Source organism: Mycobacterium sp. OAS707, from assembly GCF_014873705.1.
GTDB lineage: Bacteria > Actinomycetota > Actinomycetes > Mycobacteriales > Mycobacteriaceae > Mycobacterium.
The window spans coordinates 1,758,598-1,813,898 of record NZ_JADBDS010000001.1 but is presented as its reverse complement, the minus strand read 5'-3'; the positions used below and the strand labels follow the sequence as shown (position 1 = coordinate 1,813,898).

The window sequence follows — 55,301 nt, the reverse complement described above, 5'->3', positions numbered from 1 at the left end:
CGTCACCGAATAGGCCAGCCTGGAGGGATGGCGTTCGCTGCGCACGGAAAACGGGTGCTGATCACCGGCGCGTCATCCGGGGTGGGCGCCGCGCTTGCCCGGGCACTCGCCGCGGATGGGGCGATCGTCGGGCTGATCGCGCGTCGGGAGGGACGACTGGCCGAGGTGCTCGCCGGTTGCCGGGAGACGTCGCCCGACTCGCGGATGTGGGTGGCCGACGTCGCCGATGACGCCGGTGAGTTGGGGCGCCAGGTTTGGGAGGCGCTTGGCGGGCTCGACGTTCTGGTCAACAATGCGGCGGTGCCGAAGCGCCGGGCCGTTTCTGCGTTGACGCCCGACGAAGTGGAAGCCGTGATGCGGGTGAACTTCTTCGCCCCGATGCGGTTGACGTTGGCGGTGCTGCCACGAATGCTCGAGCGCGGTTCGGGGATGATCGTGAATGTGTCAAGTGTCGGCGGCCGGCTTGGCATCATTCATGAATCTGCTTACTGTGCAAGCAAGTTCGCGCTGTGCGGCTGGAGCGAGTCGCTCGCGGTCGATCTGTACGGCTCAGGCGTAGCGGTAAAGCTGATCGAGCCCGGGCCTGTCGACACCGAAATATGGGACCAGCCCGACAACGACGATCCGATCTACGACGGACCCAAGTTCGGCCCGGATGAGGTCGCCGCCGGCATCATTGCCGCGCTCGGCAGCGACAGGTTCGAGCATTACGTCCCTGACATGAAGGCGGTAGTCGACCTCAAGAACGCCGATATCGACACCTACATCGCCGGAGCGGCGGGTATGGCATGAGGGCGTTGGTCTTTGGCGTGCCGCCTGAACCGCTTGAGGCGCCCGATGCTCTCGCGCAGTCGCCGGTCGGTTTGCGTGACGTGCCAGATCCTGTTCTGTTGCACGATGATTGGGTGATCACCCGGCCGCGGCTGACGGGTATCTGCGGCTCGGACTCCAAGCAGATCCTGCTCGACTTCGGCGAGGGTGACGCGGACAACGCGTTGGCGGCGTTCTGCTCCTTTCCGCAAGTGATGGGCCACGAGGTCGTCGCCGATGTGGTCTCACTGGGCCCAGCGGCGCGCGGACTCGAGCCAGGACAGCGCGTCGTGCTCAACCCGTGGCTGTCGTGTGGCCCGCGCGGCATCGAACCCCATTGTGCGGCATGCGAAGTCGGCGACTACAGCCTGTGCTGGAGCTTCACCGATGGCGACATCAAGCCCGGCATCCACACCGGCGTATCCGCCGACGCAACCGGGGGATACGCCGAATTGATGCCGGCCCACGACAGCATGTTGTTCGCGGTGCCGGATTCGGTGCCCGACGAAGTCGCGGTGTTCGCAGACCCGTTCTCGGTGTCGCTGCATGCGATCACGCGACATCCGCCTCCGCCGTCGGGCCGGGCCGTCGTGTACGGCGCGGGCTCTCTGGGGCTGTGCGCGGTCGCCGTGTTACGGGCGCTGTATCCGCAGGTGGCGATCGCGGTGGTGGCGCGGTTCGAGGCCCAGGCGGCATCGGCGCGTCGGATGGGCGCGGACCTCGTGTTGGCGCACGAACCCCGACTGGCCGTCGTTGAAGAAGTGGCGGCGTGGGGCGGGGGACGGTTGCGCCAGCCGTTGCAGGGCCTGCCGATGGCGTATCCCGGTGCGGTCGACGTCGTCTATGACACGGTCGGCAAGCCGGAGACGTTCGAAGTGGGCGTGCGCGTGCTCAAGGCGCGAGGAACGCTGGTGAAGATGGGTGTGCACGCGCCGGGACGGTGGGAGTGGAGCCCGCTGTACTTCAAGGAGATCAGCTGGGTGGGCTCCAACGCGTTCGGCGTCGAGGAAGTCGAGGGCAGGCGTAAGCACGCCATTGCGCACTACCTCGAGCTGGTTGTCGACGGCCGAGTTGACCTGCGCCCCATGCTGACTCACACCTTCCGGCTCGAGCAGTGGCGAGAGGCATTCCTTGCAATCGCGAATCAGGGAGAGAGCGGCGCCGTCAAGGTAGCCTTCGATTTTCGCTAGGCGGACCGATCGCGCCATTCCCGTGGCGATGCCCCGTGGGTGCGGCGGAACTGCCTGCTGAAATATCCAGGATCTGAGATGCCCACGCGCCGAGCGATTTCCGCGACCGATAATTCAGTTTCAGACAGCAGGCCGCGGGCTTCGGCCATGCGGCGTTCGATGATCCACTCCTGTACGGTGCGTCCGGTACGTCGGCGCACGACGGTAGTCAAATGCCCTGGCGTCACTCCCAGTTCCGCCGCGACGTCGCGTAGCGACAGCGGCTCGCTGAGGTGTCGATCGATCACCGTGAACACCTCGGCCAGCAGGGGTTCGCCGCTTCGTCTGAGGTCGCCTACCACGTCACTGGCCAGGCGTGCGACGTCGATCAGCAGAAGTGTCAGATGTGCCAGTGCCGCCTGCCGGTAGCCCTCGTCGCGGGCGGCCAGTTCGGTCTCGATCGACGCGATTGCGGCGGACCACAGCGGTTTTCGCGCCGAGGGCACCGTCAGCTGAAGCAGTCCGCTGGGCTGGCCGTGGACGAACGGGAACAGCAGTGGGTGTGCACGCCACGACGGCCACGGCGATCGTCCGTCGCCGTCGAGCGCGGCAGGATCGAAGAACACGCCTAGCCCGCTGTCCCGGTGCGGAACCCGGTTGGGGTCGACGGCCGCGCCCGGTGCCACCACGTACACCACTCCAGCCGCATCCGAGTACCAGAGCACCGGGAAATCGTGGATGTGCACCTCGTGCTCGAGGATGCCGTCGGCTCGGATGACCGAGACAGGAGGCGTGTCGGAGTCGGCCCGGTATTGATAGACAGGCACTCCGTTGCGATGACGGACCACCCGAGACGGCGAGGGCATATGACCAAAGATAGTCCAACTATTGCCGATGATCACCTAACACCTTTGTGTAACTTCAGGCAACTATGGATCATATGACCGAACATCGTCCACATACGGCCACCGAACATGACTACATTCCCGCCGCCGGTCGCGATGCATTCCTACCCGGCTATGACCTGCTGACGCGGGCACTGGGCATGCACAAGGGTTACGACGCGCTTGTCGCGCAGGCCGATCTAACCGACGGGTTGCGGGTCCTCGAGATCGGGTGCGGAACGGGCAACGTCACCCTCCGTGCCAAGCGGGCCGCACCGAGAGCGGACGTGGTGGCGACCGATCCCGACCCGCTCGCTCTCGCGCGGGCGCAGCGCAAACTCAGCGGACTGCCCGGTGTACGTTTCGAGCGCGCCTACGCGCAGCAGTTGCCATTTGAGGAGGGTGAATTCGATCGGGTGCTGTCGTCGATGATGTTGCATCACCTGGACAACGACACGAAAGCTGCTGCGGCAGCGGAGATGTACCGCGTCCTGCGGCCAGGCGGCATTGTGCATATTGTCGATATCGGCGGCCCGATGACGGCTGGCGATGGATTCATGGCACGCCGCATGCTCCGCAATCCGCACATCGTCGGCAGCCTCGGCGACGCGATCCCCCGGTTGTTGCGGTCGGTCGGGTTCGACGCGAGCGTGGTGGCTTCGCGACCGCAGCGCTTCATCGGACGGTTGACGTTCTATCGCGGCGTGCGCACGTCCTAAGCACCCACGCGAGCGACCGCTTTTGTACGGAATTCGACGGCGTGTCGTGGGCAGACACGGTCGCTCGCGGGATAGGCGACTACATCGGGTTTTGGCGCAGGTAGCCGTACACCGCGCCGAAGTTCTGGTTGACCTCATCGGGAATCGGCACGGGTCCGCCGAGAGCCCGCGCGCCCCAAACAATTTGGGCTGTCCGCTCGACCAGCGCCGTCACGTGCAACACCTTGTCGGGGCGCGGGCCCACCGCAACTAGTCCATGGTTAGCGATCAATGCCGCTGCGCGGCCCTCCAACGCCTTCACCGCGTTGGCTCCAACATCCGGTGTGCCCGACGCCGCGTAATCGGCGCAGCGAATCTCACCGCCGCAGTACACCGCGAACTCATCGACGGCCGCAGGGATCGGTTGGTGGGCGACGGCGAACATGGTGGCCCACACCGGATGGCTGTGGATCACGCTGCCAATGTCGTCGAAGGCTTGGTAGCACGACAGGTGCAGCTTCATCTCCGACGACGGTGCCCGGCCCTCCTTGGCCTCTAGGACAGCACCGTCGGGGTCGACCACGACGAGGTCTTCCAGCGCCATGTCGGCGTAGTCGACCGACGACGGCGTGATGACGAGGTTGCCGTCCTCCCTGCGCGCGGAGATGTTGCCCGCGGTGCCCTCGACCAGTCCGCGCCGCAGCATGTCCTTGGCGGCGGCCAGCACTGCGTCTGCCGCGTTGTCGACGAACCTCATCGATCCAGCACCTCCGGGTTGACGATGTGCGCGGGCATGCGTCCGGACAGGAGCGACTCGACGCCGTCGGCGACGACCTGAGCCTGCCGGGCCTCAGTGTTCCACGTAGCTCCACCGATATGCGGTGTCAGGACCACGTTGGCCATGCCCACAAGTGGGTGATCCGTCGGCAGCCACTCACCGACGAAGTGGTCGAGCCCCGCGGCGGCGACCTTGCCACTGCGCAGCGCGTCGACAAGGGCGTCGGTGTCGTGCAGCTGGGCCCTCGCGCTGTTGAGGAAGACGACGCCGTCGCGCATCGCCCCGAATTGTGCCGCTCCGATCATGCCGGCGGTCTCGTCGGTCACCGGCGCGTGCAGCGACACGATGTCCGATTCGGCGAGCAGGTCGTCGAGGCTGTGGCTGGCGTCGTCGTTGTAGGGGTCGTACGCGATGACATTGGCCCCGAGCCCTTCCAGCCGCCACTTCAGGGCCCGCGCCACCGCGCCGAGCCCGACCAAACCTGCGGTCTGCCCCGCCACCTCCCACGCCCGGAACCGCTGGTAGGGGATTGTGCCGTCGCGAAACGCCTGGCCCGCCCTGACATCTGCGTCGGCGGTGAGCAGGTGACGGGTGACGCCGAACAGCAGCGCGATCGTCATCTCGGCAACGGCGTCGGCATTGCGACCCGGGGTGTAGAGCACCGGGACACCGGCCTTTGTGGCGGCTGAGACATCGACGTTGTTCGGGTCGCCGCGCGTCGAGGCGACGACCCGCAGGGGCAGGTCGAACACTGGCCCGCTGACCGAATCGCTCTCGACCACAAGCACATCCGCGTGCTCGGCCGACGCCCGCTCGGCTAGTTGTTCGGCGGAGTAGATCCGCAGCGGTGTCTGGTCGATCCAGGGGTCGTAGACGACGTCAGCCAGCTCGCGCAGCTTCTCGAAACCGGGTCCGCGCAAAGGAGCTGTCACGAGGGCCCGAAGTCGCGTCACGAATGATCATGCTGGCGTACGGTGGCCCGGGTGTCAGCAAAAGCGGTCACAATCGGCATCGACATCGGCACCACCGCCGTCAAAGCCGTGGCCGCCGATGAGGACGGCCGGGTGGTCGCCAGGACACGGATTCCTCATCAACTCCGGGTGCCCGCTCCCGACTGTCTCGAGCACGATGCCGATGAGGCGTGGCGGCGCGGGCCGTTGGCCGCAGTCGAGCAGTTGGCCAGACCCGATGCCGCCGCGGTGGGCGTGACGGCGATGGTGCCGTCGCTGACCGCCGTCGATGACATCGGTCGGCCGGTGACATCCGGTCTGCTCTATGGCGACAGCAGGGGCAGGGGAGCGGCGTTCGGTGACGCGTCGATGTTCTCCGGCGAGACCATCGAGTTCTTGCGCTGGACGGCGCAAAAGGCACCCAATGCCTTGGGGTACTGGCCTGCAAGTGCGGTCGCGAACCATGCGTTGGCCGGTGACGCAGTCATCGACAACTCCACCGCGAGCACGGCCTATCCCTTGTTCGACGGCACCCGTTGGGACGAGGAACGGTGCGCGAACTGCGGCGCGACGGCCGACCGCATGCCGAACGTCGCGCCGACGGGCACCGCCATCGGGCATCTGCGCGGTAGTGACGTTGTGCTGGCGGCGGGTTCGGTCGACGCACTGTGTGAGCAGCTGGTCGCCGGTGCTGATCGGGATGGCGATGTCGTTGTGCTCTGCGGCACCACCCTGATCGTGTGGATCACCATTCCCGAATACCGCGAAGTGCCGGGGCTGTGGACCGTGCCGCACTCGACGGGGGGCAAGTTTCAGATCGGCGGGCCGAGCAACGCGGGCGGCCTGTTCCTCAGCTGGGTGGATCATCTTGTGGCCGAGGATAATTCGGTGGTCGACCCGGGACGCGTGCCGGTGTGGTCGCCGTATGTGCGCGGCGAGCGCGTACCGTATCACGACCCGGATCGCCGTGCGGTGCTCGACGGTTTGAACCTCACGCACGGCGGGGCTGCGGTGCGTCGCGCGGGCTATGAAGCGTCGGGTTTCGTTGTGCGCCAACTCATCGAGTTGAGTGGGGCGCCCGCCGCGAGGATCGTGGCCACGGGCGGCGGCACGCGGGTCCAGCCGTGGATGCAGGCGTTGGCCGACGCCACCGGCCTGCCTGTCGAGGTGTCCGCCGTGCCTGAGGGCGCGGCGTTGGGCGCAGCCTTCATCGGCAGGATCGCGGCCGGCTTGGAGACCTCGATTACCGACGCGGTCCGGTGGGCGTCGACGGATCGCATCCTCGAACCAGATCCGTTGTGGACCAACGCAGTACACGACCGCTACGTCCGCTTCCGCGGACTCGCGGGACCGTGAGCTGAGCCAGTCACGCGTCGGCCAAGAAGTCCTTCCACCGGCCCCCGGCGTGTTCGATCCGCTTCGGCGCTCGTGAGTCACCGTCGCTGCGGCGGGCTGGTTGGCGCAGACCGAGCATGCGTCGACCGAGGCCGGCGAGTTCCTCGACAAGTGACCGCTCGTCTATGTCGTCTGGTGCGCCGGTGGCCGCGCCGGCAAGCCCAGTGAAAACGGCTGTGGCCTTGATGACGCCCGTGGGACCTGAGTCGAGTTGCATCAGCAGTGTCAGCTGACGTGTGATCAGGTCGCCCCATTCCGGTTGTGACTGCAGTACCTGATGAACGCTTGGATCAAAGACCATGACCGCGGCGAGCGACCGGTTCTTGGCGACGACACCCGCGAAGCCCTGCACCATGGCATCCATCCGAGTCCGCGGCGTCTGCTGACCCTCCGCCGTCTCAACGACCAGCCGGATCTGTTGTAGGAGTGGCTCCATCAGCGCGATGAGCAGCTGATCGCGGGTTCGGAAGTGGTAGTAGATGGCTGCCTTCGTGAACCCGAGTTCGTCAGCGATCATCTGCAGCGACGTGCCGGCGAAGCCGTGCTGGCTGATCAGCGCCACCGCGACGTCCAGCAGCCGCTGCCGGGTGTCGATCGTGTTGTCGGCACCGTCGATCTTGGCGGATGTCACTGCTCACCTCCTGTGGAGTAAGTGAACCACGCCCCAGACGATCGGCAAGTTATCGCCATACAAACGGTCATTAGGGGCTTGACACTCGACAAGCACCAGCTTTACGGTCAGCAAGTACACACTTTACGATCGGCAAGTGAATCGCTGCGCCGAACGTCCACTTCGAGGCACTTGGGGATGAGTATGGGCGCACCGATTTCGCATGTGAGCTCCTACGGCCGCCATGTAGGTCGAGTTGGCGCCCTGGCCGCGGCCTTGGGGATCGGGGTGATGGTGGTTGCCTCGCCGGGTGTGGCTACGGCCGACACTTCGAGTGCAGCGTCGACATCGCAAGACAGTTCGGCGACCAACACGGAATCCAGCTCGTCGGCGTCGGCCCCACCGAGCACCGGAACGTCCACTACGACGACGACAGATAGCGGCTCATCCACCACCGGCGCCGGATCAACGTCGACCGCTACCGGCACGGCCACGGCTGGCGCAACATCGACGTCCGGCACGACGTCGTCGACTACCCAGGTTGGGCCGGGTGTGACTGTGAGTAGCAGCGGTGGGGCGCACACCAGCACCACCGAACCGGCAGCACCGACCCCTCCTGCGCCGACCAGCACGGAGACTCAACCGGAGCTGCCAGTTACCTCGGCGCCTGAGCCGGAGCAGCCGGCATCGAAGCCCGTTGTGCCCGAATCGAACTCGAAACACACCGCGGCCGTCACCGCTGTGTCGGCGCCTTCGTCACCGACGACCTCGGTTGCAGCTGTCAAGGTCGTCGCCGAGCGCGCGGCCACGGCGACCACGTCAACCTCGATCACTGCTGCGAGGGCGGTGGAGGCACCTGGCGCCACCAGCACGCTGGCTGCTGCGATCACACCGGTCACCGCTCCGGTCGCTCCGACGGCTCAACTCGCGATTCCGGTCACCGGGGTCGTGGGATTTCTCAACGCCGTTGTCACCAATCTGCTCAAGCCGTTCCTGGCGCCGGCCCCCGATTCGCCGGAGCCGTTGACTCCGGCGGTGTGGGCGGTGCTGGCGTGGGTGCGACGCAACTTGTTCAACCAGTCGCCGACCATCAACTACAACCCGACGACGACGGTGCAGACCGGTCAGACCGTCACCGGCAAGATCGGGGCCACCGACGCCGAGGGTGATCCGTTGACCTACAAGGTCACTCAGGCGCCGCAGCACGGCACGCTGACGATCGATCAAGCAACCGGTAGCTTCACCTACACGCCCAGTGACATCAATTATGATGCGGCACAAACCGATTCGTTCACTGTGTCGGTCACGGACGGCAAGTTCAACCTGCTGGGACTGTTCACCCCGCACGGCGACCAGGAAACCATCGGCGTCACAGTGCTCAACCCCACTGTCGAACGCGTCATCCTGAACTTGCCCAACAACATATCCAACCCGAACCGGCCACGCTTCTCTGCCGACGGACAATCCCTCTACTTCAGCGCCCAACCGATAGTCGGTGGCCGCCAGGAGGTCTACCAAATCGGGATCGATGGCACCGACCTCAGATGCGTGACCTGTGGTGTCAGTACGAGCATCACGGGCGACCTGCAGAAGCCCTTACCGTTCGAAGACGGTTCCGGGCGGGTTCTGATTCGGATCACAACCGGCCCAGACAAGTACACGTACGTGATTTTCGAAGACGGTGTCGCCGGCAAGCAGTTGGTTCCCCTAACCACGCCGGACAGTCCGACGTTTGTCGTTGATCGGCAACGCGAGGTGAAGGTTTCGCCCGACGGAACGCACCTGTTGTTCAGCCGATTGGAGTTAGGCACCAACGGCTACGTCGCTATCGTCCCGGTCGTGGGCACCTTGGTGCGCACTGCGAACGGATACATCATCGATGACGCGCGTGTGGTCGCACCTTACGGCGAAGGTAAGTCGTGGACGCCCGATGGCAAGAGCGCGATCATTCAGGGCGGGCAGTACGACGCAGGCAACGTCGACGCCATCAAGGTCGACCTTGCCACGGGGAACATCACCCGGGTGACCGCCGGTCTGGATTACGAAGAGAACGTCTTCGAATCGCCCAACGGGAAGTGGATTGTCGCCGGGAGTACGCGAGGGCTTGACGCGCTGACGCCAATGTCGCGGATCGTACGGCCGGCATTCCTGCCGGCCTACATCGTCGGCCCGGTGTACCTCGCCTATGCCTCGCCCGTGAACGTTTCGAATCAAGCATGGGTGGTCGCGATCGACGATGAGCTCAAGCGAGAAAACGGCCTCCCACTGATCGTCGAGGGCGACGGATATGCCGGGCAGAGCATGCCTGGCTGGAGCCCCACCGGGAACGCGGTCGCCTTCTGGGAGCAGAGCAAGGATGATCCGACCGACACGCGTCTCGTCATCGCCAACCTGAAGTACACGACGAGCGTCGGAGGGGTAGAGGGTGACAAGTCGACCCCGCAACTGTCGTCGACCATGCCCAAGCTGAGCACGTACGTTCCCAGCGCCCCGGCCCTGCCGCCGACAGGCACGTACGCCGGGGCCGGGGGCGGCACGGCCACGGTGACCGAGACCCCCGACCCGACGCAGGCCGGCCACACCATCCGCACCGTCGTTTACTCCGACTACGTCAACGAAGACGGAATGGTCCTCAACGGCACCGAATCAACCAACATCACCGCCAACCAACTCTCCATCCACTACACCGCCAACATCACGGTCACCGGAACGCACACCGGCTACCTGCGCGGTGATGCGACGGTCGTGAACCGCCAAACACTGAACGGCTACATCACTTCCGAACTCGATGGAGACGTGCAAAGCATCCTGGACCCGGCCGACGTAGCTGCCGCGCAATCGGGCGTCTAACTACCCACCAATCGGAAGCACTCAAGGAGGATCACATGAGGACATCGACTTCCGACGTCAGCACCTATGGACGTTATATCGGTCGCGTCGGTGCATTGGCCGCGGCGTTGGGTATCGGGGTGATGGTCGTTACTTCGCCAGGTCTGGCGAGCGCGGACACTTCGAGTACATCGTCGACGTCGCAAGACAGTTCGGCGACCAACACGGAATCCAGCTCGTCGGCGTCGGTCCCACCGAGCACTGGAACGTCCACTACGACGACGACAGATAGCGGCTCATCCACCACCGGCGCCGGATCATCGTCGACCGCTACCGGCACGGCCACGGCTGGCGCAACATCGACGTCCGGCACGACGTCGTCGACTACCCAGGTTGGGCCGGGTGTGACTGTGAGTAGCAGCGGTGGGGCGCACACCAGCACCACCGAACCGGCAGCACCGACCCCTCCTGCGCCGACCAGCACGGAGGCTCAACCGGAGCTGCCAGTTACCTCGGCGCCTGAGTCGGAGCAGCCGGCATCGAAGCCCGTTGTGCCCGAATCGAACTCGAAACACACCGCGGCCGTCGCCGCTGTGTCGGCGCCTTCGTCACCGACGACCTCGGTTGCAGCTGTCAAGGTCGTCGCCGAGCGCGCGGCCACGGCGACCACGTCAACCTCGATCACTGCTGCGAGGGCGGAGCAGGCACCTGGCGCCACCAGCACGCTCGCTGCTGCGATCACACCGGTCACCGCTCCGGTCGCACCGACGGCTCAACTCGCGATTCCGGTCACCGGGGTCGTGGGATTTCTCAACGCCGTTGTCACCAATCTGCTCAAGCCGTTCCTGGCGCCGGCCCCCGATTCGCCGGAGCCGTTGACTCCGGCGGTGTGGGCGGTGCTGGCGTGGGTGCGACGCAATCTGTTCAACCAGTCGCCGACCATCAACTACAACCCGACGACGACGGTGCAGACCGGTCAGACCGTCACCGGCAAGATCGGGGCCACCGACGCCGAGGGTGATCCGTTGACCTACAAGGTCACTCAGGCGCCGCAGCACGGCACGCTGACGATCGATCAAGCAACCGGTAGCTTCACCTACACGCCCAGTGACATCAATTATGATGCGGCACAAACCGATTCGTTCACTGTGTCGGTCACGGACGGCAAGTTCAATCTGCTGAGCTTGTTCACCGCCCATAGCGACCAGCAGACCATCGGTCTCGCCGTGCAATCTCCCACCGCCGAGCGCGTGATCGTCTCCTTGCCTGTAGGCATGACCGACGCGGCCATTCCACGTTTCGCCGCCGACGGGAAATCCCTTTTGTTCAGCGCGACACCACCGGGCGCTGCGGCCGACGCACGCCGGGAGATCTATCAGGTCAGTCCCGACGGCACTGGTCTGCGTTGCCTGACGTGTGGACTGGCCGACCCGACTCCTCTGCCCGGCGGCACCACTGCCCCCCGGGATCTGTATAAGCCAGTGCCTTTCGAGGATGGGTCGGGTCGCATTCTGATGCAATCCCGGTCAGGGGGCTCTTATACCAACGTCGTTTTGGAAAGCGATGCCAACGGAACACGGCTGGTACGCGTGTTCACCCCGCCCGGCAAGCCCGGCGTCATTGCCACCGACCCCCAGCGCGAGATGCGAGTTTCCCCAGACGGGACGCACGTGCTGTTCAGCCAAATTCAGCTCGTTCCAAACCCGTTGGATCCCCCCGGCTTCATCACGGCCGTCCCGGTCGTCGGCACGTTGACCCGCACCACGAACGCGACGACAGGCGCGCTGGAATATCGCATCACCGATGCGCGGGTGGTCTATCCGGTTGGTGAGGGCAAGCAATGGACGCATGACGGCAAAGGCGTGATCGTTCAGGGCGGCCTCTATGAGTCGGGCAACGTCGATGACATCGTCGTAGACCTCGCCACGGGGAATGTGACCCGGCTGACCGGCAACCTCGACTACGACGAAGACGCCGATCTGTCGCCCAACAACCAGTGGATAACGATCGACAGTGCACGCGGCCTTGACGCGCTGACACCGGTGTCGAGGATCGTGCGGCCGGCGTTCCTGCCGCTCCTGATCCAAGGCTCGGTCTACACCGTGTATGCGGGCTCGTCCGATGCCTACAATGTTTCCAATCAGCCGTGGCTGATCGCGGTCGAGGATGATCTCAAGCGCGAGAACGGAATTCCACTTTTCGTCAGTGACGACCCGAACACTCCCGAAGACGAAGGCGACAATTACACCGCCCGAAGCATGCCGAGCTGGAATGCCGACGGTACCGCGGTTGCGTTCTGGGAAGCTGACTCCACAGACCCGACGGGTGAGAGATCACGGCTGGTTGTGGCCAACCTGAAGTACACAACCAGCGTCGGTTCAGTGGCAGACAAAACGACGCCAGCCCTGTCGTCCACATTGCCGACGCTTGCCTCCAACACTCCTCAGCAGGTGAAGCTGCTGCCAACCGGGACGTACACCGGCACCGGAGGCGGCACTGCGTTAGTCACCGAGTCGACGGACGCCACAACAGGTCACATCACCCGCACGGTCACCTACACCAATTACGTCAATGACCAGGGGATGATTCTGAACGGCACCGAGTCAACCGATCAGAGCGCCGCACAGAACACAATCCATTACCAGGCGGCCGTCACGGTGACGGGAACTCACACCGGTTCCTTGACGGGCGACGTGACCATCAACAAGTTGACGCGCACGATTACCCCGACAACCCCCGGCTCGCAGATCCAGTCCACCCTCGATGGCGACACGCTGGTCCTCTTGGATCCGGCGAGGGTGGACGCGGCTCGAGCGGGTACGTAGTCGGTCGGACCTAGCGCTTCACCGCGGCGACGTAGCTGAGGTTCGAGAAGAACCCGATCGTCTCGTTCTCGGGGAACTCAAAGCCGTTGGCGGCGTAGGCCTCTCGCATGGCCTGCGCCGTCACGTCCCAGCCGTGTCCCTCCAGATACTCGATGACGTGGCTGCGCTCGCCGTGGTAGATGAGGTCACCCATCTCGATATCGTGGCCGTACTTCTTCATCCGTTCTCTGATCTGCTGTGCGCGCTCATCGGAGAACATGCTGACGCCCGGAATGTGCTCGGTTGCGACCCGACTGCCGGGGGCGCTGAGCTCGTTGATCCGGTCGAACAACAGGTCCTGTGCCTCGGGCGGAAGGTAGATCAGTAGGCCCTCGGCGATCCAAGCGGTGGGCTGGCCTGGATCGAAGCCGTTGTCCAGCAGCGCTTTCGGCCAGTCGTTGCGCAGATCGATCGCGATCGTGACGCGGTTCGCTTTGGGCTTGGCGTCCAGCCCTGCCAGCGTATTCGATTTGAAGTCGATGACCTCAGGCTGGTCGAGTTCGTAGACAGTCGTGCCGTCAGCCCAGTCCAGTCGATAAGCCCGCGCATCGAGTCCGGCGGCAAGGATCACTGCCTGTCGCACACCAACGGCGGTCCCGTCGGTGAACAGCTTGTCGAACCAACGGGTGCGCACCGCCATGCCTTCGGCCGCCCGGCGCATCTTGAATTCCGGATTCACGTCTTCGAAAACGATGTCACCGTCGAGCGCCTGAATGAAGAAGTCCAAGCCGACGGCGCGCACCAGTGGCTCGGCGAACGGGTCGTCGATCAGGCCCTCTCGATTTGCGAGCGCCCTCTGCGCGGCAACCATCGTGGCGGTGGCGCCCACGCTGGACGCCAGATCCCAGGTATCACCTTCTGTACGTGGCATGCGATTCTCCTAGTCGAGGATTGCCGAGAGATAACCGCTGTCGCCGGCGAAGGCGGTCAGCTCATCCTCGGGATACTGGAAACCATTGATTGCATAGGCTTTTCGGTTCGGCCGGATGGTGACGTCCCAGCCCTTGGAGATCAGGTACTGGTCGGCCCGGTTGCGATCGGCCGTGTAGAACAGCTCGGCGAGGTTGAGGTCGGAGCCCATGCGGCGTGACCTCTCGGAGAGCCTCTCGACCCACTCGTCAGGCGACCCCTGAAAATCCATGTGCTCGGTCGCCAGCCTGCTGCCCGGCGCGCTGAGCGCGGTGACGTTGTCGAACAACCGGTCCTGAGCGTCGGGCGGCAAGTAGATCAGCAGGCCCTCGGCAATCCACGCAGTGGGGAGCCGTGGGTCAAATCCGCTGTCCCGCAACGCCGCCGGCCAGTCATCGCGCAGATCGACGGAAACCGTCCGCCGGGTGGCCGCGGGTTGTGCGCCCAAACCTTCGAGCACGCGGGTCTTGAACTCGATCACTTGTGGCTGGTCGACTTCGAACACCACCGCTTCCCGCGGCCAGGGAAGCCGATAGGCGCGGGTGTCCAAACCTGATGCCAGAATCACCGCCTGGCGAATACCTGCGGATACGGCCCCGATGAAAAAGTCATCGAAAAACCTTGTGCGCACGGCGATCTGCTCACATATCTGCTGGCGGTTGAACAGCGGATCGTCGCCGTACTCCAGTTCGCCGTCGGCGAACTTGTTGAGATGTTCGAGACCGACCGCCTTGACGAGCGCGTCGGCGTAGGGGTCGTTGATAAGCGGATTGGGCTGTTTGGACGCCAACGCGCGGGAGGCGGCCACGCCGGTTGCGGTCGCACCCACGCTGGACGCCAGATCCCAGGTGTCACCCTCGGTTCGGGCCATGAGTCTCCTACTTTCGTGTCGCGATGACCGCCAGTGAGGTACTGAGCGGCGCAACGTCGTCGGTAACGGGAAATTCCCTGCCGTAGCCGGCGAACACCTCGCGCCGCGTTCGCGTCGACACCTGCCAGCCGTGTCCGGTCAGGTATTCGCCCACGTGGCTGCGCTCGCCGGGAATGAACAGCTGCGACAAGTCGACGTCAAACCCATGTTCGCGCCACTGTCCGCCCAAGCGTTTCGTCCGCTCCGCGACCGCAGCACCCGCATCGGGGTGATATTCGGTGGCGAGTCGACTGCCAGGCGCGCTGAGCGCGGTGATGTTGTCGAACAGCCGGTCCTGGGCATCCGGCGGCAGATACGGCAGCAAGCCTTCTGCGCTCCACGCGGTGGGCTGAGCTTCATCAAAACCACAGGCGCGCAACGCGGCCGGCCAGTCCTCGCGCAGGTCGATGGCGACGGTGCGGCGCTGCGCGGTCGGTGTCGCGCCGATCGCGGTCATCGTCGTGGTCTTGAATTCGATCACCTGCGGCTGGTCGATCTCGTAGACGACCGTGCCAGGCGCCCACGCCAACCGGTACGGCCGCGAGTCCAATCCACTGGCCAGAATCACCGCCTGCGCGATGCCCGCCGCGCCTGCTTCGGTGAAGAAATCATCGAAGAAGCGGGTGCGCACCGCGATCACGCTGCCCATCAGCCGAGGACCGTCCCCCTCCGGTAGCGGGATCTCGCCGTTCACCAGCCGGGTGAAGAAGTCGACGCCGACCGCCCGCACCAGATCCGCGGCGAACGGGTCATTGATCAGCGGCTCTTGCTCGAGGCTGGCCAGCGCCCGCGCCGCGGCGACCATGGTGGCCGTCGCCCCCACGCTCGACGCCAGATCCCAACTGTCGGCATCGGATCGGGTCATCAGTGCGCTCCTTTCAGCACGCCCCTGACGTACTGCAGATCGCCGAAGTTTCCCTCGTCGTCGACTTCGAGAGGCGGCATCCCGTAGGCGGCGAACAGCTCCGTGACGCTGTTTCGGCTCAACTGCCAGCCGTGCTCACCGAGATAGGCGGCTGCCTCGTTGCGATCACCGAGGTAGACGAGTTCGGCGAAATCGAGGTCGAAGCCGTGGTCGCGCCACCGCGCCGAAGCGGCCTGCATGCGCTGGATCGCCCTCTCGTGATCGTCGGGATTGATGTTCGGCACGCTTTCCACCGCCACCCAGCTGCCGGGCGCGCTGAGTTCGGTGATGGTGTCCAGCAGTCGGTCCTGTGCATCAGGCGGTAGGTATCCGAGCAGTCCTTCTGCACTCCATGCCGTCGGCTGGTTCGGGTCGAAACCCTCCTCGATGAGCGCGGAGGGCCAGTCGTAACGCAGGTCCATCGCGACGGTGCGCCGCTTCGCGGTCGGTTCGGCACCAAGGTCGGCGAGCACGCGGGTCTTGAACTCGATCACCTCGGGCTGGTCGATCTCATAGACCGTGGTCCCTGCCGGCCACGCGAGCCGGTATGCGCGGGAATCCAGCCCCGAAGCGAGAATCACGGCTTGACGGACGCCGGCCGCCCCCGCGCCAAGAAAGAAGTCGTCGAAGAACTTGGTCCGCACCGCCATGTTGTCGGCCATCCGTTGCATGCCGACCGACTGGCTGTCGATGTCGAGGTCCTCGGGGCGCAACTCACCGGTGACGAGGCGGGTGAAGAAGTCCACGCCCACTGCACGGACGAGCGGTTCGGCGTAAGGATCGTCGATCAACGGATGCTCGGCTGTGGTGGCCATCGCGCGGGCCGCCGCCACCATGGTGGCCGTCGCCCCAACGCTGGATGCCAGATCCCACGAGTCGTTGTCCGTGCGTGCCATGCCGCAAAACCCCTTATCGACGTAGTAGAAGGCCGTTACTTAGGTGATGTAATGACCCGTCGCCGACTGTACGCTCGGATTCTGAATGCAGTCCGTGCCGCGGTTGCCCACGATGGATGCGGGGCGGAACAACCTCAACTGTTAGTCTCGTAGACTGTTTGACGCGTGACTTCGCAGGCTACGAGCCTGACAGGGGTGCGCGCAGGACTTAAACCAAGACGCTGGTGAAACCAGCCCCATTCGCACGCCGGGAACTACGGGTCGGCTGCGCAGGAGGAAGAGTGCTCTCGGCTTTCATCTCTTCGCTCAGGACAGTCGACCTGAGGCGAAAGATCCTATTCACGATTGGCATCGTGATTCTGTACCGGATCGGTGCCTCGATCCCCTCGCCGGGCGTCAACTACCCGAACGTACAGAAGTGCGTCGAGCAGGTCAGCGGCGGTGACTCGGCGCAGATCTACTCGCTGATCAACCTGTTCTCCGGCGGTGCACTGTTGCACCTAACCGTGTTCGCGGTCGGCATCATGCCGTACATCACCGCGAGCATCATCGTGCAGCTGCTGACCGTGGTCATTCCGCGCTTCGAGCAGCTGCGCAAGGAGGGCCAGGCGGGCCAGACCAAGATGACGCAGTACACGCGTTATCTCGCGGTTGCGCTTGCGATCCTTCAGGCCACCAGTGTGGTGGCGCTGGCCGCCAACGGTGGGCTCTTCCCGAGCTGCACCCTGGACATCATCCAGGGCCAGAGCGAGGGCCTGAACATCTTCACGATGGTCGTCATGGTGCTCGTGATGACGGCAGCCGCGTCGTTGCTGATGTGGATGGGCGAGCTGGTCACCGAGCGCGGTATCGGCAACGGCATGTCGCTGCTGATCTTCGCCGGCATCGCGGCGCGTATCCCGGTCGAGTACAAGACGATCTTCGACAGCCGCGGCGGCCTGGCATTCGGCGTTGTCTGCCTGGCGACGCTGGCGATCATCGTCGGCGTGGTGTTCGTCGAGCAGGGCCAACGACGCATCCCGGTGCAGTACGCCAAGCGCATGGTCGGCCGACGCATGTACGGCGGCACGTCGACGTATCTGCCGCTCAAGGTCAACCAGGCCGGCGTCATCCCGGTGATCTTCGCGTCCTCGCTGATCTACATCCCGCATCTGATCACCCAGCTGATCCAGGGCGGAAATGCCAATTCCGGCAACAGCTGGTGGTCCCGCTTCATCGCCCAACACCTGACCAACCCATCCGATCCGGCGTACATCGCGATCTACTTCGGGCTGATCATCTTCTTCACCTACTTCTACGTGTCGATCACGTTCAACCCGGACGAACGTGCGGACGAGATGAAGAAGTTCGGCGGCTTCATTCCCGGCATCCGCCCCGGCAAACCCACCGCCGACTACCTGCGCTACGTGCTGAGTCGCATTACCCTGCCGGGCTCGATCTACCTGGGCGTGATCGCCGTGCTGCCCAACATGTTCCTCGACATCAGCGGCGGCGGCGGTGTGCAGAACATTCCGTTCGGCGGAACCGCAGTTCTGATCATGATCGGCGTCGCACTGGATACCGTGAAACAGATCGAGAGCCAGCTGATGCAACGCAACTACGAAGGGTTCCTGAAGTGAGAGTCGTTCTACTGGGACCGCCCGGCGCGGGCAAAGGCACGCAGGCGCAGAAGCTCTCCGAGAAGCTCGGCATCCCGCAGATCTCGACCGGGGACCTGTTCCGCAAGAACATCAGCGAGGGCACCCCGCTGGGTGTCGAAGCGAAGCGCTACCTCGACGCCGGTGATCTGGTGCCGTCGGAGTTGACGAACAAGCTGGTCGAGGACCGCATCGAGCAGGCCGACGCCGCTGACGGCTTCATTCTCGACGGCTACCCCCGTTCGGTGGAGCAGGCCAAGGCGCTCGACGAGATGCTGAAGAACCACAACACCAAGCTCGACGCGGTGCTGGAGTTCTCCGTCTCTGAAGAGGAGCTGTTCGCGCGCCTCAAGGGCCGTGGTCGCGCCGACGACACCGAAGAGGTCATCCACAACCGGATGCAGGTCTACCGCGACGAGACCGAGCCGCTGCTGGAGTACTACAGCCACAACAACCTGCAGCGGGTCGACGCCGTCGGCGCGCTCGACGAGGTGTTCGCGCGGGCCCTGCGGGCGCTCGGTCGGTAGTAGATGATCGGCCTTCCGGGGCTGCGCAACCGCAAGGTCGTCGCGCAGCGCAGTGCAGGCGAACTCGATGCAATGGCGGCGGCCGGGTCGCTGGTCGCCTCCGCGCTGCTGGCCGTCCGCCAGGCCGCGGCGCCGGGCGTGTCGACGCTGGCTCTCGACGAGATCGCCGAATCCATCATCCGCGACGGCGGCGGTGTCCCGTCGTTTCTCGGCTATCACGGCTTTCCGGCAAGCATCTGCGCATCGGTGAATGACCGTGTGGTCCATGGCATTCCGTCGGCAAGCGAGATACTGGCCGCCGGTGATCTGGTGTCCATCGACTGCGGCGCGATCCTCGACGGTTGGCACGGCGACTCTGCCGTCACCTTCGGCATCGGTGCGTTGATCCCCGTCGACGAAGCGCTGTCAGCGGCCACTCGTGAGTCGATGGAAGCAGGCATCGCTGCCATGGTGCCCGGCAACCGGCTCACCGACGTCTCCCATGCCATCGAGGCGGGTACGCACGCCGCGGAGGCCCGCTACGACCGAAAGTTCGGCATCGTCGCGGGCTATGGCGGCCACGGCATCGGCCGGCAGATGCACATGGACCCGTTCCTGCCCAACGAGGGCTCGCCGGGGCGCGGACCGTACCTTGCGCCGGGGTCCGTGCTGGCCATCGAACCGATGCTCACGCTCGGCACCACAAAGACCGTCGTGTTGGAGGACGAGTGGACCGTCGTCACGGCCGACGGTTCGCGCGCCGCACACTGGGAGCACACCGTGGCCGTCACAGACGACGGCCCGCGCATCCTCACCGTCTAATTCGTTCGGCCGCGCAGTGGTCACATAGCGCGTGTAATGAACTCGAGCACCACCAACGTCGTATCTAAGACGGAGGTTGGTAGTGGACGATCCAGAAGCCGCCATGATGCGGGTGCTTTATGACGAGCATGCCGCGGCGTTGTGGCGCTATGCGCTGCGGCTTACTGGGGATCAAGCGCGTGCGGAGGACGTGGTGCAGGAGACGCTGCTTCGTGCTTGGCGCCATCCCGAGGTGACCGACGAGGTCGAGCGGTCGGCAAGGGCCTGGCTGTTCACCGTGGCGCGTAACCTCATCATCGATGAGCGCCGCAGCGCGCGGTACCGCAACGAAGCCGGCACACCCGACCTCGAGCAGGTCGCTGACCGTGCCGCCCCCGACGAGGTGGACTCGGCATTGGACAGGTTGCTGCTAGGCACGGCCCTGAGCCAGCTCTCCGAGGAACATCGCGCAGTGATTCGACGGTCCTACTACCAGGGTTGGACCACCGCACAGATCGCCAAGGATCTCTCGATCGCGGAAGGCACGGTGAAATCCCGGCTTCATTACGCCGTTCGGGCGTTGCGACTCAATCTTCAGGAAATGGGGGTGACACGATGACACAATTCGGTTTTCCCCTAGGCGGTGATCTGATGGACGGCGATCGCTACGTGACCTGGGATGCGGCCTATGTCCTGGGTTCACTGACGAGCAGCGAACGGCGGGAGTACGAGGCCCACCTGGAGACGTGTGAGCGGTGCCGATCGGCGGTTGCCGAGATCAGCGGCGTGCCTGCACTACTGGCGATGATGGACCTCGAAGACGTTCGTGCGCTCGATGAGGAGACGCCCGAAACTCCGCCGCTGCGGCCCGAGGTGCTCGACTCGATCCTCGACAAGGTGCGGTGGCGCCGCAGACGGTCGCGGTGGCTGACGTCGGCCGCGGTCGGGGTCGCCGCCGCGCTGCTGGCGGTCGGTGTGGTGATCGCCATTCGTCCGGAGATCGTGGGCCTGGAGGACTACACCCCGCAGGAAACCACCCAGGCGATGGACATGGCGAAGGTGTCGGATACCCCGATCAACGCGTCGATCACGCTGACCGGATTCGGTTGGGGCACCCGCATCGACATGGCGTGCTCGTATGGCGAATGGGGCCAGGCAGGCACCATCCCTCCGCAGAACCTGGGCATGGTCGTCGTGGGCCGCGACGGCAGCCACACCGAGGTAGCTACCTGGCTCGGGTTGTCCGGCGCCACTGCGCTGCCGAGCGCCACCACCCCGATGCAGAAGGACGAAATCGCTGCGGTGCAACTGGTTTCGTCTGCCGACGGGAAGGTCTTGCTCGAACGACACTTGTGATCCGGGCCACTTGGTGAACCCAACTCGGTTGCCAGTCGTGTCACTGGTAGGGGCGGGGAGAAGCGAGTGAGAAATGGCCAGAAGGCACCGGGTTGTCGACCACATCGTCGCGTACCTGGCGACGAACGGGATCGACTATCTCTTCGGTGTCGACGGGGCCAACATCGAGGATCTCTACGACGCCGCGCATTTCCGCGATGACATCACCGCCGTCCTCGCCAAGCACGAGTTCTCCGCCGCGACCATGGCCGACGGCTACAGCCGCAGCGGCGCCGGGCTTGGCGTGGTGGTCGCGACCTCGGGCGGCGGCTGCCTGAACACGGTTCCCGGGCTCGGCGAGGCGTATGCGAGCCGGGTTCCGGTACTGGCGTTGATCGGACAACCGCCGACCACCCTTGACGGCAGAGGCTCCTTCCAGGACACCAGCGGCCGCAACGGCGCTTTGAATGCCGAGGCGTTGTTCGCCGAGGTGTCGGTGTACTGCCAGCGGGTGATGCGGGCCGACGACATCTTCACCGCGCTCCCCGAAGCGATCGCGGCCGCTGCGACTGGCGGCCCGGCTGTGTTGTTGCTGCCCAAGGATATTCAGCAATCCGAGGTCGGTGCCAACGGAGTCGTCACCGAAACCGCGGCGACGCAGCCGGGCGATCCCGAGGCCATCGCAGAAGCGCTGCGGGGCGCAGGCGGGCCGATCACGATCATCGCGGGCGAGCAGGTGGCTCGTGACGACGCGCGCGTGGAACTCGAGCGGCTGCGTGCCGTGCTGCGCGCGAGGATCGCGACGGTGCCTGACGCGAAGGACGTCGCGGGGACACCGGGCATGGGGTCGTCATCGGCACTGGGTGTCACCGGTGTGATGGGCCATCCGGGGGTCGCAACCGCGATCGCCGACAGCGCATTGTGCCTCCTGGTGGGCACGCGGATGGGCGTGACGTCGCGTGCCGGTCTGGACGACGTGCTGTCGTCGGTTCCGGTCGTTTCGATCGGTTCGGCTGCGCCGTATGTAGCGGGTCAACACGTGCACACCGACGACCTGCGCTCCTCGTTGTCGCTGCTGACGGCCGCCCTGTCGGTCGGGACGCTCGGTGTGCGGGTACCTGACGCGGTGCCGCACACCGAACTGCAACCTCCGCACGTGGACGGTCCCGGTATTCGCTATCGCGACGCGATGAGGGCGCTTGACGAGATGCTGCCCGACGGTGCGGACGTCATCGTCGACGCGGGAAACATCGGCGCGTCGGCGATTCACTATCTGCCCGTGCGGCGTGACGGCCGATTCATCGTCGCGCTCGGTATGGGCGGCATGGGATATAGCTTTGGAGCCGGCGTCGGCGTGGCGTTCGGGCGCCGTCGTCGCACCGTCGTCATCGCAGGCGACGGCTCCTTCCTGATGCACGGCATGGAGATCCACACGGCGCTGCAGTATCGCTTGCCGGTGACGTTCCTGCTCTTCGACAACCATGCCCATGCGATGTGCGTGACGCGCGAACAGCTGTTCTACGACGACCTCTACAGCTACAACCGATTTGGGCCGAGCCGATTCGGCGCAGGGCTGGCCGCGATGTTCCCCGGCGTGAACTCCGTGGACGTCGAGGACCTCGATCAGTTGCCAGGCGCGCTGCGCGCCGCATTGGAGACCGATGGCCCGTCAGTCGTCAGCGTCGAGTGCTCGGCCGACGAAATACCGCCGTTCGCAGCATTTCTCAGCACTACCGCCTCACCACCGCCCACCCCAAAGGAGAACCGCCCCCATGTCGTTGCCCGCGCTTGATGACATCACCGCCCACCGGGGTACCTCGGATCCGATCGACGATCTGGTCCGCATAGAGACCTCACCCCGGGAAACGGCCACGCCCGTCATCATGGAAATGATGCGGTCGGTGTACCCGCACGATCAGGTGTTCGGCGAGTTCTGCACCGTCAACAGCTATATCGAATGTCCGCCCGACGAACTGTTCGACTACATGTCCGACACCCGCTGCCTCGAGGAGTGGACGTACAGCCTGCGAGGGTTCACGCCGACCGAAGAACCAGGCCTGTGGCTGGCCTACGACCGATTGGGTTCGGAGACAAAGATATTCACCCGGACTCATGCCAACCGGGACGCCATGACCGTCGACTACCACTGCGCATGGGATCAGGGCAAGCATCTCTGGATGGTCTACCTGATGCGGATCGTCGATGCCGAGATCGTGTTCGACAAGCCGGGTTCGGTGGTGCTGTGGACCAACTGCCACCACCCGTTCTACGACCGCAACCCCTATCCGGAAGCCGCACCGCAGGAGCGGCCGGTGTGGGTGGGGGATTTCTGGGACATGTTCGGCGCAGGCCATCTGCTGGAGTTGAAGAACCTCAAGGCAATCGCCGAATACCGACACCACAACGGCCTGCCGGTCACGCCGGCCTGGATGAGATGAGCCCCGCGTGAACGAGCAGAGGCCAGTCAGTCTTGTCGACCTTTCGACGTATCTGCCGGGGGAGCCGATCAGCGCCGAGTATTACGCGCAGTTCGCCGACTCCGACGACCTGCGTGACAACGTGATGTTCCGGGCGCCGAAGTTTCGCCACCACGTCGCCGAGGACGAGACCGCCATCGACATGGTGCAGCGCGCGGCGGCAGGGCTGATCGAGCGCCACGGTGCCGACACCATCGCCAACGTCGACATCCTGATCACCCACACCCAAGTGCCCGATATGCCGTTCTATGGCGGCGGCGGCGGCATGGCGCATCGCCTTGGTATGAAACCGAATTGGGTACTCGATCTGCACAACGGTGGATGTGCGGCGTTCGTCCTCGGGCTGCAGATGGCGCGGCAGTTGCTGTCGTCGGGCGCAGGGGAGACGGCGTTGATCGCGATCGCGCAGAACGCCGCCGGGCAGGTGTTCGACCAACCCGGAGTGCGTCGGAAGGCGCAGGCGTCGGTGCCGGGCGACGGCGCGGCGGTCGGGTTGGTGACGCTGTCGGACGAGTCGCCGATTCTCGATGTGGAATGCCGTACCTACGGTGAGTACGCCGGCGAGATGACTATCGTGATGGATCCGCCGCGCAAGTGGTGGCAGCCTGGATCCGGTGAGCCCTACATCGGGTTCACCGAAAGCAAGATCACCAAGGTGCTTGCCCGAGGCAACCGTCAGGTGCCGGAGGTTGCATATGCGGTGTGTGACCGAATCGGTATGCAGCCCAAGGACCTTGACCTGCTCGTGACGAACCAGCCGAACCGGGTGTTCCTGCGTAACTGGCGTGAGGCGCTGGAACTGCCGAAGGAGCGCCACGTCGACACGTTCGACGACTGTGGCAACTTGTTCGCCGCTGGAATCCCGGTCAACCTTGCCCGCGCCATCTCCGAAGGCACGGTGAAGAAGGGTGATGTGGTGATGATGGCAGCGTTCGCGCACGCAGGAGATTTCGCAGGCGCCGCCGCGGTCAAGTGGGGCGGCCGCTGATGGCCACACTCAAGCGCGAATTGAGCGATGCGGTTGGTGCGCTGCCCAGCGCGCTGAACCCGATGGCGTTGTCGCTCAACGAAAATCCGTTCCCGCCACTGCCTGCTGTGCGGGCGGCGTTGATCGAGTCGATTGACGCGGCGAACCGGTACCCGGAGTTCCTGCCGGAGCGGCTGCGTGCGTTGATCGCTGGCCGGGTCGGCGTGCGCGACGAACAGGTGGTGATCGGCGCCGGTGCGACGGGGGTGATCCTGCAGGTGCTGCATGCCGTCACCAGTCCTGGCGAGAAGATGGTGATGAGCTACCCGACGTTCGACGGCTACCCGATCTTCGCGCAGATGGCGCGACTGGAATCGGTTACTGTAGCGCTGGATGTGCACGGTCGTCACGACCTGGACGCGATGGCAGAGGCGGCCGCAGACGCGCGCGTCGTCGTGGTGTGTCGGCCGCACAACCCGACGGGCACCGTCGAACCAGCGGCCGACATCGAGCACTTCCTGCAGCGGGTTCCCTCGGACACGGTGGTATTGCTGGACGAGGCCTACGTGGAGTTCCTGTCGCCGGAGTATCGGATCGACGCGCCCGCGCTCGTCGACCGCTATCCGAATGTCGTTGTGCTACGCACCTTCTCGAAGGCATATGGGCTGGCCGGCCTGCGGATCGGATACGGGTTCTGTGCCCCCGGCCTGGCCCGACGCCTGTGGACCATGCAGCCGCCGTTCGGAATGGGCATCACCAGCCTGGTCGCGGTCGCCGCCTCCTATGACGCGGAAAGCCAGCTGCGGCAACGTATTCGGATGATCGCCGCCGAGCGGCGCTACCTGCGTATGCGACTGCGGTCGATGGGCGTCTACAGCACCGACGCACATGCCAACTTCGTCTATCTACCTCCGTGGCGTGAGCCGTGGCGGGCGCTGTTCGACAGCACCGAACTGCAGGTTCGCCATTACGCCGACGGCGGTGTGCGCATCACCGTCGGCAACCGGCAGTCCACTCGCGCCGTGCTGGCCGCGGTGGCGTCGGTCGCGTTGCGCTGAGAATCTGCCAGGCGACGGCCGGTGGATGCGGTATGAAGAGGCGTGGCTTCGCAACCCGACGAGCGTGATCCGATCGCGCTCGCGCGCGAGAATTGGCAGCGGGCCGGTTGGGGCGATGTGGCCGACGGCATGGTCGCGGTGACGTCGGTGATGCGGGCTCACCAAATCCTGCTTGCCAGGGTGGAGACAGCGTTGCGCCCGTATGACCTGAGCTTTTCCCGGTACGAGTTGCTCCGGCTGCTGGCGTTCAGCCGCACCGGTGCGCTGCCGATCACCAAGGCCTCCGACCGGTTGCAGGTGCACGTCACCAGCGTCACCCACGCGATCCGGCGACTGGAAGCCGACGGACTGGTCGAGCGGTTGCCGCATCCCACCGATGGCCGCACCACATTGGTGCAGATCACCGAACTCGGCCGCTCAACGGTCGAGGACGCCACCGTCACGCTGAACAATGAAGTGTTCGCCGACATCGGGATGTCCGAAAGCCAGTCGCGCGCGCTCGCGGATTCCATCGAGACCCTGCGCCGCACCTCCGGCGACTTCTAGTCAGACCGAGGTGATCGCCCGGATCAGCCGGTCCATGACCGCTCCGGCTTCTTCTCGTGCCCTGTCGTAATCATCGGCGCGCGCGACGTAGAGCGTCATTTCGCGCATCGCCCCTAACATCGTCAACGCGGTCGCCTCGACCGGCTGAGCCGGGATGCGCCCGGTCTCAATGGCATTGGTGAGTAGGTCGCGGACCAGACCTGTGTTGTAGCGTTCCCCGATCTCGGTCCATCGGGCCAGCCCGAGGACGGCAGGCGCATCGACCAACGTGATGCGCTGAATTTCGGGATCAGAGCAGGCGTCGAGCCAGAAGTTCGCGCCAAGTCGCATCACCTCGACCGGGTCCGCCTCGTTGGCCGACACCATCGCCTCGGTCAGCCGGGCGGCCACCTCACCCTCGACGCGCTCGAAGACCGCGGCGAACAACTCCGTCTTGTCCGCGAAGTGGTGGTACAGCGCGCCGCGTGTCACACCCGCTGCGCGCACGATCGTCTCCAGTGCCACGTCGGCGAAACCGTGCTGGGCGAACAACGGCCGGGCCGCCGCGATCAGGGCCTCACGGGTATCCGCGGCGCGCTCAGCCTGGGTCCGGCGGGTGTCTGCCATAACGTCCTTGTCTGCTCATACATACCGTATGTATCCTCATGCATGCGGTATGTAAGTGGTCACCAATCGTAGTTCGGAGTACCGATGCCCATCATCGATTTGCCCCATGGTCGCGTTCAGTATCGACTCGCAGGACCCGCGAACAGCGCCAAGCCACCGGTCGTGTTCGTGCACGGACTATTGGTCAACAGCGAATTGTGGACTCCTGTGGCAGATGAACTCGCAGCGCGCGGCATACGCTCGTACGCCGTCGATCTGCCTCTGGGCGCGCATTCGATCGCCATGCAGCCAGATGCGGATCTGACGCCGCGCGGGATCGCGCGACTGATCACCGCGTTCCTCGATGCGCTGGATCTGACCGATGTCACCCTGGTCGGCAGTGACACCGGAAGTGCGTTGTGTCAGTTCGCCATCGACACCGATGAGAGCCGTATCGGTCGGTTGGTGCTCACCAACGGCGATGCCTTCGAGCATTTCCCACCACCGTCGTTCACGCCGGTACTGAAAATCGGACGCAGGCCCGCAGGGGTCTACGCACTGATGTCGGTCATGCGGCCGACGTGGATCCGGCAGCGCATCCAGAACCAAAACGTCTCCACGCCGCTGGATCCCGCGTTGACTCGTCGTTGGATCACGCCTGCGTTGACCGATCCAGGGGTGCGGCGCGACACCGCCAAAGTCATGCGGGGTATCGATCCGGCCGAACTGGTCGAGGTCTCGAGACGGCTGCAGCGGTTCACCAAGCCCGTCGTGCTGTTGTGGGGTGATGCGGATCCGTTCTTCCCAATGGACCTCGCACAACGGTTGCGTGACGCCTTCCCGAATGCACGTCTTGTCGAAATCCCCGGCGGGCGGCTGTTTTTCCCGCTCGACGAGCCGAATCGGGTGGCCGACGAGATCCAGTCAGCAGTCGGCGACCGCAGACGGTAGCGGGATCGTTGCGGTCACTGCGGTTCCCGCGCCTGGGCGCGAGCGGATGTTGAGCCTGCCGCCGACGATCTCGGCGCGCTCGGCCATCGACAGCAGGCCGTAGCCACCCATCTCGTCGCCGCCGAGTGGATGCTCGAACGTGTCGAAACCCACTCCGTCGTCGACGATTTCGAGGCGCGCAGCCTCACTGGTGACGAAGAACGTCAGGCGCGCCCGGCTGGCCTTGGCGTGCTTGACGACGTTCTGCAGACACTCCTGGGCGATGCGATAGAGCGCGAGTTCGATGTGGTCGGGCAGTCGGGTGTCGTCGAGGTCGATCTCCATGATGATCTGCGGGATCGACCGGGCCAGGCTGGCCAACCCGCCCGACAGCCCGAGGTCGTCGAGCACCGGCGGCCGCAGCCCGCTGATCGCGGCGCGGGCCTCCTGCAGCGTCAGGTCGACGAGCTCGCGCGCCTTGCTCAGCTGCTCGCTCATCATCACCGGATCGCCGACGGCCCGCGTCGCCGCGTCGAGCCGGTAGGACAGCGTGACGAGCCGCTGGGAGATGCCGTCGTGGATATCGCCTGCGAGCCTTCGTCGTTCGATCTCCTGTGCCTCGATGACCTGTTCGACGAAGTTCTCGTGTGCGCGTTCGCGAGCGACCAGCTGTCGATGCAGCCGAGCCTGATGCAACGCACCCGCGATCAGCCGGCCGATGACGAGCAGCAGTTCCACGTCGCGTTCGGTGAACTCGCGGCGCTCGACGGTGTGCACATTCAAAACGCCGACCAACCCGCCGGGATCGGTTTCCATCGGCACCGACACCATCGACGTGAAGTCCTTGCCGCGCAACGATTCAAACGGCATGTAGCGCGGATCGGCCTCTTTGTCGTGACTGATCACCACAGGTTCGCGGTGGCTGGCCACCCAGCCGGAGATGCCTTGGCCCAGCGGCAGTCTGACCTCGCCGACTGCGGCGTCGAACGGCGGCGTCGCGCCCGCCAGCGTCAGCGACCGCTCGGTGTCGTCGAGCACGTGCACAAAGCACACATCGCTTGCCGTCGCGGCGGTGATCATCCGGGCCGCGGCCGCGGCCAGAGGTTCGACGCCGGGGCCCTTCGACGCGGCCTGGATCAGCTCACGCAGCAGTGCGAGTTCACGGTCGGCGTCGACGAGATCTCGAACATTGGCGCCGACGTTCGAAGCTGTTGGCTTCATTGGTAGATCCCCTCCCGCAACGCGGTGGCGACGGCGCCGGTGCGGTCGCTGACGCCGAGCTTGCGATAGATCGACCGCAGGTGCGACTTCACGGTTTCGTCGCCGATCACCAGCTTGGTGGCGATCGCGCGGTTGGACAGCCCGTTGACGACGAACGAGAGGATCTCGCTCTCCCGCTGCGTCAGGCCTTGGCGCGCACCCGGCCAGAACTCATCGCGCTGCAGTCGGGCCGCGGTGTCGACGGCGCGGGCGGCCATGCCCGGGTCGATGGCGGTCTCACCCTTGTGCACGAACTCGAGCTGACGGACGAGTTCGTCGCTGCTGATGCTCTTGAGCAGATATCCCGACGCCCCCACGCGCAAGGCCTGAAACAGGTACTGCTCGTCGTCGTAGACCGACAGCATCACGACCTTGCGCTTCGGGTCACTCTCGCGCAGCTCCAGGCACAGGTCCAGGCCGCTGGCCCCCTGCATTCGGACGTCGCACAGCACGATGTCCGGGTCGAGCTCACGGATTACGCTGAGCGCGCGCTCAGCGCCGACGGCCTGACCGACGACCTCGACGCGGTCCGAGAAGGCGGCAAGCATCGCTTTGAGGCCCTCGATGACCATTTCGTGGTCGTCGACGAGCACAAGGCGTACCGGAGCCCCGTTGGACGTCATGGCACCACCTTAGAGCTGGGATTTTTCTGAGGTAGAACAACTTGGCCTGCCCGATCCCCCAATTGGGGGAGGACCGACGCCTGTGATGTGGGACACCCTATCTGCATGCCTACAACGCAGGAGAAATCGTGGCGCGCCGGTCGCTTCTGGTGGGATGCCACCGCGACAACTCAAAGCGTTGTCTATCCGCTGCGCGCCGTGATCTTTGATCTCGACGCCCTGACGGACATCGAATGCGACGGCCACCGCGTGGCGTACAACGCAGCCTTCGCGGCGCACGGCCTCGATATCGAGTGGACGGTCGGCCGTTATCGGCAGCTGCTGGCGCTCCCCGACGAGCGGCAGCGTGTCTCGGCCGAGTTGCGCAAGCGGGGGATCTCCACGGAGTCCGATGTGCTGACCCAGTTGCTTGCTGACGAGATTTACTCGACCAAGACCGTGATGTTCGACGAGTTGGTTCACGACGCGGATTTGACGCCGCGTCCGGGTCTCGTTGACCTCGTCATGGATGCGTTCGCCGCAGGCGTTTGGGTGGGTGTAGTCGCGAACGGTCCGCGAAGCTGGGCCGAGCCGCTGATCCGCCAGCTCGTCGGCGACGGTCTGGTTGAAACGGTTGTCACCAATGACGACGTGAAGAAGCCGATGCCCGATCGCGAAGCCATTCAGAACGCGCTGTGGGAACTCGGCATATCCGCTGAGAACGCGCTGGCGATCACTGGGTCCGCATCGGGGCTGCGCTCGGCGACCACCGCGGGTCTCGCGACGGTTGTCGTCACCGGCGACGGAACACCCGACATCCCTGCTGCTGTGGCGGTTCGCTCCGACTACTGCACCGGCGAATCGCTGACCATCGCGGATTGCCAACGTCTGCACGGCAGCTGGTGGGCCGCGCACAAGAGGTCTGCCGCCTAACGCCTCGTCAAGCGGTCTCGCAGGAAGCGCGATTACTATCGCGCTGACATGCCTGCGAAATTGAAGATCTCGCCAGACCTCGTCGGCGGCGACGTCGAAGAGGGTTACGGAAAAGTCGCCGACGCGTTTCGTCGCAACCTGGAAAGCGGTCGGGAGGCCGGTGCCGCAGCTGCGGTTTACCACGACGGCCGCAAGGTCGTCGACCTCTGGGGCGGTTACCGCAACGAGGCCACGCTGGAGCCGTGGGAGCGCGACACGATCATCACGGTGTTCTCGGCCACGAAAGGCGTTACGGCGCTGGCAGTTGCGCTCGCGGTGTCGCGTGGGCTGATCGAATACGACGCCAAGGTCGCCGACTACTGGCCGGAGTTCGCGCAGGCAGGCAAGGGCGCCATCACTGTGCGGCAACTGCTTTCGCATCAGGCCGGGCTGGTGGTCATCGATCCGCCGTTGACGTATTCCGACCTCACCGATCCCGCAGCGATGTCGGCCAAGCTCGCGGCCCAGCCTCCGCTGTGGTCACCAGGGACCCGGCATGGTTACCACGCGCTGACGCTGGGTTGGTATGCGTCGGAACTGATTCGGCAAATCGATGCGCAGGGCCGGACGGTCGCTCGTTTCTTCGCCGACGAAATTGCACAACCACTTGAGTTGGACTTTTACATCGGCCTGCCATCCGACATCGGGCGCGCCCGCGTCGCTGATTTGCGCACCCCGTCGAAGGCCACCGCGGCGCGGCAAGCGTTCTCGATGCCGCTGCGCCAATTGCTCGCCTTGGTCAATCCGTTCGGTCTGTCGGCTAAAGCCATTGCACTGGCCGACGGCAAGAAGGACGTCGACATCAACAGCGACGAGATCCGCGCGCTCGAGATACCGGCGGGCAACGGCACCGGAACCGCGCGATCGCTTGCCAAGCTGTACGGCGTCGCGGCGGCCGGCGGTGCGGAACTGGGTCTCAAACCGGCTGTCCTCGACGCGTTGAAGGCGCCCGCCGTGGCCCCAACCAAGGGCGTTCGGGATTTCGTGGGTCAGGCGGACACGTCGTACTCGCTTGGTTTCAACAAGCCGACATCCGCGTGGGTGTTCGGCTCGTCGAGCACAGCGTTCGGAACCCCTGGTGCCGGAGGGTCTTTCGCGTTCGCCGACCCGGACACCGGGGTGGGGTTTGCCTATGTGATGAACCGGATGGGCCTGTACCCGTTCAGCGATCCGCGGGAACTGGCGCTTCGGCAGGCGCTGTTCCGCGATGTGCTCGGGGTGCGCGAGCAGCGCTGATCAGCGCTTCGTGTCGCGCCAGTCGACCAGCTTCTCCACTGTGCTGAGGTCGTACTTGCCTTCCGACGCGCGGACCTCGGTGTGGAACAACGTGGCTCCGGCGGCCAGGTAGTCGTCCGCCGACTGCGGATCGGTCCACAACGTCGAGCGCTCGATATCGCTGTCGGCGCGCCCGAACCCGGCCGCGAGTTCGGCGACACGGGCGCTGGCCTCGCGGTAGGAGTCGATGGGCAGGAACGTATGCCAGATGTCGGCGTGGCGTGCGACGGCGGGCAAGGTGCGCTTGGGACCGGATCCGCCGATCAGGATCGGTATTTTGCGCAGCGGTGGCGGCTGCAGCAGCTCGAACCGGCGCTCGATGCGCAGCAAGCCCTCATCGAAGAGGTCCGCCCGCGATTTGACCGTTCCGAAATCGAAACCGTAAGTGGTGTAATCCTTCTCGTACCAACCGGCGCCGACGCCCAGGATGGCCCGGCCACCGCTGATGTGGTCGACGGTGCGCGCCATGTCCGCGAGCAGATCGGGGTTGCGGTACCCGATTCCCGCTACCAGCAGGCCGATTTCGGCGCGGGTGGTGATCTCGCCCCAGGACGCCAGCGCGGTCCAGCCCTCGAAGTTGTTCACATCGGGTTGCACTGAAGCCAGCACCGGTTTCGCATCGGCGATCGACTCGATGAACGGCGCATGGAAGTGGTCATAGCCGAAGATGACGTCGACCCCGATCTCCTCGGCTTGCAGGACGGCCTGCCGCCACGTGGCGTAGTTAGGAGTGTCGGCGGGCTGAATCTGAACGGCAACGCGCACGGGAAAGGTCACTAACGCGACAAGCAATGCAGGTCGCCATTTATTCCGTAGAGCCTGCTGTCAAGTCCAAATGCGTTGAGGGCCAGAATCTGTGGATCAGTTTGCGGCTGTGGATAACTTTTTCGAAACGTCGGTGCGCGGTGGCAGAGTCGCAAGTGTGTTCGATACGGAGTTCTCGGCGGCGGATGACGCGACGGTCGTCGCCGCCATCGAGGAGGGCACGCGAGCAGAAGCTGCTGCCGGGGCCCGCCGGTTGGCTGCCATCGCCGAGCTCTGCTGGCCACCGACGCGGCGGTGCTCAAGCGTCGCATCGCACAGATGGTGCAGGGAGTCTGTGACGACGATCCTCGCCCCATCGGCGAGCGCCGCTCGGACGCGGTCGGCGCCATCGCCGCGGGCAGCTTCCGTCTGGCGTGCCAACGCGGTTCGCAGACATGCCCGGCGGGGGATGCACCGATCTCGTCCAACGTGGTGATCCAGGTGCTGGCCGAACAATCGGCGGTCGACGCCGCAACTGGCTCTGCCGAGCAGGCCGCTGTCACGCCGCCCGCAGCGCTGATCGTCGGAGAGGGCATCGTGCCGACACCGTTTTTATCGCAGCTGATTCGCGGCGGCGCCAAGGTCCGCCCGATTACCACGCCCGCCGATGAGCCGGAACCACACTATCGACCGTCGGCAGAGCTGGCTGAGTTCGTGCGGATGCGAGATCTGTACTGTCGCGCGGCTCGGCTGCGACGTGCCGGCCGATCGTTGCGACCTCGACCACACCATCCCGTATCCGGGCGGGCCCACCCACGCGTCAAACATCAAGTGTCTGTGTCGAACCAACCGTCGTAAGAAGATGTTCGTCTGAGCCGACCTGACCTACGGGCCGACTTCAATTCGTGGCTGCGCCTGTGCACGCAAGGATGGTGCGTGCCACGAGAGCGGGGTCGTCCATCATCGGGTCGTGCCCAACGTTCTCGAGGATAATGAACGTCGCCTGCGGGAGGCGCTCACGGGCATTAGGGCCGTAGGAGGCGACCGGCAACATGGCGTCTTTCTCCGACCATGCCAGGGTGATCGGGCACGGTAGAGGATCGAGTGGCGCAACCTGCTCTTCGTCGGTCGAGAAGACCTCGCTGCGGAGTGTGCACGCCAGGTAGTCGTCGGCGATCTCAACACCTCGCTGCGCAGTGATCCGGTCCCCGTGCTCGGCGGCTGACCCTCGGAACCAGAGCCGTCGCATCGTCGCAGACCTCATTACAAATGGCGTAATAGGTCGAGCAAGACGCGCCATCCCTGCGCCGCTCGTGACCCTTGCCATCATCCGCGCTCGCAGTCCGTCACCAGACGACCAGAAGCCGCCCGGCGATAACGCGCAAACCGTTTTCGCTCGGCCGCGCCGTGCTAATTCAATGGCGACAAAACCACCCATCGAGTGGCCGACGAGATGGGGTTGATGTAGATCTTGTTCGTCTAAGTAGCGTTCGGCCCAGTCGACAACGTCGTGAATCGTGGCCGGTCGTCGCGGTGCTGGTGGTCCGCCGCGGTGCCCTATCGCGGTCGGTGTGTAAACCTCGTGATAGCTACGAAGAAATGGGATGACGTCTCGCCATGCGTTTGCAGACGCATTGAGGCCGTGCAGTAGAACAACGGCCGAACCGTCCGAAGGCATGCGGGAAAGTCTTGCATAAGCCCCCTCCGGGGCGTGGATGATCCGATTCCGTGAGTCACCCGGAAGGCAGAGTGTCTTTCGCGCGTTCGAACCAACCATCTGATGAAGACGTTTGGCGGATGGCAGGATATTCAGTTGTCGGATGGCACAGTCATTTGGATCTCACCGACCGGCAGGAAATACGTGACCAAACCTGGCAGTCGGCTGTTCTTCGAGACATGGGACACCACGACCGCCGACCTTCCGCCCCCGTCGATCGTGGTGCCGAGCACCGGCGACCGCGGCCTGATGATGCCAAGGCGACGGCGTACCCGTGCTGCCGAATACGCCGCCTGGATCAAGGCCGAACGCGCGCGCAACGAATTGCCCGCACCGTTCTAGCCGTTGCGGATCATCTCGATGACCGCGCTGAAGTCCTTGTCGGCGTTGTCGGCCGCGAACTTCGCGTAGATCTCGGCTGCGTGGCTGCCCAGTGGAGCCGACGAGCCGGTCGAGTTGACCGCGTCCATCGCGAGGCCGATGTCCTTGTTCATCAACGCGGTCGCGAACCCCGGCTGAAAATCGTTGTTGGCGGGTGATGTCGGAACCGGTCCTGGCACTGGGCAATTCGTGTGGATGGCCCAACAGTTGCCGGTCGCGCCGGTGATCACGTCGAACAGCGCCTGCGCGGAGAGTCCCAACTTCTCGGCGAGGACGAAGGCTTCGCCCGCGACGATCTGCTGGACCGCCAGCACCATGTTGTTGCACAGTTTGGCGGCCTGGCCGGTACCTGAAGCGCCGCAGTGAATGATCTTGCCCGCCAACGGCTCCAGCACGGGCCGCGCACGTTCGACGGCGTCGTCTTCACCGCCGACCATGAACGCGAGAGTCCCCGCGGTCGCACCTTTGACTCCGCCTGAGACCGGCGCGTCGAGTTGGGCGATGCCGCGTTCGGCCGCCTGCGTATGGATCTCGCGCGCGTCGTCGACCGAGATCGTGGAGGTGTCGATGAACAACGCGCCCTCTCGGGCGGCGGGCAGCGCCTCGGCGTATACCGCCTTCACCACAGCGCCGTTGGGCAGCGACGTGATCACCACATCGGCTTCGGCCACCGCCTCGGCTCCGCTGTCGAAGGCCTCTGCGCCCTTTTCGGCGGCGGCTTCCTTGAGGGCAGCGACGGGATCGAAGGCACGCACAGTGTGCCCGGCCGCGACGAGGTTCGCAGCCATTGGGCCGCCCATGTGGCCCAAGCCCAAGAACGCGATCGTGGTCATCTGCTCTCCTTACGCGGACGCGCGGGCCCGGGCAGCCGCTGCCCGACCGATGACCACACGCATGATTTCATTGGTTCCCTCGAGGATGCGGTGCACCCGCAGATCGCGGACGATCTTCTCCAGCCCGTACTCGCGCAGATAGCCGTAGCCGCCGTGCAATTGCAGTGCTTGATCGGCGACGTCATAGCAGGCGTCGGTGACGTAGCGCTTGGCCATCGCGCACAGCTCGACCTTGTCGGGATGATTCTCGTCGAGCGCAGTTGCCGCGCGCCACAACAAGGTTCGCGACGTCTGCAACGCGGTGGCCATGTCGGCGAGCGTGAACCGCACGGTGGGTTCATCGAGCAGCGAGCCGCCGAACGCCTGGCGGTCGGCGAGATAACTCGACGCCTTGTCGAAGGCGGCCTGCGCCCCGCCCAGCGAGCAGGCGGCGATGTTGATCCGGCCGCCGTTCAGCCCGTTCATCGCGACACCGAACCCGGTGCCTTCGCCGTCGGCGCCCCCCAGCATCGCGTCGGCGGGCACGCGGACGCCCTCGAAGACGACCTGCGCGGTGGGCTGCGCGTTCCAACCCATCTTCTGCTCCTCGGCGCCGAAACTCAGCCCCGGCGTGTCCTTTTCGACGACGAACGCGGAGATGCCGCGGGGGCCATCCGCACCCGTGCGGGCCATCACGACATAGACATCGGAGGTGCCTGCACCGGAGATGAACTGCTTGACACCGTCGATGACGTAATCACCACCCTCGCGGACGGCCTTCGTACGCAACGCACTGGCGTCCGAACCCGCGCCCGGTTCGGTCAGGCAGTAGGAGGCGATGGCCTCCATTGACGCCAGCCGCGGCACCAGCGACTTGCGTTGCTGATCGGTACCGAAGCTGTCGATCATCCATGCGCACATGTTGTGTATCGACAGGAACGCCGCGATGGCCGGGCACGCTTTCGCGAGCTCCTCGAAGATGCGCACCGCATCGAGCCGACGCAGCTCGCTGCCGCCCGCGTCGTCGCGGCAGTAGATGGCCGCCATCCCGAGCTCGGCCGCCTCGCGCAATACGTCGGTGGGGAAGTGGTGCTCGGCATCCCACTCCAATGCGAATGGCGCAAGGCGCTTTTCGGCGAACGCGGCCGCCGTCTCGGCGATCACGCGTTCGTCGTCGTCCAACCCGAAGTAGTCCATTTACTTCATGGTCGGGATGACGAACTCGGCGCCATGGCTACCCGCCGGCCAACGCTGCGTCACCGTCTTGGTCTTGGTGTAGAACATGATCGACGACGGGCCATGCTGATTGAGATCGCCGAAACCGGACCGCTTCCAGCCGCCGAAGGTGTGGTAGGCCACCGGCACCGGGATCGGCACATTGACGCCCACCATGCCGACCTGAACGCGGGACACGAAGTCGCGCGCGGTGTCGCCGTCACGGGTGAAGATCGCCACGCCGTTGCCGTATTCGTGTTCGGACGGCAGCGCGAGCGCCTCCTCGTAATCCTTGGCGCGCACGATGCACAGCACCGGGCCGAAGATCTCGTCGGTGTAAATCGACATGTCGGGGGTGACGTGGTCGAACAAGGTGGGGCCGATGAAGTAGCCACCCTCGAGATTGGCGTCGCCGAACTGCAGGTCGTCGCTGGTGCGTTCGCGGCCGTCGACCACCGCCTCTGCTCCCGCGGCCACGCCCTGGCCGATGTAGTCCTTCACCCTGGCCAGTGCCGCTTCGGTGACCAGCGGGCCGTAGTCGGCCTTCGGGTCGAGGCTGTGACCGACGCGCAGGTTGTTGACGCGTTCAATCAGCCTGGCGCGCAGCCGGTCTGCGGTCTGCTCGCCGACGGGCACGGCCACGCTGATGGCCATGCAGCGCTCGCCGGCACTGCCGTAACCCGCGCCGATCAACGCGTCGACCGCGTTGTCCATGTCCGCGTCGGGCATCACGATCATGTGGTTCTTCGCGCCGCCGAAGCACTGCGCACGCTTGCCGTGTGCCGCCGCGCCGGAGTAGATGTACTGCGCGATGTCGGAGCTGCCGACGAAGCCGACGGCCTGGATGACCGGGTGCTCGAGGATCGCGTCGACGGCTTCCTTGTCGCCGTGCACCACCTGGAAGACGCCGGGCGGCAAGCCGGCCTGCAGGAACAGTTCGGCCAGCCGGACGGGCACCGACGGGTCGCGTTCACTGGGCTTGAGGATGAACGCGTTGCCGCATGCGAGCGCGGGGCCCGCCTTCCACAGCGGGATCATCGCGGGGAAGTTGAACGGCGTGATACCCGCGACGACGCCGAGTGGCTGGCGCAGTGAGTACACATCGATGCCGGGGCCTGCCCCTTCGGTGTACTCACCCTTGCTGAGGTGTGGGATGCCGATCGCGAACTCGATGACCTCGATGCCGCGCTGGATGTCGCCCTTGGAGTCGGCGACCGTCTTGCCATGCTCCAAACTGAGGAGTTCCGCCAACTCTTCTAGGTGCTGGTTGACCAGGTCGATGAACTTCATCATCACGCGGGCCCTGCGCTGGGGGTTCCACGCCGCCCACTCCTTCTGCGCCTCGGCAGCACCTGCGACCGCGGCGTCGACATCGGCCCGTGATGCCATCGGCACCTTGGCCTGCACCTCGCCAGTGCTGGGATTCATCACGTCTGCGGTGCGCGTCGACTGTCCGGCGGTGCGCTTGCCGTCGATGAAATGCGAAATCTGTGTGGTCATGAGTCTGTCCCTCGCCCGAATGGCTGAATACTAGGACATCCTAGTATTGGAGCGCTCGGTGTGGCAAGTGACCCGAGACGGGCGTTGACACAGGGAACCGCGGAGGCTAGTTTGCATTTATGCGAAATAGCGAATCGGTGGATGCACCCGGTGCGCTACTCAAGACGATCAAGGCCGTTTCGAGTCCCGTGCGACTGGAAGTCCTGTCCTTGCTCAAAGATCCGATTGCGAACTTCCCGCCGCAGACCGACGGTGATCTCATCAGGGATGGTGTCTGCGCCGACTTCATCCGGGACAAGCTGGGGATCGCGGCTGCAACCGCATCGCGTCACCTCACCTTGTTGACCGAGGCTGGACTCTTGACGGCGACGCGCAAGAAAGGCTGGACCTTTTATCGCCGTGACGAGTCGGCCATCACACGGTTCGCCGACATTCTGAAGTCCGAGCTGTGACGAGAATGCGGTGAATCTCGCCTACCGCCATGTCGACGTCTTCAGTGAGATTCCCTTCGGCGGCAACAGCTTACCGGTGTTCTACGACGCTCCGGAGTTGACTGCGGACCAGATGCTGCGCATCACCCAGGAGTTGCGCCATTTCGAAGCGATCTTTCTCCAACCGTCAGAACAGGCATGCACCGTCCGGGCCCGCATCTTCGATCTGTTCGACGAATTGCCCTTTGCAGGACACCCGATCATCGGGGCGGCGGCCGTCATCCATGAGCGCTCCCAGGCAGCAGGGAGGCAAACCTGGCGTTTCGAACTGCCAAGTAGGACTGTCGAAGTCGTGACCGAAGCTACGGCAGGCGGCTATTCGGGTTGGCTCGACCAGGGCCCGCCGGACTTTCTGGGTTCGCTCGATGACGCGGGTGACATCGCCCGTGCCCTGAACCTCGCGCCGGCGGATCTCGCCGCAGACCTACCCGTCGAAGTGGTCAGCACCGGACTTCGCTACCTGATCGTGCCGGTCCGGCCGGGCGTATTGCCGCGGGCTCGAATCAGAAGCGACATCACGGAATTACTGACGGAAGTCAACGCCCAGTTCGCGGTGGTGTTCGACGAATCCGCTGTCGAAGTGCGGCACTGGAACAACGACGGAATCATCGAGGATGTTGCCACCGGTAGCGCCGCGGGCACGATAGGCGCGTACCGACTACGCCACGGACTGGTCCGCGGCGGTGACAGCTTCACCCTGAATCAGGGCCGATTCACCGGCCGCCCAAGTCAATTGCGCGTGTTGCCGGAAGGCAGCGCAGAGCATATCGAAACAGTAAAAGTAGGCGGTGATGTCTCATTCGTAGGCCACGGCATGATCGAGGTACTTCCGTGACAACGGCAATCTCTGCAAGCGACATCCGGGCCTGTGTCGGTTTCGAGGATCTGATCGAACCAGTGTCACGGGCGTTTGAGGAGTCGAGCGCGGGTCTTGCCGACAACGGTCTGGTCGTCATGTTTCCCGCCGAGACCCGCGAACTGGGTGATGTCTATGTCAAGACCGGCACCCTGCGCGGCCACGGCGTATACATCGTCAAGGTATCGCCATGGTTCAACGCGAACGTCGAAAGCGGGGCACCGCAAGGCGGTTTCGTCGGTGTCTTCGACAGCAAGACGGGGCGAACGATCGCACTGTTGAACGATGAGCATTACCTCTCAGACGTCCGGACCGCCGCGGCAGGCGCGCTCGCTGCACGCCTGCTCGCGCCGTCCGACGTGCAGACCGTCGCTGTGCTCGGCGCCGGCGTACAGGCTTATTGGCAGCCCTTGGCGCTCTACGGCGAACGCCCCTTCTCGAATTTGTTGATCTGGGCCCGCAATCCGCAGAAAGCGCAGCAGCTCAAGGCGCGGCTGAGTGGAAGACTGCCGGGTGTCGACATCCGTTGTGAGTCCGATATCGAAGAAACCGTTCGCAGCGCGGACGTCTTGATCACCGCGACGCAGGCGCGCGAACCGCTGGTGCAGGGCGCGTGGTTGCATCCGGGTATGCACATCACCGCAGTCGGCGCCGACGATGCCACCAAATGCGAACTCGATTCAACGGCGCTTCGACGTGCTCGCGTCTTCGTCGACACGCGAGAAAGCGCCGCAGCCAACGGCGATGTTCACCGAGCGATGTGCAGTGGCCGGTACGCATTGGAAGAGTTGTCAGGCGAGCTGGGCGAGGTGATCTCCGGCAAGACTGCGGGCCGCACGTCGGAAAACGACGTCACCATCGCGAAATTCGTCGGGATCGGCGCGCAAGACCTCGTCGCTGCGGAGGTCACGTTGGCGAAATTGGGTATCGGCGCGTGACGAATCACGTTTCGGGGTGGGTACCGGCCCGGCCAACATCTGTTTTGTCGAAGAACTGACTCAACAAGGTACGAGCCTCGTTCTTGTCGACGCAGGTGTAGGAGTTCCAGCCCTCGATCCGTAGCTGATCGTCCAGCGGCTTACCGACGACTTCTAGGACGGTCTCCTTGGCGGAGCGGACCGCTCGTTGAGAGTTGCGCAGGATCTGATGGGCCAGCAGCTCAGCCGCGTCCATAAGCTGTTCGTGGGGAACGACTTTCGCCACCATGTTGCATTGCAAAGCGCGTTGGGCGTCGATCGGCTCGGCGGTGAGGACCATCTGCATTGCCACGCCGACGCCGCATGTGTTGACCAGCCGGGTGATTCCGCCGTCACCGTGATGAAACCCGCGCCGCGCTTCGAACGATCCGAACATCGCGCGATCGGAAGCCACTCGCAGATCGCAGGCCATCGCCAGTTCGAGCCCTCCGGCCAGTGCCCACCCGTTGACGGCGGCGATGGTCGGCTTGGTGATTCGATGCAGCCCGCGGGTGATGCCGCCGAATCCGAGGTCGACGATGTCCCGAACCCGACTCGGCGAGGCGTCCACGTAATTGAGCGGCACATAGGTCGCGAGATCGGCGCCTGCGCAAAAGGCGTCACCGGTACCCGTCAGGATCGCGACATCGGCCTCATCGTTGTCACGGAAGTCGGCCCACACGCGGCAAAGCTCGTCGTGCATGTCCGGCGTAACCGCGTTCTTCGAGGCCGGCCGATTGAGCGTGACGTAAGCGATTCTGTCTCGAACGTCATAACCGACTTCGATCATCGGCGAAGCCGGTCGATGAAGGCGCGCGTCTCGTCCCAGGTCGGCAGGAGGCCGGCAGCCTGCACTTCCGACAGCGTCGGAGCCTCGCGATCGCGGTCGGAGAGGATCGGTTCGCCGTCCACCGAGGGCCATGCGATATCCAGCGCCGGATCGAGGGCGTTGATCGTGTGTTCGCGACCGGGAGCGTAGCCCGCAGAGCACAGGTACATGACCGTCGAGTCGTCGTCGAGTGCCAGGAAGGCGTGGCCAAGTCCCTCGGAGATGTAGACCGTGCGGCGGTCTTGCGCGTCGAGCACCACGGCATCCCATTTGCCGAATGTCGGTGAACCGACTCGGATGTCGACGACCACGTCGAACACCGACCCGTGCAGACACGTCACGTATTTCGCCTGACTCGGCGGCAGCTGGGCGAAATGCACGCCGCGCAGCACGCCCGCCGACGACACCGAGCAGTTGGCCTGGTGCAGATCGAGCGGGTGCCCCGCGAACTCGGTGAATGCCGAATCGGTGAACCATTCGAAGAACAGGCCACGCGAATCGGTGTGCACCTGCGGAGTGATCTCCCACGCACCGGCGACGGACAGCTCACGAGCTTTCACTGGCCACGCTCCTCGTACTCGGCCTCGACCGCGTCTTTCAGTGGGCGCCACCAGGATTCGTTGTTGCGATACCAGTCGATGGTGTCGCGAAGGCCGTCCTCGAAGTCGGTGTGCTTGGGAGCCCAGCCCAGTTCGTTGTACAGCGTTGACGGGTCGATCGCGTAGCGCAGGTCGTGTCCGGCCCGGTCGGTGACGTGATCGAAGTCCTCAGGATCGCGATCCATCAGCCGCAGAATGCTGCGCATGACCGATAGATTGTCCCGTTCTCCTTCTGCGCCAATGAGATACGTGCGACCAATCTCACCGTCGGCGAGGATTCGCCACACCGCGCTGTTGTGGTCCTCGACGTGAATCCAGTCGCGAACGTTCGCGCCGGTGCCGTACAGCTTGGGGCGTCGGCCCGACAACACGTTGGTGATCTGGCGCGGGATGAACTTCTCCACGTGTTGATAGGGGCCGTAGTTGTTGGAGCAGTTCGAGATCGTCGCGGCAACGCCGTAGGAGCGCACCCACGCGCGCACCAGCAGATCGGCGCCGGCCTTGGTCGACGAATAGGGGCTGGACGGGTTGTAGGGCGTCGACTCGGTGAACCGTTGCGCGGAGCCCAGTTCGAGGTCGCCGTACACCTCGTCGGTCGACACGTGATGCAGCCGAACCCCGTGGCGGCGCACAGCCTCCAACACCGTGAAGGTGCCGACGACATTGGTGTGCACGAACGGCTCGGGGTCGAACAGTGCGTTGTCGACGTGGGTTTCCGCTGCGAAGTGCACGACCGCATCCGCCTCGGCGACGAGCTTGGCGACCAACTCCGCATCGGTGATATTGCCCTGCACCAAGCGGATATCGTCCTCAACCGGGGTCAACGACTCGCGGCTGCCCGCATAGGTCAGCGCATCGAGCACCGTCACAGCGTCCTCGGGGTGCTCGCGCACACTACTGTGCACGAAGTTGGCGCCGATGAAACCCGCGCCACCGGTGACCAGCAACCGCATGGTCAAACCCTAGCGGGTTGGCGTGCAAACCACGGCCAGCGCGGCGTTTTGCGCATCGACGCCGGCGGGGCCGATCCGTTCTGCGAGCCGTGATCGCAACTGATCTTGTGCTGCCGCGTCGAGCATCAAGTGATTGGAGTAGGTGAACACCAGGTTCAGGTAGTCCTCGGTGGCGTAATGCAGGACTTCCTCGCAGCGGCGGCGTTCGACGGAGAACCCGCACGTCTCGATCAGCCCGATCACCTCTTCCTCGTCGTTGACTGTCGCCCTCGCCGTCACATCGAGGTAGTCCACGTTGATCTCGTCGAGCTCGTGCTGAGTCGGGGAGGTCGGAAGGATACGGTTCGCGAGTATCGCCAGCCGTCCGCCTGGACGCAGGATCGTGGCCACCTTGTGCAGCGCGGGACGCGTGTCGACCCAGTGGAAGGACTGGGCGAACACGACAAGATCGAAATCCCTGCCCGCCGGCTGCCATGCCTCGAAGGTCGACCGTTCGACCCGAGTGCCTTTCGCCGCCGCTACGCGCCCCATCCGTTCGTCCGGCTCGACGGCAAGGACGTCCGCGCCGGCTTGCGCCAATTGCGTTGCCGCAATACCAGTTCCGGCGCCGACGTCCAGCACGCGCATGCCGGCAGACGTGACGAGACCGGCAATCAGTGGCTGTGGATACCGCGGACGGTGTTGGTCGTACTGCTCGGCAGCCACACCGAACGACTCAGCCCGACGCCGGTCGGTGTGGGCCGGCGGACGGTCCGGCATTCAGCCCTTCAGCCCGAGTGGCCCCGCCAGTTCGGTCAGGGTCGGCAACAGCTTGTCGTCGCCGCCGAGCACCTGAATCAACACCGAATCAGCGCCTGCGGCCAGGTGCTCGCCCAGCCGCTTGGCGATGTCGTCGGCGCTGCCATGGGCAACTACCGCGTCGATCAGCTTGTCGCTGCCGGGCTTCGCGATGTCCTCGTCGGTGAAACCGAGCCGCTTCCAGTTGTTCAGGTAGTTGCTCAGATTCAGGTAGAAGTCGACGGTCTTGCGGCCGATCGCGCGGGCTTCGTCGGCGTCCGTTGTCAGCACCACCTTGTGCTCGGGCGCCAAATACACCGAGGAGCCGATCCATTCGCGTGCCTGCGCGGTGTGCTCCGGCGTCGTCAGATATGGGTGTGCGCCCGCGCTGCGCTTCGCTGCCAGCTCGTGCACCTTCTTGCCCAGCGCGGCGATCACCCGCCGGCTGGTCGGCACCTGCTTGGCGTCGAGCACGTCGAGGTAGTCGACCAGTGCGTCGTACGGCTTGCGGTACTCCTGGGTGTGCTCCGGATGCCCGACGCCGACACCGAGCAGGAAGCGGCCCGGGTACGCCTTCTCGATGCGGTGATAGGAGTCCGCGACCTCGTTGGCGTCTGCCGTCCAGATGTTGACGATGCCCGTGGCCACCGAAAGCGTCTGCGTCTGTTCGAGAATCGGTTCGACGAACGACAGGTCGGCCGCCGGCGACCCGCCGACCCACAGTGAGCCATATCCGAGCTTCTCGATTTCGACGGCTGCTTCGGGTCCCGGCGACCCGAAGGTCCAGACCCCTACGCGGCCGAGGTCGGGCTTGAGTTCAGTCATGTTCGTCCCTTCGTCTACTGCAGGCCGAGCGGCCCGGCGAGTTCGGCAAGTGCTGGCACCAATTTGTCGGGCGACGTCAGCACCTGCACGGGCACGTGATCGGCGCCGGCGTCGAGGTGCTCCTTCAGTCGCGCAGCGATGGCGTCGACCGTGCCGTAGGCGACGACGGCGTCCACCAGACGGTCACTACCCGGTTTGGCGATCTCTTCATCACTGAACCCGAGACGTTTCCAGCTGTTGAGGTAATTCTTCAGGTTGAGGTAAATCTCGAGAGCCTTGCGGCCGGTCTCGCGGGCCTTCTCGGCGTCGGTGGTCAACACCACCTTGTGCTCGGGGGCGATGAACGCGTCGGGCCCGAGCAGTTCGCGCGCCTCGGCGGTGTGTTCGGGCGTCGTCAGATACGGATGCGGACCGGCGGCGCGATCCGCGGACAGCTTCAACACCTTGGGACCCAGCGCGGCGACCACTCGACGGTTCTTCGGAACGCCGTATTCGTCGAGCTTGTCGAGGTACTCGGTGAGGGCATCGATCGGCTTGCGGAACTCCTGATTCGCCTCGGGATGGCCGACGCCGATGCCCAGCAGGAAGCGGCCGGGGTATGCCTTGTCGATGCGGTGGTAGGACTCGGCGACGGGTCCGGCGTCGGCGGTCCAGATGTTGACGATGCCCGTCGCAACTTGCAGCGTCGTGGTCTTCTCGAGGATCGGTTCGACCCAGTCGAGTTCGGCGGGCGGCGAACCGCCAACCCATACGGCGCCGTAGCCCAGGGCCTCGATGTCTTTGGCTTGTTCCGGGGTCACTCCGCGGCCGAATGATCCGAATCGGCCAAGGTTGGGCTTCGCGTCAGTCATGGTTCGGTCAACCCCGGCGCGGCCGGTGCCTATTCCAGCCCGGCCGGAAGCTCCGTCGGCGTCGGCAGTTCCGGCGCGGGGGCCTGCAGTGGCAGCACCACGATGAACTTCGTCTCCCCAGGCCGCGACTCCACCCGCAGGTTGCCGTGATGCTTTTCGACGACGATCCGCCAGGCCAGATCGAGGCCAAGGCCGGTGCCCTCGCCGAACGGCTTCGTGGTGAAGAACGGGGTGAAGATCCGGTCGATGATCTCTTCGGGGATGCCGGGGCCGTCGTCGCAGATCTCGATCCGAATCATGTCGTCGGTTTCGCGCCTGGTCCGTAATGTGAGCGTGCCGTGGCCGTCCATCGCCTGAATCGCGTTGTCGATGATGTTGGTCCAGACTTGGTTGAGATCGCCTGGGTAACAAAGCAATTCGGGCAGGGACTTGTCCATGTCCTTGACGATCTTGACCGGGCCGTCCTTGCCGACCTTCTCGCCGAACATCATCACCGTGCTCCACAACAACTCGTGCACGTTGGCGGACTGGTAGGGCGCCCGGTCCATCTGCGAGTACTGCTTGGTGCCGGCGAGCAGCGCCGAGATGCGCTTGGAAGCCTCAGCGATCCGATTCACCGAGAGTTCGGTGTCGATGGTGTATTTCAGCCACCCGATGGCGCTCTGCAGCGTCGCGGAGCAGTCGACGTCGCCGATCGACGCTTCCACTCGTTCCAGCCAGTCGATGTCGAGTCCGGCCTCGACGAACGTGGGCGCGTAATCCCACCCGCTGGCGATGCCGTGGTCCTCCAGCCAGTCGCCGATCTCGTCTTCGCGGTCCGAGGTCTCGAGCGGGCTGAGTTCGTGCGTCTTGACCTTCGCCACCTGCTCGGCCACCTCATCCTGGATGGACACCAAGACCCGCAGCGCTTCAGGAGTGAACTTTCCGCTGGAGAGCATCGACAGCTTGTGGCGCATCTTGCCCACGTTCTCGCGCAGGTTCGATACGTCTCGTGAGATCGCCGCGGCCGGGTTGTTGAGCTGATGCGTCAGGCCAGCGGTGATGGTGCCCAATGCGAGCAGCTTTTCGCGCTGGCCGATGATCTGGCGCTGTCGCAGCCCGCCGACCATGTGCCCCTCGAGCAGATGCACAGCCATCGGGAACTGGGTCTTCATGAAGGTCGCGAACGCCTCGGCGTCGAGCACGAACAACCGGGACGGCTTCGTGACTCGCACCGACGCCTCGTAGAGGTGCTCCTCGGCGGGAACGTAGGCCGACCACGCACCGAAGTAGACGCCCCGCTGCGACGTCCGGCCCGTCACGATGTCCATGCCTGCCGAGCGCTTCGACATCACCACTTCGCCGTCGAGCAGGACGTAAAAACACGTCGCGGGCTCGCCTTCGACCACAACCGGCCCCGGCTCGAACGACTGGATGTGCCCGTTGTCGCACAGCATCTGTAGCTGTTCGTCGTTCAAAGCCTCGAACAGGAACAGCGACCGCAGTTCGGTAGGCAGGCATTTCTCGCCCATGTCAGGCTCTCTTTTCTACGCGTCCGCCAAGTAGCGGTGGACCAACATCACCGCCATCGACCCTTCGCCGACGGCTGCTGCGACCCGCTTGGCGGATTCGGCACGCACATCTCCTGCAACAAACACACCCGGCACACTTGTTTCCAAGTGGTGTGGGGGACGGTCCAGCGTCCATCCCGAGACGTCCTTTAGGTCGGGGCCGGACAGGATGAAACCGTGGTCGTCCTTGGCCACCACGTCGAGCCAGTCGGTGCGCGGCTCGGCGCCGATGAAGCAGCACAGCCGATCGGCCTTCACCGTTTCCTCCTCGCCGCTCTGCTTGTTGCGGAGCACTAGGCCGGTCAGGTGGTTGTCCTCGCCGAGGGTGTTGATGACCTCGGTACACACCCGGACGTTGATGTTCTCGTTCTTCTCGATCTGCTGGATCAAGTAGTAGGACATCGACGCCTCCAGTGACGGCCCGCGCACGAGCAGCGTCACCGATTTCGCCGACTTGGACATGAACATCGCGGCCTGTCCGGCCGAGTTCGCGCCGCCGACGATGAAGACGTCCTCGCCCGCGCACTCACTGGCGTCGGACACCGATGCGCCGTAGAACACGCCGCGGCCGATGTAGTTGCAGGCGTTTTCGTCGGGGTCGTCCCAACAGCCTGGAACATTCTGCAGCTGACGGTAGGACACTCCGGTGGCGAGGATGACGGCCTGCGCAGCGATCGTGCTGCCGTCGGCGAACTCGATCGTGCGCGCGGTGCCGCTGTCGCCGGCGTGCAGCCGGACGGCCTTGCGGGTGGTGATGACCTCGGCGCCGAAGCGCTCGGCCTGGCGGCGCGCGGCCGTGGTCAGCTCGGCTCCCGAGATTCCCATTTCGAACCCGAGATAGTTCTCGATTCTGGAGCTGCGACCGGCTTGGCCACCCGTGGTGGTCTCTTCGATCAGCACGGTCTTCAGGCCTTCGGAGGCGCCGTACACCGCGGCGGCAAGGCCGGCGGGTCCGCCGCCGATGACAGCGAGCTCGTACATCTCCAGCGACGGGGTGGTGGACAGGCCGAGCATGCCGGCCAGTTCGGCGTCGGTGGGCTCGACGAGCGTTTCGCCCTGTTCAGTGATGACGACAGGGAGCTGGAAGCCGTCGAGTCCGGCCGCGTCCAGAAGTTGCTTGCCCTTGGGTTCGTCGGCTGTGAACGAGCGGAACGAGTGCTGGTTGCGGGCCAGGAACTGGCGCACCTGCCATGACCGCTCGTTCCAGCGGTGCCCGATCACCTTGGTGTGCGGAATCGCGCGGTCGCCGGTGGCGTGCCACGCCTCGAGCAGCCCGTCGACCACCGGGTAGAGCTTCTCCTCCGGCGGGTCCCACGGCTTGAGCAGGTAGTGGTCCAGGTCGACGACGTTGATCGCGTCGATCGCGGCGTGGGTGTCCGCGTACGCGGTCAACAGCACCCGACGGGCGAGGGGATAGATGTCCATCGCCTCTTCGAGGAACTCGATGCCGCTCATCTGCGGCATCCGGTAGTCGGCGACGAACACGGCGACGGTGTCGCCGCGCAGCTTGAGTTCGTTGAGGGTTTCCAGGGCGTCCGGGCCCGACTCGGCCCGCACGATGCGGTAGCGGTCGCCGTAGTGGCGACGAAGGTCGCGGGCGACCGCGCGGGACACCGCGGGGTCGTCGTCGACGGTCAGTATTACGGGTTTTCGGGGAGCAGAGACCGGTGCAGTCATCGGTTATAAGTATGCTCCCGTCGTCTAGCGGATATCCGCCCAGGATGTTCCCGCTGGCCTGGCACTTCGGCGATTTTGGGGCAGGCCGCCGAGCAGGTAGTATGGACCAACGGTGCGGCTTACGCGCCGGCTCTTGCGTGCCCTGTTTCCGGAATTTCCGATCGCTGGTCCACGTTTTGTAGCTCGGAGTGAACTGCGCCGCCCAAAGGCGCCAACGATCAGGGACAACGGAGGACATGGCCAAGAAAGACGGTGCCATCGAGGTCGAGGGCCGCGTGGTCGAACCCCTGCCCAATGCGATGTTCCGCATTGAGCTGGAGAACGGACACAAGGTGCTCGCCCACATCAGCGGCAAGATGCGGCAGCACTACATCCGCATTCTGCCCGAGGACCGTGTCGTGGTGGAGCTGTCTCCCTACGACCTGTCCCGGGGCCGCATCGTTTACCGGTACAAGTAAGACGACACACAGAACAGGATCGACGACAGCCGTGAAGGTGAACCCGAGCGTCAAGCCCATTTGCGATAAATGCAGGGTGATCCGTCGGCATGGGCGGGTCATGGTGATCTGCTCAGATCCGCGCCACAAGCAGAGGCAAGGTTAGTCAGAGCTTCCGCTTGTTTTGCCGACAACTTAATGACGAAATCCCAGTACCACTGAGCGGATACGCCACTCAATTACGTCCGGCACGGAGGCCGGACCCCACTAGATGAGGGAACGGACTGGGACCAGACCTCCGCATAGAAGAAGGAACACCGCCTGATGGCACGTCTCGTGGGCGTCGATCTTCCGCGCGATAAGCGCATGGAGATTGCCCTGACCTATATCTACGGCATCGGCCGTACCCGCTCCCAGGAGATCCTGGAAGCCACCGGCATCGACCGGAACCTGCGCACCAAGGACCTGACCGACGATCAGGTGACCCAGTTGCGTGACTACATCGAAGGCAACCTCAAGGTGGAGGGCGACCTGCGCCGCGAGGTCCAGGCCGACATTCGCCGCAAGATCGAGATCGGCTGCTACCAGGGCCTGCGGCACCGCCGCGGCCTGCCGGTGCGCGGCCAGCGGACCAAGACCAATGCGCGCACCCGCAAGGGCCCGAAGCGCACCATCGCCGGCAAGAAGAAGGCCAGGTAAGTAGATGCCACCAGCAAAAAAGGGTGCCGCTGCTCCTAAGAAGGGGCAGAAGACCCGCCGCAGGGAAAAGAAGAACGTCCCGCACGGCGCCGCGCACATCAAGAGCACGTTCAACAACACGATCGTTTCGATCACCGATCCGCAGGGCAACGTCATCGCCTGGGCGTCTTCGGGTCACGTCGGCTTCAAGGGCTCGCGTAAGTCGACCCCGTTCGCCGCGCAGTTGGCCGCCGAGAACGCCGCGCGCAAGGCGCAGGAGCACGGTGTGAAGAAGGTCGACGTGTTCGTGAAGGGCCCGGGTTCGGGCCGTGAGACCGCCATCCGGTCGTTGCAGGCCGCCGGCCTCGAGGTCGGCGCCATTTCCGACGTCACCCCGCAGCCGCACAACGGCTGCCGTCCGCCCAAGCGTCGCCGGGTCTAGGAGGAGAAAGACTTATGGCTCGTTACACCGGACCCGCCACGCGCAAGTCGCGTCGCCTCGGCGTCGACCTGGTCGGCGGCGATCAGTCGTTCGAGAAGCGTCCCTACCCGCCCGGCCAGCACGGCCGCGCCCGGGTCAAGGAAAGTGAATACCGTCAGCAGCTGCAGGAGAAGCAGAAGGCCCGCTTCACCTACGGCGTGATGGAGAAGCAGTTCCGCAAGTACTACGAAGAGGCCGTGCGCCGTCCCGGCAAGACCGGTGAGGAACTGCTGCAGATCCTCGAGAGCCGGTTGGACAACGTGATCTACCGTGCCGGCCTGGCGCGCACCCGCCGGATGGCGCGGCAGCTGGTCAGCCACGGTCACTTCACCGTCAACGGCGTGAAGGTGAACATCCCGAGCTACCGGGTGTCGCAGTACGACATCATCGACATCAAGGACAAGTCGCTCAACACACTGCCTTTCGAGGTGGCGCGTGAGACCGCGGGCGACCGTCCGATCCCGGGTTGGCTGCAGGTGGTCGGCGAACGTCAGCGCGTGCTGGTGCACCAGCTGCCCGAGCGTGCGCAGATTCAGGTGCCGCTCGCCGAGCAGCTGATCGTCGAGTTCTACTCGAAGTAAAGACTTTCCGGCCGCTCGGATAGCGGCCGGGAAACACGGCATCAAATAGCGGGTGTCGTGAAGGAGGAAAGAAAACATGCTGATTTCTCAGCGACCCACACTGGCCGAAGAGGTCAAGTCGGAGAACCGGTCCCAGTTCGTCATTGAGCCGCTGGAGCCGGGATTCGGTTATACCCTTGGCAATTCGCTTCGGCGCACGCTGCTGTCGTCCATCCCTGGCGCGGCGGTCACCAGCATCCGCATCGACGGTGTGCTGCACGAGTTCACCACTGTCCCCGGTGTGAAGGAAGACGTCACCGACATCATCCTGAACCTCAAGGGTCTGGTCGTTTCGTCCGAAGAGGACGAGCCGGTCACCATGTACCTGCGCAAGCAGGGCCCGGGTGAGGTCACCGCGGGGGATATTGTCCCGCCTGCCGGTGTGACGGTGCACAACCCCGAGATGCACATCGCGACGCTGAACGACAAGGGCAAGCTCGAGGTCGAGTTAGTCGTCGAGCGCGGCCGTGGCTACGTGCCTGCCGTGCAGAACAAGGCGTCGGGTGCCGAAATCGGCCGTATCCCAGTCGATTCCATCTACTCGCCGGTGCTCAAGGTCACCTACAAGGTGGAGGCCACCCGTGTCGAGCAGCGCACCGACTTCGACAAGCTGATCCTCGACGTCGAGACCAAGAGTTCGATCACCGCTCGCGACGCGCTGGCGTCGGCGGGCAAGACGCTGGTCGAATTGTTCGGTCTGGCACGCGAACTCAACGTCGAGGCCGAGGGCATCGAGATCGGGCCGTCGCCTGCGGAGGCCGACCACATCGCCAGCTTCGCGCTGCCGATCGACGACCTCGACCTCACGGTGCGGTCGTACAACTGCCTCAAGCGCGAGGGTGTGCACACGGTGGGCGAACTCGTCGCCCGCACGGAGTCCGATCTGCTGGACATCCGTAACTTCGGCCAGAAGTCCATCGACGAGGTGAAGATCAAGCTGCATCAGCTGGGTCTTTCGCTGAAGGACAGCCCGGCCACCTTTGATCCGTCGGAGGTCGCCGGTTACGACGTTGCCACCGGCACCTGGAACAGCGACGCCGGCTACGACCTGGACGACAACCAGGACTACGCCGAAACCGAACAGCTCTAAGAAAACCCGTCCCGGTCCTACCTGATACGGGGACCGGCCCCAATTAGGAGTAGCAATGCCCAAGCCCACCAAGGGTCCTCGCCTCGGCGGGTCGTCCTCGCACCAGAAGGCGCTGTTGGCCAACCTGGCCACCTCGCTCTTCGAGCACGGCCGGATCAAGACGACCGAGCCCAAGGCTCGGGCGTTGCGCCCCTACGCGGAGAAGCTGATCACCCACGCCAAGAAGGGCGCGCTGCACAATCGGCGCGAGGTGATGAAGAAGATCCGCGACAAGGACGTGGTGCACGCGTTGTTCGCCGAGATCGCACCGTTTTACGCCGACCGTGAGGGCGGCTACACCCGCATCATCAAGGTGGAGGCACGCAAGGGCGACAACGCCCCGATGGCCGTCATCGAGCTGGTGCGGGAGAAGACGGTGACCTCGGAGGCCAACCGGGCCCGTCGCTCCGCTGGCTCGAAGAAGACCGAGCAGCCCGTCGCGGCTGCGGCCGCACCGCAGGCTGCGGTCGAGCCCGAGGCTGCCGAGGGCCCGACCGAGGTGGAGTCAGTCGAGGACGCCAAGGTGGAAGACGCGGCCATCGAGGACGCTCAGACCGCTGAGGCCGCCGAAGAGGTCGCCGAGGCCGCCGAGGACAAGGCCGAGGACGAGGCCGACGACGCCAAGTAGTGACGCAGCTGTGAACAAACCCGCCATCGATTCCGGTGGCGGGTTTGTTCGTCTTCGGCTCGATATCGCTTACGACGGAACCGAATTCGCGGGCTGGGCGGTTCAGGCGGGGCAACGGACCGTCGCGGGGGTTCTCGACGCGGCGCTGTCGACGGTGTTCCGGGTACCGGTAGTGCTGCGCGCGGCCGGCCGCACCGATGCCGGGGTGCATGCGACCGGGCAGGTCGCTCACGTCGACGTGCCTGCCGATGCGCTGACGCACGCATATCCCCGTGCCACCCGCCCAGACGACAGTGAGTTCCTGCCGCTCGTCCGACGCTTAGGACGGTTCTTGCCCGCCGATGTACGTGTGCTCGATATCGGCCGTGCCGCAGCGGGTTTCGACGCCCGGTTCTCGGCGCTGCGTCGCCACTACGTCTATCGGCTCTCGACCGCGCCGTACGGAGTCGAGCCGCGGGAGGCGCGCTTTGTCACGGCATGGCCGAGGGCGCTCGATGTCGATGCGATGTCGGCGGCATCACGACATCTGTTGGGGCTGCACGACTTCGCCGCGTTCTGCCGTCAGCGTGAAGGTGCCACCACGATCCGTGATCTGCAGCGCCTGGACTGGTCCCGCGAAGGCGACCGCGTCACCGCATATGTCAGCGCCGACGCCTTCTGCTGGTCGATGGTGCGGTCATTGGTCGGCGCGCTGCTTGCGGTCGGCGAGCATCGGCGCGAACCGGATTGGTGCGCGGGGCTTTTGACGTCGACGCAGCGGTCGAGCGATTTCGCCGCGGCGCCGCCCCGCGGCCTGACCCTTGTCGGCGTCGACTACCCGCCCGACGACGAACTCGAGGCGCGCACGAAAGTCACGCGCGAACTGCGGGTGGTCGACTAGACCCGGGCGGCGACGAAGTCGGCGGCCTGGTTCGCCATGCCGGCGCTGATGTAGGCGCTGGCGAGATGGGCGGGCCAGTTGTCTTGCCAGGTGTCGGGATCGGCCGGGTTGCAGATCGGATCCGCGCCGTGGCACAACTCGATGGTCCGCTCGCTGTAGAGCGGGTTGAAGTTCGTGATCGGTCCCACCCATGCCGACCCGTTGCCGAACAGTGCGACGGCGGCGATGTGGGTGTCGGCGCCCGCCGGCAGCGGGTTCTTGAATCCGAAGAAGTTGAACGGCAGGGCGAGGACGACGTCGGTGACCGCTGCACCGAGCGAGTAACCGCCCAGCACCAGCCTGGTGTCGGGGCAGTTGTTCATCATCGACTGGATATGCGCGCTCATGTCGTTGGCGCCGACGTCGATCTGATTGTCGGCGGGATACTGCACCGCGTACACACCGACGTTCTTGTTCGTCTTCGCCCGCAGCGCGCTGATGAACGCGTTACCCAGGGCGCCGACGCCCGGAGACTCCAACCGGCCTCGGGCGAAGATGACCTCGACGGCGGGGCAGGCCGCAGACGCTGACGGGATCACCCCCGGCGCCGGAACTGTGGCAGGTGCGATCAGCCCGGCAACGGCAACAACCACCGCAATGGCTACGAATGCGCACCGACGGGTCCAACGACGAGAGTCAAGATCAATCCCCACTCCCGCGATCCTAACGGAATGCTGTGAACGTAACCGTCAATTTATCGTCGCGGCTAGAGCAGGCCCGCGGCAAAGCCCGCGGCTTGGCTGGTCGGCCCACCCACATAGGAGCGGTGTGAAGCCAGGCTTTCCCCGTCGGTCTGGCAGATCGGGTCACCGCCGTTGCACAGATCGATCGCCCGGCCGCCCCACACCGGACTGACCGTGAGCGGCAGCCCCAGTTTGGCCGACGGATTTCCGAACGCCGCGACGGCCGCAACATGATCGGGCGCGTTGGGTGGCAGCGGGTTGTTGAAGCCGAGAACGGGCAGCGGCACTGCGGCGATGACGTCGACCACCGCCGCGCCCTGCGAGTAGCCGCCCAGCACCAGCCTGGTGTTCGGGCAGTTGTCGACCATGAACTGGATATGGGAGCTCATGTCGTTGGCCCCGTCGGCCGCGGCGAGGAAGTCGAAACTGGCGGGGTAGTTCACCGCGTACGCGCCGACGGACCTGCCGCCGACCTTGCTTCGCAACGAGTCGACGAACGCGCCGCCGACATTCCCAAGGCCCGGGGCGTCATTGGTACCGCGGGCGAAGACCACCTCGATGTCAGGGCAGTCGTCGGCCGACGCGATCCCAGTTGGCATGGGCGACACCACTGATGCGAGCACAGCGGCTGAAGCGATGGCGAAGCGGCGAAGTCGTCTCGAATGCACAAGGAATTTTAGCGCGTAGACAGGCTAAATTATGCCCGCGACATAGCGCGCGGCCTGATCCGTCAGGCCTGCGCTCACATAATCGCTGTGAGCGAACGGGTTGCGGCCCCGTGAGCAGATCGGGTCGCCGTCCTTGCACAGGTCGATCGCGCGCCCGCCGAACACCGATCCAGTGATCGGATTGCTGAACTTCGTCGCCGGGTTGCCGAACACCGCGACCGCGGCGACGTTGGGGACGAGGTTGTTCGCGAGCGGGGGCGCCGAACCGATCTCGCCGATCTTGTTGCCAAGCGGCGGAATGCCGGCCAGCATGTCGACGACCGCCGCGCCCTGCGAATATCCGCCGAGTACGAGCTTCGTGGACGGGCATGAGGCGGCCATCGTCGCGATGCGAGCGGCGGCGTCATTGGCGCCGTCTGCTGCGGCGAGGAAGTCGTAGCTGGCGGGGTAGTTCACCGCGTAGGTGGTCATGGTGCGGCCACCGACGAGCCCTCGCAGCGTGTCAGCGAAGGCCTGGCCGGGGTTGCCGAGGCCGGGCGCATCGTTGGTGCCGCGCGCGAAGATGACCTCGATGTCGGGGCATGGGTCTGCGGTCGCCGACGGTGCGACGGCCAGGGGGGTGGCCGCGCAAACCACGGCCGCGGTGATCGCGGCGAGCCGGCCTGACATCTTGAGCAAAGTCACGCCGGTCATCTTCACATATCGAGATCAGCTCCGGCCAACCGTTTGGTCAGAGGGCAGGCTTTCCGCCAGCGTCAATTCGGCCAG

At 64.9% G+C, this 55,301-nt stretch carries 63 protein-coding genes and 1 pseudogene (1 of these 64 running past the window's edge); 32 read left to right on the top strand and 32 right to left on the bottom strand.

Features of this window, described 5'->3' with window-relative positions; translation table 11 throughout:
- Positions 1-27: 27 nt before the first annotated feature.
- Both GGC64_RS09030 and GGC64_RS09025 read left to right on the top strand, forming a co-directional pair.
- Positions 28-792: an SDR family oxidoreductase gene (locus tag GGC64_RS09030; RefSeq protein WP_192722040.1), complete on the top strand. Its 765-nt coding sequence runs from the start codon at positions 28-30 to the stop codon at positions 790-792.
- A complete protein-coding gene (locus GGC64_RS09025; protein WP_192722039.1) occupies positions 789-2,000 on the top strand; it encodes a zinc-binding dehydrogenase in 1,212 nt (403 codons plus the stop codon). Before GGC64_RS09030 ends, GGC64_RS09025 begins: the two co-directional genes overlap by 4 nt.
- Here the strand turns inward: GGC64_RS09025 and GGC64_RS09020 are convergent.
- The gene (locus tag GGC64_RS09020; RefSeq protein ID WP_192722038.1) at positions 1,997-2,845 is read right to left on the bottom strand and encodes an AraC family transcriptional regulator; all 849 of its coding nucleotides are present in this window, start codon (positions 2,843-2,845) and stop codon (positions 1,997-1,999) included. The two genes, GGC64_RS09025 and GGC64_RS09020, sit on opposite strands and share 4 nt — an antisense overlap.
- A 74-nt stretch (positions 2,846-2,919) precedes the next feature.
- Between GGC64_RS09020 and GGC64_RS09015 the strand changes: the two genes are divergently transcribed.
- Entirely contained in the window at positions 2,920-3,582 is a 663-nt protein-coding gene (locus GGC64_RS09015; RefSeq protein ID WP_370582032.1) for a class I SAM-dependent methyltransferase, read from the top strand.
- Positions 3,583-3,661: 79 nt separating this feature from the next.
- On the opposite strand, the gene GGC64_RS09010 is transcribed toward GGC64_RS09015, so the two are convergent.
- Both GGC64_RS09010 and GGC64_RS09005 read right to left on the bottom strand, forming a co-directional pair.
- Complete coding sequence (locus GGC64_RS09010) at positions 3,662-4,318, bottom strand: L-fuculose-phosphate aldolase (RefSeq protein ID WP_192722036.1); 657 nt, start codon at positions 4,316-4,318, stop codon at positions 3,662-3,664.
- Complete coding sequence (locus GGC64_RS09005; protein WP_192722035.1) at positions 4,315-5,292, bottom strand: NAD(P)-dependent oxidoreductase; 978 nt, start codon at positions 5,290-5,292, stop codon at positions 4,315-4,317. Before GGC64_RS09005 ends, GGC64_RS09010 begins: the two co-directional genes overlap by 4 nt.
- A 30-nt stretch (positions 5,293-5,322) precedes the next feature.
- Between GGC64_RS09005 and GGC64_RS09000 the strand changes: the two genes are divergently transcribed.
- Positions 5,323-6,645: an FGGY-family carbohydrate kinase gene (locus tag GGC64_RS09000; protein ID WP_370582031.1), complete on the top strand. Its 1,323-nt coding sequence runs from the start codon at positions 5,323-5,325 to the stop codon at positions 6,643-6,645.
- A gap of 10 nt (positions 6,646-6,655) precedes the next feature.
- On the opposite strand, the gene GGC64_RS08995 is transcribed toward GGC64_RS09000, so the two are convergent.
- The 3 genes from GGC64_RS08995 to GGC64_RS08985 all read right to left on the bottom strand — a co-directional run bounded on the left by GGC64_RS08995 (position 6,656) and on the right by GGC64_RS08985 (position 8,127).
- Positions 6,656-7,315: a TetR/AcrR family transcriptional regulator gene (locus tag GGC64_RS08995; protein ID WP_369434928.1), complete on the bottom strand. Its 660-nt coding sequence runs from the start codon at positions 7,313-7,315 to the stop codon at positions 6,656-6,658.
- A 212-nt stretch (positions 7,316-7,527) separates the two neighbouring features.
- Entirely contained in the window at positions 7,528-7,926 is a 399-nt protein-coding gene (locus tag GGC64_RS08990) for a hypothetical protein (protein WP_192722033.1), read from the bottom strand.
- A 6-nt stretch (positions 7,927-7,932) separates the two neighbouring features.
- A complete protein-coding gene (locus GGC64_RS08985) occupies positions 7,933-8,127 on the bottom strand; it encodes a hypothetical protein (RefSeq protein WP_192722032.1) in 195 nt (64 codons plus the stop codon).
- Positions 8,128-8,140: 13 nt separating this feature from the next.
- Between GGC64_RS08985 and GGC64_RS08980 the strand changes: the two genes are divergently transcribed.
- A complete protein-coding gene (locus GGC64_RS08980) occupies positions 8,141-10,144 on the top strand; it encodes an Ig-like domain-containing protein (protein WP_370582030.1) in 2,004 nt (667 codons plus the stop codon).
- Positions 10,145-10,217: 73 nt separating this feature from the next.
- Here GGC64_RS08980 and GGC64_RS08975 read toward each other — a convergent pair whose 3' ends face one another.
- Both GGC64_RS08975 and GGC64_RS08970 read right to left on the bottom strand, forming a co-directional pair.
- Positions 10,218-10,607: a hypothetical protein gene (locus tag GGC64_RS08975; protein WP_192722031.1), complete on the bottom strand. Its 390-nt coding sequence runs from the start codon at positions 10,605-10,607 to the stop codon at positions 10,218-10,220.
- Between the two features lie 6 nt (positions 10,608-10,613).
- A complete protein-coding gene (locus GGC64_RS08970; protein WP_192722499.1) occupies positions 10,614-10,865 on the bottom strand; it encodes a hypothetical protein in 252 nt (83 codons plus the stop codon).
- A gap of 145 nt (positions 10,866-11,010) precedes the next feature.
- Between GGC64_RS08970 and GGC64_RS08965 the strand changes: the two genes are divergently transcribed.
- Positions 11,011-12,948 (top strand): hypothetical protein, encoded by a 1,938-nt coding sequence (locus tag GGC64_RS08965; RefSeq protein ID WP_370582029.1) that lies wholly within the window; start codon positions 11,011-11,013, stop codon positions 12,946-12,948.
- A gap of 10 nt (positions 12,949-12,958) precedes the next feature.
- On the opposite strand, the gene GGC64_RS08960 is transcribed toward GGC64_RS08965, so the two are convergent.
- The 4 genes from GGC64_RS08960 to GGC64_RS08945 are packed head-to-tail and all read right to left on the bottom strand — an operon-like array spanning position 12,959 to position 16,606.
- Entirely contained in the window at positions 12,959-13,858 is a 900-nt protein-coding gene (locus GGC64_RS08960) for a class I SAM-dependent methyltransferase (protein WP_192722030.1), read from the bottom strand.
- 9 nt (positions 13,859-13,867) lie between these two features.
- On the bottom strand, positions 13,868-14,767 hold the full coding sequence (locus tag GGC64_RS08955; RefSeq protein WP_192722029.1) for a class I SAM-dependent methyltransferase: 900 nt from the start codon (positions 14,765-14,767) through the stop codon (positions 13,868-13,870).
- Between the two features lie 7 nt (positions 14,768-14,774).
- On the bottom strand, positions 14,775-15,671 hold the full coding sequence (locus GGC64_RS08950) for a class I SAM-dependent methyltransferase (protein WP_192722028.1): 897 nt from the start codon (positions 15,669-15,671) through the stop codon (positions 14,775-14,777).
- Positions 15,671-16,606: a class I SAM-dependent methyltransferase gene (locus tag GGC64_RS08945; protein WP_192722027.1), complete on the bottom strand. Its 936-nt coding sequence runs from the start codon at positions 16,604-16,606 to the stop codon at positions 15,671-15,673. Before GGC64_RS08945 ends, GGC64_RS08950 begins: the two co-directional genes overlap by 1 nt.
- 281 nt (positions 16,607-16,887) lie before the next feature.
- Here GGC64_RS08945 and secY point away from each other — a divergent pair, with 281 nt between their 5' ends.
- From secY to GGC64_RS08895, 10 genes are all read left to right on the top strand, one after another.
- Positions 16,888-18,225, top strand: a complete 1,338-nt coding sequence (secY, locus tag GGC64_RS08940) for a preprotein translocase subunit SecY (protein WP_192722026.1) — start codon at positions 16,888-16,890, stop codon at positions 18,223-18,225.
- A complete protein-coding gene (locus GGC64_RS08935; RefSeq protein ID WP_192722025.1) occupies positions 18,222-18,770 on the top strand; it encodes an adenylate kinase in 549 nt (182 codons plus the stop codon). Before secY ends, GGC64_RS08935 begins: the two co-directional genes overlap by 4 nt.
- A gap of 3 nt (positions 18,771-18,773) precedes the next feature.
- Complete coding sequence (gene map / locus GGC64_RS08930) at positions 18,774-19,571, top strand: type I methionyl aminopeptidase (protein ID WP_192722024.1); 798 nt, start codon at positions 18,774-18,776, stop codon at positions 19,569-19,571.
- 103 nt (positions 19,572-19,674) lie between these two features.
- The gene (locus GGC64_RS08925; RefSeq protein ID WP_255528873.1) at positions 19,675-20,169 is read left to right on the top strand and encodes a sigma-70 family RNA polymerase sigma factor; all 495 of its coding nucleotides are present in this window, start codon (positions 19,675-19,677) and stop codon (positions 20,167-20,169) included.
- Positions 20,166-20,906 carry an anti-sigma factor gene (locus GGC64_RS08920; protein WP_192722022.1) on the top strand — a complete coding sequence of 247 codons (741 nt, stop codon included), beginning with the start codon at positions 20,166-20,168 and terminating at the stop codon, positions 20,904-20,906. The genes GGC64_RS08925 and GGC64_RS08920 overlap by 4 nt, the downstream gene beginning before the upstream one ends.
- 73 nt (positions 20,907-20,979) lie before the next feature.
- Entirely contained in the window at positions 20,980-22,677 is a 1,698-nt protein-coding gene (locus GGC64_RS08915) for a thiamine pyrophosphate-binding protein (protein ID WP_192722021.1), read from the top strand.
- Complete coding sequence (locus GGC64_RS08910) at positions 22,658-23,323, top strand: SRPBCC family protein (RefSeq protein WP_192722020.1); 666 nt, start codon at positions 22,658-22,660, stop codon at positions 23,321-23,323. Before GGC64_RS08915 ends, GGC64_RS08910 begins: the two co-directional genes overlap by 20 nt.
- 7 nt (positions 23,324-23,330) lie before the next feature.
- The gene (locus GGC64_RS08905; protein ID WP_192722019.1) at positions 23,331-24,350 is read left to right on the top strand and encodes a 3-oxoacyl-[acyl-carrier-protein] synthase III C-terminal domain-containing protein; all 1,020 of its coding nucleotides are present in this window, start codon (positions 23,331-23,333) and stop codon (positions 24,348-24,350) included.
- Positions 24,350-25,387, top strand: a complete 1,038-nt coding sequence (locus tag GGC64_RS08900) for a histidinol-phosphate transaminase (protein WP_192722018.1) — start codon at positions 24,350-24,352, stop codon at positions 25,385-25,387. Before GGC64_RS08905 ends, GGC64_RS08900 begins: the two co-directional genes overlap by 1 nt.
- A gap of 42 nt (positions 25,388-25,429) precedes the next feature.
- Positions 25,430-25,933 (top strand): MarR family transcriptional regulator, encoded by a 504-nt coding sequence (locus GGC64_RS08895; protein ID WP_192722017.1) that lies wholly within the window; start codon positions 25,430-25,432, stop codon positions 25,931-25,933.
- Here the strand turns inward: GGC64_RS08895 and GGC64_RS08890 are convergent, their stop codons facing one another.
- Positions 25,934-26,539 carry a TetR/AcrR family transcriptional regulator gene (locus tag GGC64_RS08890; RefSeq protein WP_192722016.1) on the bottom strand — a complete coding sequence of 202 codons (606 nt, stop codon included), beginning with the start codon at positions 26,537-26,539 and terminating at the stop codon, positions 25,934-25,936.
- Positions 26,540-26,623: 84 nt separating this feature from the next.
- Between GGC64_RS08890 and GGC64_RS08885 the strand changes: the two genes are divergently transcribed.
- Positions 26,624-27,469 (top strand): alpha/beta fold hydrolase, encoded by an 846-nt coding sequence (locus GGC64_RS08885; RefSeq protein WP_192722015.1) that lies wholly within the window; start codon positions 26,624-26,626, stop codon positions 27,467-27,469.
- On the opposite strand, the gene GGC64_RS08880 is transcribed toward GGC64_RS08885, so the two are convergent.
- Together GGC64_RS08880 and GGC64_RS08875 are read right to left on the bottom strand one after the other, a co-directional pair.
- Positions 27,443-28,669, bottom strand: a complete 1,227-nt coding sequence (locus tag GGC64_RS08880; protein ID WP_192722014.1) for a GAF domain-containing sensor histidine kinase — start codon at positions 28,667-28,669, stop codon at positions 27,443-27,445. The two genes, GGC64_RS08885 and GGC64_RS08880, sit on opposite strands and share 27 nt — an antisense overlap.
- Entirely contained in the window at positions 28,666-29,331 is a 666-nt protein-coding gene (locus GGC64_RS08875) for a response regulator transcription factor (RefSeq protein WP_192722013.1), read from the bottom strand. The genes GGC64_RS08880 and GGC64_RS08875 overlap by 4 nt, the downstream gene beginning before the upstream one ends.
- Before the next feature lie 105 nt (positions 29,332-29,436).
- Here GGC64_RS08875 and GGC64_RS08870 point away from each other — a divergent pair, with 105 nt between their 5' ends.
- Positions 29,437-30,243, top strand: coding sequence for an HAD family hydrolase (locus tag GGC64_RS08870; RefSeq protein WP_192722012.1), 807 nt, complete (start codon positions 29,437-29,439; stop codon positions 30,241-30,243).
- A 48-nt stretch (positions 30,244-30,291) separates the two neighbouring features.
- Complete coding sequence (locus GGC64_RS08865) at positions 30,292-31,518, top strand: serine hydrolase domain-containing protein (RefSeq protein WP_192722011.1); 1,227 nt, start codon at positions 30,292-30,294, stop codon at positions 31,516-31,518.
- Here the strand turns inward: GGC64_RS08865 and GGC64_RS08860 are convergent, their stop codons facing one another.
- On the bottom strand, positions 31,519-32,334 hold the full coding sequence (locus GGC64_RS08860) for an LLM class F420-dependent oxidoreductase (RefSeq protein WP_192722010.1): 816 nt from the start codon (positions 32,332-32,334) through the stop codon (positions 31,519-31,521). It abuts the gene before it with no gap.
- A 240-nt stretch (positions 32,335-32,574) separates the two neighbouring features.
- On the opposite strand from GGC64_RS08860, the pseudogene GGC64_RS08855 reads away from it, so the two are divergent.
- A pseudogene (locus GGC64_RS08855) lies at positions 32,575-33,159 on the top strand (DUF222 domain-containing protein); the annotation flags it as partial.
- 40 nt (positions 33,160-33,199) lie between these two features.
- On the opposite strand, the gene GGC64_RS08850 reads toward GGC64_RS08855, so the two are convergent.
- Positions 33,200-33,979, bottom strand: coding sequence for an alpha/beta fold hydrolase (locus GGC64_RS08850; protein ID WP_192722008.1), 780 nt, complete (start codon positions 33,977-33,979; stop codon positions 33,200-33,202).
- Positions 33,980-34,081: 102 nt separating this feature from the next.
- On the opposite strand from GGC64_RS08850, the gene GGC64_RS08845 reads away from it, so the two are divergent.
- A complete protein-coding gene (locus tag GGC64_RS08845) occupies positions 34,082-34,360 on the top strand; it encodes a hypothetical protein (RefSeq protein WP_192722007.1) in 279 nt (92 codons plus the stop codon).
- On the opposite strand, the gene mmsB is transcribed toward GGC64_RS08845, so the two are convergent.
- Genes mmsB through GGC64_RS08830 form a run of 3 tightly spaced genes read right to left on the bottom strand, consistent with a single transcriptional unit; the run spans position 34,357 to position 37,926 of the window.
- Positions 34,357-35,232: a 3-hydroxyisobutyrate dehydrogenase gene (gene mmsB, locus GGC64_RS08840; protein WP_192722006.1), complete on the bottom strand. Its 876-nt coding sequence runs from the start codon at positions 35,230-35,232 to the stop codon at positions 34,357-34,359. The genes GGC64_RS08845 and mmsB overlap by 4 nt on opposite strands.
- Before the next feature lie 9 nt (positions 35,233-35,241).
- Entirely contained in the window at positions 35,242-36,408 is a 1,167-nt protein-coding gene (locus GGC64_RS08835; RefSeq protein ID WP_192722005.1) for an acyl-CoA dehydrogenase family protein, read from the bottom strand.
- On the bottom strand, positions 36,409-37,926 hold the full coding sequence (locus GGC64_RS08830) for a CoA-acylating methylmalonate-semialdehyde dehydrogenase (protein WP_192722004.1): 1,518 nt from the start codon (positions 37,924-37,926) through the stop codon (positions 36,409-36,411). It abuts the gene before it with no gap.
- A 119-nt stretch (positions 37,927-38,045) separates the two neighbouring features.
- Here GGC64_RS08830 and GGC64_RS08825 point away from each other — a divergent pair, with 119 nt between their 5' ends.
- From GGC64_RS08825 to GGC64_RS08815, 3 genes are read left to right on the top strand one after another with little or no spacing between them, the layout of a single operon-like run.
- The gene (locus GGC64_RS08825) at positions 38,046-38,378 is read left to right on the top strand and encodes a helix-turn-helix transcriptional regulator (protein ID WP_192722003.1); all 333 of its coding nucleotides are present in this window, start codon (positions 38,046-38,048) and stop codon (positions 38,376-38,378) included.
- Positions 38,379-38,388: 10 nt separating this feature from the next.
- Positions 38,389-39,252 carry a PhzF family phenazine biosynthesis protein gene (locus tag GGC64_RS08820; protein ID WP_192722002.1) on the top strand — a complete coding sequence of 288 codons (864 nt, stop codon included), beginning with the start codon at positions 38,389-38,391 and terminating at the stop codon, positions 39,250-39,252.
- The gene (locus GGC64_RS08815) at positions 39,249-40,211 is read left to right on the top strand and encodes an ornithine cyclodeaminase family protein (protein ID WP_192722001.1); all 963 of its coding nucleotides are present in this window, start codon (positions 39,249-39,251) and stop codon (positions 40,209-40,211) included. The genes GGC64_RS08820 and GGC64_RS08815 overlap by 4 nt, the downstream gene beginning before the upstream one ends.
- A 4-nt stretch (positions 40,212-40,215) precedes the next feature.
- On the opposite strand, the gene GGC64_RS08810 is transcribed toward GGC64_RS08815, so the two are convergent.
- The 8 genes from GGC64_RS08810 to GGC64_RS08775 are packed head-to-tail and all read right to left on the bottom strand — an operon-like array spanning position 40,216 to position 48,290.
- Positions 40,216-41,019 carry an enoyl-CoA hydratase/isomerase family protein gene (locus GGC64_RS08810; RefSeq protein WP_192722000.1) on the bottom strand — a complete coding sequence of 268 codons (804 nt, stop codon included), beginning with the start codon at positions 41,017-41,019 and terminating at the stop codon, positions 40,216-40,218.
- A complete protein-coding gene (rfbC, locus tag GGC64_RS08805) occupies positions 41,016-41,618 on the bottom strand; it encodes a dTDP-4-dehydrorhamnose 3,5-epimerase (RefSeq protein WP_192721999.1) in 603 nt (200 codons plus the stop codon). Before rfbC ends, GGC64_RS08810 begins: the two co-directional genes overlap by 4 nt.
- Complete coding sequence (gene rfbB, locus GGC64_RS08800) at positions 41,615-42,610, bottom strand: dTDP-glucose 4,6-dehydratase (RefSeq protein WP_192721998.1); 996 nt, start codon at positions 42,608-42,610, stop codon at positions 41,615-41,617. The genes rfbC and rfbB overlap by 4 nt, the downstream gene beginning before the upstream one ends.
- A 9-nt stretch (positions 42,611-42,619) precedes the next feature.
- Positions 42,620-43,369 (bottom strand): bifunctional 2-polyprenyl-6-hydroxyphenol methylase/3-demethylubiquinol 3-O-methyltransferase UbiG, encoded by a 750-nt coding sequence (locus tag GGC64_RS08795; RefSeq protein WP_192721997.1) that lies wholly within the window; start codon positions 43,367-43,369, stop codon positions 42,620-42,622.
- Complete coding sequence (locus tag GGC64_RS08790) at positions 43,370-44,212, bottom strand: LLM class F420-dependent oxidoreductase (protein WP_192721996.1); 843 nt, start codon at positions 44,210-44,212, stop codon at positions 43,370-43,372.
- Positions 44,213-44,226: 14 nt separating this feature from the next.
- Positions 44,227-45,063: an LLM class F420-dependent oxidoreductase gene (locus tag GGC64_RS08785; protein WP_192721995.1), complete on the bottom strand. Its 837-nt coding sequence runs from the start codon at positions 45,061-45,063 to the stop codon at positions 44,227-44,229.
- 29 nt (positions 45,064-45,092) lie between these two features.
- Positions 45,093-46,574, bottom strand: coding sequence for an ATP-binding protein (locus GGC64_RS08780; RefSeq protein ID WP_192721994.1), 1,482 nt, complete (start codon positions 46,572-46,574; stop codon positions 45,093-45,095).
- Positions 46,575-46,589: 15 nt separating this feature from the next.
- Positions 46,590-48,290 carry an FAD-dependent oxidoreductase gene (locus GGC64_RS08775; RefSeq protein ID WP_192721993.1) on the bottom strand — a complete coding sequence of 567 codons (1,701 nt, stop codon included), beginning with the start codon at positions 48,288-48,290 and terminating at the stop codon, positions 46,590-46,592.
- A 236-nt stretch (positions 48,291-48,526) separates the two neighbouring features.
- Between GGC64_RS08775 and infA the strand changes: the two genes are divergently transcribed.
- The 8 genes from infA to truA all read left to right on the top strand — a co-directional run bounded on the left by infA (position 48,527) and on the right by truA (position 53,143).
- Positions 48,527-48,748 (top strand): translation initiation factor IF-1, encoded by a 222-nt coding sequence (infA, locus tag GGC64_RS08770; RefSeq protein WP_003418601.1) that lies wholly within the window; start codon positions 48,527-48,529, stop codon positions 48,746-48,748.
- Positions 48,749-48,779: 31 nt separating this feature from the next.
- Positions 48,780-48,893, top strand: a complete 114-nt coding sequence (rpmJ, locus tag GGC64_RS08765; RefSeq protein WP_003879483.1) for a 50S ribosomal protein L36 — start codon at positions 48,780-48,782, stop codon at positions 48,891-48,893.
- A gap of 158 nt (positions 48,894-49,051) precedes the next feature.
- Positions 49,052-49,426 carry a 30S ribosomal protein S13 gene (gene rpsM / locus GGC64_RS08760; RefSeq protein WP_015305085.1) on the top strand — a complete coding sequence of 125 codons (375 nt, stop codon included), beginning with the start codon at positions 49,052-49,054 and terminating at the stop codon, positions 49,424-49,426.
- A gap of 4 nt (positions 49,427-49,430) precedes the next feature.
- On the top strand, positions 49,431-49,847 hold the full coding sequence (gene rpsK / locus GGC64_RS08755) for a 30S ribosomal protein S11 (protein WP_015305086.1): 417 nt from the start codon (positions 49,431-49,433) through the stop codon (positions 49,845-49,847).
- A gap of 14 nt (positions 49,848-49,861) precedes the next feature.
- Complete coding sequence (rpsD, locus tag GGC64_RS08750) at positions 49,862-50,467, top strand: 30S ribosomal protein S4 (protein ID WP_192721992.1); 606 nt, start codon at positions 49,862-49,864, stop codon at positions 50,465-50,467.
- Between the two features lie 76 nt (positions 50,468-50,543).
- On the top strand, positions 50,544-51,596 hold the full coding sequence (locus GGC64_RS08745) for a DNA-directed RNA polymerase subunit alpha (RefSeq protein ID WP_192721991.1): 1,053 nt from the start codon (positions 50,544-50,546) through the stop codon (positions 51,594-51,596).
- 55 nt (positions 51,597-51,651) lie between these two features.
- Positions 51,652-52,263: a 50S ribosomal protein L17 gene (gene rplQ, locus GGC64_RS08740; protein WP_192721990.1), complete on the top strand. Its 612-nt coding sequence runs from the start codon at positions 51,652-51,654 to the stop codon at positions 52,261-52,263.
- A 10-nt stretch (positions 52,264-52,273) separates the two neighbouring features.
- Entirely contained in the window at positions 52,274-53,143 is an 870-nt protein-coding gene (truA, locus tag GGC64_RS08735; protein WP_192721989.1) for a tRNA pseudouridine(38-40) synthase TruA, read from the top strand.
- Here the strand turns inward: truA and GGC64_RS08730 are convergent.
- The 4 genes from GGC64_RS08730 to GGC64_RS08715 form a co-directional block, all read right to left on the bottom strand.
- A complete protein-coding gene (locus GGC64_RS08730; RefSeq protein WP_370582059.1) occupies positions 53,140-53,781 on the bottom strand; it encodes a cutinase family protein in 642 nt (213 codons plus the stop codon). The genes truA and GGC64_RS08730 overlap by 4 nt on opposite strands.
- Before the next feature lie 107 nt (positions 53,782-53,888).
- The gene (locus tag GGC64_RS08725; protein WP_225951215.1) at positions 53,889-54,464 is read right to left on the bottom strand and encodes a cutinase family protein; all 576 of its coding nucleotides are present in this window, start codon (positions 54,462-54,464) and stop codon (positions 53,889-53,891) included.
- Positions 54,465-54,557: 93 nt separating this feature from the next.
- The gene (locus tag GGC64_RS08720; RefSeq protein ID WP_192721986.1) at positions 54,558-55,226 is read right to left on the bottom strand and encodes a cutinase family protein; all 669 of its coding nucleotides are present in this window, start codon (positions 55,224-55,226) and stop codon (positions 54,558-54,560) included.
- A 15-nt stretch (positions 55,227-55,241) separates the two neighbouring features.
- Positions 55,242-55,301: the final stretch of a DMT family transporter gene (locus tag GGC64_RS08715; RefSeq protein WP_192721985.1), read on the bottom strand. 936 nt of this gene lie beyond the right edge of the window; 60 of the gene's 996 nt are visible here — the last part of the coding sequence; the start codon falls outside the window, past its right edge — the gene reads right to left on this strand; its stop codon occupies positions 55,242-55,244.

Bases quoted from the DNA above. Each gene is read 5' to 3' on its own strand.
- GGC64_RS08950 (WP_192722028.1), bottom strand. From the start codon at position 15,671: ATGACCCGATCCGATGCCGACAGTTGGGATCTGGCGTCGAGCGTGGGG.
- GGC64_RS08885 (WP_192722015.1), top strand. From the start codon at position 26,624: ATGCCCATCATCGATTTGCCCCATGGTCGCGTTCAGTATCGACTCGCA.
- mmsB (WP_192722006.1), bottom strand. From the start codon at position 35,232: ATGACCACGATCGCGTTCTTGGGCTTGGGCCACATGGGCGGCCCAATG.
- GGC64_RS08825 (WP_192722003.1), top strand. From the start codon at position 38,046: ATGCGAAATAGCGAATCGGTGGATGCACCCGGTGCGCTACTCAAGACG.
- rpsD (WP_192721992.1), top strand. From the start codon at position 49,862: ATGGCTCGTTACACCGGACCCGCCACGCGCAAGTCGCGTCGCCTCGGC.
- GGC64_RS08880 (WP_192722014.1), bottom strand. From the start codon at position 28,669: ATGAAGCCAACAGCTTCGAACGTCGGCGCCAATGTTCGAGATCTCGTC.
- GGC64_RS08790 (WP_192721996.1), bottom strand. From the start codon at position 44,212: ATGACTGAACTCAAGCCCGACCTCGGCCGCGTAGGGGTCTGGACCTTC.
- GGC64_RS08960 (WP_192722030.1), bottom strand. From the start codon at position 13,858: ATGCCACGTACAGAAGGTGATACCTGGGATCTGGCGTCCAGCGTGGGC.
- map (WP_192722024.1), top strand. From the start codon at position 18,774: ATGATCGGCCTTCCGGGGCTGCGCAACCGCAAGGTCGTCGCGCAGCGC.
- GGC64_RS08725 (WP_225951215.1), bottom strand. From the start codon at position 54,464: ATGCCAACTGGGATCGCGTCGGCCGACGACTGCCCTGACATCGAGGTG.
- GGC64_RS08875 (WP_192722013.1), bottom strand. From the start codon at position 29,331: ATGACGTCCAACGGGGCTCCGGTACGCCTTGTGCTCGTCGACGACCAC.
- GGC64_RS08925 (WP_255528873.1), top strand. From the start codon at position 19,675: ATGATGCGGGTGCTTTATGACGAGCATGCCGCGGCGTTGTGGCGCTAT.
- GGC64_RS08890 (WP_192722016.1), bottom strand. From the start codon at position 26,539: ATGGCAGACACCCGCCGGACCCAGGCTGAGCGCGCCGCGGATACCCGT.
- GGC64_RS09020 (WP_192722038.1), bottom strand. From the start codon at position 2,845: ATGCCCTCGCCGTCTCGGGTGGTCCGTCATCGCAACGGAGTGCCTGTC.
- GGC64_RS08745 (WP_192721991.1), top strand. From the start codon at position 50,544: ATGCTGATTTCTCAGCGACCCACACTGGCCGAAGAGGTCAAGTCGGAG.
- GGC64_RS08720 (WP_192721986.1), bottom strand. From the start codon at position 55,226: ATGACCGGCGTGACTTTGCTCAAGATGTCAGGCCGGCTCGCCGCGATC.
- GGC64_RS09010 (WP_192722036.1), bottom strand. From the start codon at position 4,318: ATGAGGTTCGTCGACAACGCGGCAGACGCAGTGCTGGCCGCCGCCAAG.
- GGC64_RS09025 (WP_192722039.1), top strand. From the start codon at position 789: ATGAGGGCGTTGGTCTTTGGCGTGCCGCCTGAACCGCTTGAGGCGCCC.
- GGC64_RS08955 (WP_192722029.1), bottom strand. From the start codon at position 14,767: ATGGCCCGAACCGAGGGTGACACCTGGGATCTGGCGTCCAGCGTGGGT.
- GGC64_RS09015 (WP_370582032.1), top strand. From the start codon at position 2,920: ATGACCGAACATCGTCCACATACGGCCACCGAACATGACTACATTCCC.
- rplQ (WP_192721990.1), top strand. From the start codon at position 51,652: ATGCCCAAGCCCACCAAGGGTCCTCGCCTCGGCGGGTCGTCCTCGCAC.
- GGC64_RS08870 (WP_192722012.1), top strand. From the start codon at position 29,437: ATGCCTACAACGCAGGAGAAATCGTGGCGCGCCGGTCGCTTCTGGTGG.
- GGC64_RS08845 (WP_192722007.1), top strand. From the start codon at position 34,082: ATGAAGACGTTTGGCGGATGGCAGGATATTCAGTTGTCGGATGGCACA.
- GGC64_RS08780 (WP_192721994.1), bottom strand. From the start codon at position 46,574: ATGGGCGAGAAATGCCTGCCTACCGAACTGCGGTCGCTGTTCCTGTTC.
- GGC64_RS08785 (WP_192721995.1), bottom strand. From the start codon at position 45,063: ATGACTGACGCGAAGCCCAACCTTGGCCGATTCGGATCATTCGGCCGC.
- GGC64_RS08835 (WP_192722005.1), bottom strand. From the start codon at position 36,408: ATGGACTACTTCGGGTTGGACGACGACGAACGCGTGATCGCCGAGACG.
- GGC64_RS08830 (WP_192722004.1), bottom strand. From the start codon at position 37,926: ATGACCACACAGATTTCGCATTTCATCGACGGCAAGCGCACCGCCGGA.
- GGC64_RS08945 (WP_192722027.1), bottom strand. From the start codon at position 16,606: ATGGCACGCACGGACAACGACTCGTGGGATCTGGCATCCAGCGTTGGG.
- GGC64_RS08775 (WP_192721993.1), bottom strand. From the start codon at position 48,290: ATGACTGCACCGGTCTCTGCTCCCCGAAAACCCGTAATACTGACCGTC.
- GGC64_RS08920 (WP_192722022.1), top strand. From the start codon at position 20,166: ATGACACAATTCGGTTTTCCCCTAGGCGGTGATCTGATGGACGGCGAT.
- infA (WP_003418601.1), top strand. From the start codon at position 48,527: ATGGCCAAGAAAGACGGTGCCATCGAGGTCGAGGGCCGCGTGGTCGAA.
- rpsK (WP_015305086.1), top strand. From the start codon at position 49,431: ATGCCACCAGCAAAAAAGGGTGCCGCTGCTCCTAAGAAGGGGCAGAAG.
- rfbB (WP_192721998.1), bottom strand. From the start codon at position 42,610: ATGCGGTTGCTGGTCACCGGTGGCGCGGGTTTCATCGGCGCCAACTTC.
- GGC64_RS08910 (WP_192722020.1), top strand. From the start codon at position 22,658: ATGTCGTTGCCCGCGCTTGATGACATCACCGCCCACCGGGGTACCTCG.
- GGC64_RS08795 (WP_192721997.1), bottom strand. From the start codon at position 43,369: ATGCCGGACCGTCCGCCGGCCCACACCGACCGGCGTCGGGCTGAGTCG.
- GGC64_RS09030 (WP_192722040.1), top strand. From the start codon at position 28: ATGGCGTTCGCTGCGCACGGAAAACGGGTGCTGATCACCGGCGCGTCA.
- GGC64_RS08865 (WP_192722011.1), top strand. From the start codon at position 30,292: ATGCCTGCGAAATTGAAGATCTCGCCAGACCTCGTCGGCGGCGACGTC.
- GGC64_RS08915 (WP_192722021.1), top strand. From the start codon at position 20,980: ATGGCCAGAAGGCACCGGGTTGTCGACCACATCGTCGCGTACCTGGCG.
- GGC64_RS08900 (WP_192722018.1), top strand. From the start codon at position 24,350: ATGGCCACACTCAAGCGCGAATTGAGCGATGCGGTTGGTGCGCTGCCC.
- GGC64_RS08850 (WP_192722008.1), bottom strand. From the start codon at position 33,979: ATGCCTTCGGACGGTTCGGCCGTTGTTCTACTGCACGGCCTCAATGCG.
- rpsM (WP_015305085.1), top strand. From the start codon at position 49,052: ATGGCACGTCTCGTGGGCGTCGATCTTCCGCGCGATAAGCGCATGGAG.
- GGC64_RS08810 (WP_192722000.1), bottom strand. From the start codon at position 41,019: ATGATCGAAGTCGGTTATGACGTTCGAGACAGAATCGCTTACGTCACG.